Raw genomic sequence first — 57671 nt, 5'->3', positions numbered from 1 at the left:
CCTGCGCCCGGTGCTGCTGATGCTGGACCGCTTGAAAGAGTGGGTCATGCTCGATATTTACCTGATCGGCATGGCGGTGGCGACCATCAAAGTTAAAGAATATGCGGATATTCAGGCTGGCAGTGCGCTGATCGCCTACCTGTCGCTCACCCTGCTCAGCATCCTGACGCTGATCCACGTCAATCTGGAACAATTGTGGGAGCGCTATTATCCGCAGGAACAACCGGAAGGCCCACCGACAGCGCTGCATATCTGCCTGTCGTGCCACTTTACCGGCTACCCAGATGAACGTGGCCGCTGTCCGCGTTGCCATATTCCGATGTGTCACCGACAGCCCTACAGCCTGCAAAAAACCTGGGCGGCGCTGATTGCGGCGATGATTTTGCTGATCCCGGCCAACCTGATGCCGATCTCCATTATTTACGCCAACGGCGCACGAATGGAAGACACCATCTTCTCTGGCGTGGTCTCACTGGCGACCTCCGGCAATGCGCCGATCGCCGCCATCGTGTTCATTGCCAGCGTACTGGTGCCCTTTACCAAGGTCATTGTGCTGATCACCCTCCTGTTCAGCATTCATTTCAAGACCTCGCACAGCCTGAAAACGCGAATTCGCCTGCTGCGCCTGGTCACCTGGATCGGCCGATGGTCGATGCTCGATCTGTTTGTGATTGCCTTAATGATGTCACTGGTGAATCGCGACCAATTGTTATCTTTTACTATGGGACCGGCAGCCTTTTACTTTGGGTCTGCGGTTATTTTAACTATTCTTGCCGTAGAGTGGCTGGATAGCCGATTGATTTGGGATGCACATGCAACAGGAAACGCCGAATACACCGACTGAAGCGCGGGTCAGAAACAAGCGCCGTATTTCGCCATTCTGGTTACTGCCGTTTATTGCCCTGCTGATCGCAGGGTGGCTGGTCTATAACAATTTCCAGGAACGCGGCACCACGGTGACCATTGATTTCCAGTCCGCGGCGGGCATTGTCGCCGGACGTACCCCGGTGCGTTATCAGGGGGTGGAAGTCGGTACCGTACAGAGCATCAGCCTGAGCAAGGATCTGCGCAGCATTGTGGTCGAAGTCAGCATCAAGAGCGACCTGGAAGACTCCCTGCGCGACGGCACCCAGTTTTGGCTGGTGACGCCAAAAGCCTCGTTGGCGGGCGTATCTGGCCTGGATGCCCTGGTGGGCGGCAACTACATCGGCATGATGCCGGGCACCGGGCAGCCGAAAACCCACTTCACCGCGCTCGATACCCAGCCCAAGTACCGGCTGAATACCGGTGAACTGATGATTCATCTGCATGCTGACGATCTCGGCGCACTCAACACCGGCTCGCTGGTGTATTACCGTAAGATCCCTGTTGGCAAGGTGTATGACTACACCATCGCCGAAGGCAATAAAGGCGTCACTATTGACGTACTGATCGACCGCCGCTTTGCCAATCTGGTGAAGGGCAACAGCCGTTTTTGGAACGTCTCCGGCTTCAAGGGTGATTTTAGCCTGGCGGGTGCTTCGGTGCAGATGGAAAGCCTGGCCGCGTTGGTCAACGGCGCCATTGCTTTTGACTCACCGCTCGAGGGCCAGCAGGCCAAGGCCGATCAAAGCTATACCCTGTATCCGGATCTGGCACACAGCCAACGCGGCGTGAACATTACGCTGGACTTGCCGAGCGGCAATAACCTGAGTGAAAACCGCACCCCGCTGATTTATCAGGGACTGCAGGTCGGTACCCTGACCAAGCTGACGCTGCAACAGGACAGCAAGGTCACCGGTGAGCTGACCATCGATCCGTCGGTGGTAGATTTAATGCGTAGCGGCACGCGAATTGTCATGCGCAGCCCACGCCTGAGCCTTAACGACGCCAAACTCAGCCAACTGCTCACCGGCAATACGCTGGAGCTGGTGCCGGGTGACGGCGAACCGCAACAGCATTTCAACGTGCTGGATAGCAGTGAGACTCTGTTGCAGCAACCTGGCGTGCTGACCGTGACGCTGAACGCGCCACAAAGTTACGGTATTGACGTCGGTCAGCCGTTGGTGGTGCATGGCGTTAAAGTCGGCCAGGTAATGAGCCGTGCCCTGACGGACAACGGCGTGGTCTTTACCGCCGCCATCGATGCGCAATATCGCCGCCTGCTGCACAAAGACAGCAAGTTCGTGGTCAACAGCCGGGTCGACGTCAAACTGGGCCTCGACGGCATGGAAGTGCTGGGAGCCAGTGCACAGGAGTGGCTGGACGGCGGCGTGCGTATTATCCCCGGCAGCAAGGGGGAACCTGTCGGCCAGTATCCGCTGTATAGCAACAGTGAAAAAGCCGAGGCCGGTATTATCGGCAACAGCCCAACGCCAACCCTGACGCTGAACGCCGTCAGCCTGCCGGATGTTCAGGCCGGTTCGGTGGTGCTGTACCGTAAATTCCAGGTGGGCGAAATTGTTAACGTTCGTCCGAAGGCCAACGAATTTGAAGTGGATGTCTATATCAGCCCGGAATACCGCAAGCTGCTGACCAACGAAAGCATCTTCTGGGCCGAAGGCGGTGCCAAGGTGCAATTGAACGGCAGCGGCCTGACGGTACAGGCTTCACCGCTTAACCGGGCGCTGAAGGGGGCCATCAGTTTCGATAATTTGCAGGGTGTAACGCTGAGCAAAGGCGCCAAACGCATGCTGTACGCCACAGAAACCGCCGCCCGCGCGGTGGGTAGCCAGATAACCCTGAAAACCTACGACGCCAGTAAAGTCTCGCCAGGCATGCCGCTGCGTTATCTCGGCATCGATATCGGCCAGGTGGATTCACTCAAATTGGCGCCAGAGCGTAATGAAGTGTTGGTCAAGGCGGTGCTGTACCCGGAATACGTGCAGACCTTCGCGCGTCTGGGCAGCCGTTTCTCCATAGTATCGCCGGAGATTTCCGCCGCCGGGGTCAGTAACCTGGACACCCTGTTGCAGCCGTACATTAATGTGGAACCGGGTCGTGGGCGTGAGCTGCGCAACTTTGAACTGCAAGAAGCCACTATTACCGACTCGCGCTACCAGGACGGTCTGAGCGTGATCCTCGACGCCGCCGAAACCGGCTCGCTGCAAATTGGCACCCCGGTACTGTTCCGCGGTGTGGAAGTGGGCACCGTCACCGGCTTCTATCTGGGCGCCATGTCCGATCGCATCCACGTCGCGCTGCGCATCAGCAAGAAGTACCAATATCTGGTGCGTAACAACAGCGTGTTCTGGCTGGCTTCCGGCTACAACCTGCAGTTCGGTCTGACCGGCGGTGTGATCAAGAGCGGGACCTTCCAGCAGTTCATTCGTGGCGGCATTGCTTTTGCCACCCCACCGAGTATTCCGCTGGCACCGAAGGCGACGCCGCACAAACACTTTATGCTGAATGCGGAAGAGCCAAAAGACTGGCGAGAATGGGGTACCGCCATCCCTAAAGAGTAAATTCTTCTCTCCTCAGGGGCTCAGCAATGCTGGGCCCCTACTGTTTCTCGCTTTGTGGTAAACTCCCGCCCTTATTTTGATAGCTGCCAGAGAGCTCACCCCGTGGCCAAACCTGCCTCCGTTTTTTTGCCGCCCGCCTTTCTCGATGCGACGCGCGCCATCATGCCCGCCGACCTGTCGATGGACGATTTCATTGCTGCCTGCCAACGCCCGCTGCGCCGTAGCCTGCGGGTCAATACCCTGAAGATCAGCGTTGCCGATTTTCAAGCGCTGGTGCAGGACTATGACTGGCAATTGGAACCGATCCCCTGGTGTGCGGAAGGCTTTTGGATCGAACGTAAGGACGAAGAGCTGCGGCTGGGCAGCGCGGCAGAACACCTGAGCGGCCTGTTTTACATTCAGGAAGCCAGCTCGATGCTGCCAGTCAGTGCGCTGTTCGCCGAGACTGAAATGCCGCGCCGGGTGCTGGACGTTGCCGCTGCGCCGGGCTCCAAAACCACCCAAATTGCGGCGTTGATGAACAACCAGGGCGGTATTGTCGCCAATGAATACTCCGCCAGTCGGGTCAAGGTGTTGCACGCCAACATCAGCCGCTGCGGCGTGAAAAACGTGGCGCTGACCCACTTCGACGGCCGGGTGTTCGGCGCGGCGTTGCCGGAAAGCTTCGACGCCATTTTGCTGGATGCCCCCTGTTCCGGTGAAGGCGTGGTGCGTAAAGATCCGGACGCCATGAGCAATTGGTCGCCGGCAAGCGTAGCCGCCATCGCCGACACCCAGCGTGAACTGATCGACAGCGCCTTCCATGCTCTGGCTCCGGGTGGCGTCATGGTCTACTCCACCTGCACGCTCAACGCGCAGGAAAACCAGCAGATCGTCAACGGACTGCTGGCGACCTACGGCGACGCGGTAAGCATTGAACCTCTGGGTGAACTGTTCCCGGGCGCAGAGCAGGCGTTAACCGCTGAAGGTTTCCTGCACGTATTCCCACAGATCTACGACAGCGAAGGCTTCTTTGTGGCGCGGTTGCGCAAGCACCACTCCGTCACCGCGTTGGCGAAGCCAAGCTATAAGTTGGGCAAATTCCCGTTTACCCCGCTTTCCGGCAAGGATTCCGCCGAGATCGCTCAGGCCGCAGCGGCCTCTGGACTGGCCTGGGATGAAACCAGTCGCCTGTGGGCACGCGATAAAGAGATCTGGCTGTTCCCGGCCGAGCTGGAAGCGCTGGTCAACAAGGTGCGTTTCTCGCGTATCGGGATAAAACTGGCCGAGCGTTTCACCAAGGGCTACCGCTGGCAGCACGAAGCGGTTATCGCGCTGGCAGTTGCCGAGGGCAAACAGCGTTTTGAGCTGGACGCCGCATTGGCGCAAGAGTGGTTCCACGGTCGCGACCTGTACCCAGAGCCGCCGCCGCTGACCGATGAATGCATTGTCACCTATCAGCAACAGCCGTTAGGCATCGCCAAACGCATCGGCAGCCGGATAAAAAACAACCTGCCGCGCGAACTGGTTCGCGATGGCACGTTGGATTTTCATCAGTAAATCAATCCGCATGGGTTGGAACTGGCCGGAAAATTCCGGCTAGTTAATTTCGCTAATAATATTCCGACAGGCGAATATTATTATTCTAATCATTTTACTCTCTCGGCATTATCCCCTCTTCTGTTTGGAAGATAGCGACATCTTTCAAAAATAAAGAAAATTTTCGGCCCCCTACCAAGACATTTCTGACTTCTTATTCTATTAATTAAACTGTAAATAAATTAATGCGTTTATCCTTTTCTGGATGGCGTTTTTTGGGGCTCACCTTTACACGGCAAGGAAAAAGACATGAAAAAAATTCTGATGGCATTGACCTCGGCAGCCACCTTGCTGTGTGCAAGTGGTGCCGCCAACGCGGCAGGGACTATTCAGGGTAACCTGGGGGTAACCCTGACCATCGGCGCAGGTTGCGTGGTGGGCGGCGGAAACAGCGCCGGCAGCGTCAACGACTTTGGCGCCATTAACTTCGGCACCTACTCTTCGCTGTCCAACATTATCGACGCCAGCGCAACCGGTTCCGGCGGCGCAGGTACCCTGTCGCTGACCTGTACCACAGGTACCGACTACACCGTGGCGCTGAACGACGGTCTGCACGTGGCGGCCGGTAACCAGCGCCAAATGGCCAGCACCGCAGGTGCCTTGATCAAGTACAACCTTTACCAGGATCAGAACCGTGCTACCGCCTGGGCCAGCGGTGCCAATGCCCTGACCGGCACCGGCACCGGCGCCGCGGTTCCGTTGATTGTCTACGGTCGTGTCCCGGCCGCCGCCACCACACCCGATCCTGATACCTATAACGATACCGTGACGATGACGGTAACCTGGTAACAGTGCGGCAGGTTGTTTTGGGCTGTGGCTTGCTGGCGTTAAGCCTGGCGGTGAATGCTGATAGCAAAACGGCTACCATTGGCGTCAGCGCCACCTTGTTGAAGGCTTGCGAAGCCGGCAGCAGCTCGGGGGGCAATGTCAGCTTCGGTTCGCTTAACTTCGGTACGGTCTATTTCCTCAGTACCAGCGTCAGCGTCGCCGGGCAACAAAATGCCGGCGCCATTCGCATCAAATGCAACAACGGCACCAGCTACAACGTCCTGCTTAACGGTGGGCAAAGCGGCAACACCGCTGCCCGTTACCTGAAAAGCGCTGCCGGACAACAGGTGAACTACAACCTGTATACCAGCAGCGCCCACAGCACCATCTGGGATAACCTGACCGGGGTGTCGCAAACCGCCAACGGCCAGGATAACTGGTTACCGGTGTACGGCATGATCCCGGTGCAATCCACCCCGCCGATCGGCAGCTACACCGACACCGTGCAGGTCACCATCAATTGGTAATGGCAATGCGTATTTTAAGCGGTGGTTTATTGCTCTGGATGATGGCGCCGCCGGTACTGGGCGACACGGGCGTCAACGATCAGCAAAAGACCCAGGCACTGACCGTCAACGCGACGGTGGTGAAAGGCTGCATCCTGGGGAGTGGCAGCAGCGATGTCACCACCTTCGGCAGCCTCAACTTTGGTCAGGTCTCTTCGTTAGCCAGCAATATCAGCATCGTTTCCAGCGCCGGGGCTGGTTCAGTGCTGTTTCGTTGCAATCCGGGTCTGAGCGTTACGCTGGCGCTGGGTATCGGCAATAACGTCACCGGTTCTATCTCCGCCGGACGCAAACTAAAAAATACCCTGACCCCCGAGACCCTGATTTATCAGCTTTACCAGGACAGCAACTATTCCACCATTTGGGGTGATGGCAGTAACGGTGGCACCACCGAGATTGTCGCCGCGACCGGCAGTACTCAGGAAATAAAAGTTTATGCCCGTTTGTTCTCGACCAGTACCCTGCCCACCAGTGGCACTTACAGCGATACGGTCTTACTGACGGTCACTTATTAGTATTTTGAATAAACAAGGATTTAGCCATGCGCATACCTTTACGACTGTCACTGACGGCAGCGCTGTTGATTGTCGGCCAACAACAGGCGCTGGCCGCCGCCTCTATTCTGATTTGGCCTATCGATCCGGTGATTGAAGATCAACAACCCGCAACGGCGCTGTGGCTGGAAAACCGCGACAGCAAACCGGTCTATATGCAAGTGCGCGTGCTCGGCTGGAAACAGACCGCCGGTAAAGACGATTACAGCAACCAAAGTGAAGTGATCGCCAGCCCGCCAGTCGCCTCGATTGCGCCAGGTAAACGCCAATTAATCCGGTTGGTTAAACAAACCCCACCCCCCGCCGGCCAGGAACGCGCTTACCGAATTCTGATTGATGAAGTCCCGGTGAAAGATTCAGGCAGTCAATCTACCCCCGATGGGGCTCAGATGGGGCTGAAATTCCAGATGCGTTATTCGGTGCCGTTGTTTGTCAGCGGCAAAGGCGTCTGGACCAAACAGGATTCAGAAAAACCGCGTGATTACGCCTCCGCCAACCAACCGCAGCTCAGCTACCGACTGTTGCAGCAAAGCAGTCAGCGCTGGCTGGAGGTACGTAACCAGGGCATCGTGCATGCGCGTATCTCCAAAGTCACAATGCAGGGGAAAACGCTCAATGCCGGCCTGATGGGTTACGTGTTGCCCGGTTCGCAGATGCGCTTTGCGGTACCGGCTTCTGGCAGTTTCAGCAGCGGTCAACTGCAGGCCAAGGTCAACGACAACAAGCAGCCGATCACCCTGACTGCTTACTGAGCAACATGTGCCGTTAACCAGCATGCCGTCACCCAGGCGTAACGGATTCGGTCTGAAGCCGTTAGCATTCGCCGTACTGTGCGCAGTGGCCACGCCGTGGCTACCCTATTCCTACGCCGATGATTTACCGCCGCCGCCCAGCGCCATCAGTATGCCGGATACCACGTTGTATCTGGAGCCGGTGGTCAATGGCCGCCAGACCGGAAAAGTGGTGCCGGTGACTTACCGTGGCGGCCACTATTACCTCACACCTCAGCAATTGCTCGACGCCGGTCTGCCGGTAGCGGATAAACAGGCGAAAGAAATTGCGGTCGACCAATTAGATAAAGTGGACGTCACCTACAGTGGTGAAACCCAGCAGTTGATGATCAACGTCCCCAATGACTGGCTACCCAAGCAGAAATTCAACGCTCAGAACCCGTTGGATCGCCTGCCGGCACAGAGCAGCCTCGGTCTGCTGTTCAATTACGATCTTTACGCCAGTCAAAGCAGCGCCAACGGTCAGCCGGGCTATCTTTCTGCCTGGACCGAACAGCGGCTGTTCGACGGCTTTGGCGTGGTGTCCAACACCGGTATTTTCCGCGGCAGCTTTAACACCTCCGCCAACAGTGACCAGGACAACCGCTATATCCGCTATGACAGCCAATGGCGCTACAATGATGACGACCGCCTGCTCAGCTATACCGCGGGCGATCTCGCTACAGGCGCGCTGACCTGGAGCAGCTCGGTGCGTATCGGCGGCGTCCAGCTGGCGCGTAATTTTGCCTCCCGGCCCGATCTGATCACCTACCCGCTGCCGCAGTTCTCCGGCCAGGCAGCGCTACCCAGCAGTGTTGATCTGTATATCAACAGCTATAAAAACAGCAGTACCAGCGTTAACCCCGGCCCTTTCACCCTGGATACCGTGCCTTACATCAACGGTGCCGGGCAAGCCACCGTCGTCACCACCGATGCACTGGGCCGACAAGTCAGTACCGTGGTGCCGTTTTATGTCGCCAGTAATCTGTTGCAGGCTGGCATGAGCGACTTCAGCCTGTCTTCCGGTGCCCTGCGGCGCAATTATGGCATCAGCTCTGCCGATTACGGCCAGTGGGTGGCCAGTGGCAGCGGACGTTACGGCGTCATGGATTGGTTAACCCTGGAAGGACGTGCCGAAGGTGCCGCTGAGCTGGCGGTGGGCGGCGCCGGGGCCAATATTCGTGTTGGCCAGTGGGGGGTATTCAACGCCTCTTACAGCTACAGCCAGGCCAGCGATAACGCTTTTAATGATTATCAGCCTTCACAACAGCCCAACTACTACGATCCGCTGACCGGTCAACCTATCCCTCAGCCCGATCCGCAGCCGGTCTATCAGTACAGCACCAATCATGGCGATCAGAGCAGCATCGGCTACACCTACAGCAACCGCTATTACAGCCTGAATGCCCAGCGCATCCTGCGCAGCGCCGGTTTCGGGGATATTTCGGTGTATAAAAGCGACTATCGTCTGAGCCGCCGTACCGATCAACTGACTGGCAGTATCGGCCTGAACCGGTTCGGTAGCATTGGCACCGGCTATTTTGATGTCCGTGACGCCATTGGTCAGCGCACTCGCCTGGTCAACTTCTCCTACAGCATTTCGCTGTGGCGCAATACCAGCCTGTATGCGTCGGTGAACCGCGAAATCGGCAGCAGCGGCTACAGTGCCCAACTGCAACTGTCCATTCCCTTCGACACCTGGGGGACCGCCAGCGTCAGCGCCTCTCGCGACAACAACAATCGCTGGAACCAACGCGTCAGCTACAGCCGCGCGGCACCGACCGACGGCGGTTTGGGCTGGAACCTGGCCTACGCGGATGGACAGAGCAGCGACAGCTATAGTCAGGCCGATATCACCTGGCGCACCCGTCTGCTCGAGGCCCGCGGCGGGATGTACGGCAACAGCGATGATTATACCCGCTGGGGGGAAGTGAGCGGTTCTCTGGTGGCAATGCAAGGCGATCTGTACGCTACCAATACCATTAACGACGCCTTCGCCCTGATCTCTACCGAAGGCTACCCGGATATTCCGGTGCGTTATGAAAATCAGTTAATCGGCGTGACCAACGCCAAAGGCTATCTGCTGGTGCCCACCGTCACCTCCTATTACCACGCCAAATTCCAAATCGACCCGCTTAATCTGCCAGCGGACGTGGCGGTTCCCACCGTGGAGAAAACCGTGGCGATCCGCGATCACAGCGGGTTCCTGGTCGATTTCCCTATCCAGCAGATTTCCGCCGCCGACGTCAAACTGGTCGATGCCCAGGGCAAACCGCTGGCCAACGGCAGCGAGGTGGCCATCGTCGGCAGCAATCAGCAAAGCTATGTTGGCTGGGATGGCATGGTCTATGTGGATCCGGTGCAATTGCAAAACCGGCTGAGCGTCATTCCGGCAGACGGTAGCGCCCCCTGCCAGGCGCAATTTAACCTGACCAAAACCCAGGGCATCCAAAGCATCGGACCAATTGTGTGCCAGTAACTCATGATGGAGAAAAAGATGATTAGTGGATCCAAAGCGTTATTACTGGCGCTGCTGCTGTTCACCGGCCGACAAGCACTGGCCGACTGCACCACCACCAACGGCAGCGTCACCCTGCCAGGCAGCAGCACATTTGCCGTTTATAATGGCTCACTCAGCGCCCAGGGTACCGCCGGACTCAACTGCAGTGGCTTGGGACTATCGCTGTTGACGCAAAATACCGTGACGGTAAAAATAAACTCGACCACCAATACCATGGCGCTGGCCAACACCGACGGTTCCGGCGATAAAATCCCCTATCTGATTTATCCCGATGCGAATTACCAGTATCCCTATACCGTCGGGCAAACCATCGATTACAGCTCATTGAACCTGTTGACGCTGATCCTGATCTCCCCCAACGTCAACTTTCCGCTGTACATCAAAACCACCGCCGGGGCCAACGTCCGCTCCGGCACCTATACCGACACGGTCAACCTGGTGTGGAACTACCATATCTGCGGGCTGGGTTTGATCGGATTGTGCATTTGGTGGGATGGCACCAATAAACCCAGTACCGTGACGATTAACCTGATCCTTACCAAAGACTGCCTGTTCGGCACCGCGCAGAACGTCAACTTTGGCAGCATGGCGCTGGTCGGGCAGTTTAACCCGGTGAACCAAAGCATTACCCTCACCTGCACCAAAACCGAGGGTTACAACACCTACTTTACCGACGGCAATAACCCGGTCACCGGCTGGCGGCGAATGAAAAACGGCACCAGCAACTATATGCAGTATCAAATCTACCTGCCCAACAGTACCACGGTGTGGAACAGCACCAACAAACAAGCAGGCGCCGGTACCGGGCTGGCACAAAGTATCCCGTACCTGGCTCAGATCAACCCGGCGCAAACCGAAGTGCCGGTGGGAACCTACTAGGACAACATCAGTTTTGTGGTGGAGTATTAAGCCCCTGCGCTAGTCACGGATCGTCGATGTTGCCAGTTTGTATTTTTTATGTGGCATTTTTTGCTCATTTGACTATGCTAATGATGACGACCTCAACTGGTCACACCTCATACCAGCAGATCAAGCAGGAGTTCCAATGGGCAAAACCGTGGTGAAAATAGGCAGTTTCGAGGTCGATGACGCGCATTTATCCTCCTCGTCCGAGCAGGCCAGCACGCTGGCGATCCCTTGCAAGTCGGATCCCGACCTGTGCATGCAGTTAGACGGTTGGGATGAGCACACCAGCATTCCGGCGATACTCGATGGCAAGCAATCGCTGTTGTACAAGCAACATTACGATCGGCAGAGCGATGCCTGGGTGATGCGATTGGAATGAACGACGACAAACTGAAGAACGCGCGGTGTCCCCTCAGGAACACGGCGCGTTTTTTTATGTGATAGCAATACCGCGACCGGCGAAGAAACGGCCAAAGCTGCTCAGCGGTAAAGTCACCTGTTGGCGCGTGGCCGGGCTGTCACCCGAAGGGTTATGGAAGGTTACGCGATCGGCCTCAGCGGCGGTCACCAACACCAGATGACCGCCACGCTGGGGTGGCGTCTGCTCGGGCTGGCGAATGCCGGGATGTACCGAAGCGATAAAATAACGCCGTTGCGACAACACCAGTGGCAAGTCTTCCGGCTCGATACCGACCCTCACCTCAGATTCCAGCGCAAACTGCTCACGCACATAGTCGACAAAGGGCGCGTAAATCAGCCCCTTGATACGCTCGCCTTCACGAACGTAAGCACCGTACGGCAGACTACGGCGCGCCAACTCCAGCAGCGAGGGCGCCTCACCATCTCGATGGCTAAGTACCATTCTCAGACAGGCCATGCCACAGACGTGGTTAGCCCATTCGATGTATTCCGCCCGATCGCGCGCGCCGCTGCGCGCCCAGTTAACATCATCCGCCAGCGTCACACGCCCGGCAATCAGATCGGCCGCCAACTCGGGCGTCGCCCATTGGCAGACGTAAGGGACAGAGGACATCAAATCAGAAAGTCTCTGCCACTTTGAAATTCATCAGCACCAGCGTCATATCCGGTGAGAACAACTCGTACTCTTCAAAGAAGCTCTGCAACTCTTTACGCCAATAGGCCAGAGAACGGTCACCTTCCCCTTCGGCAAAAGCATGGGCTTCATCAACCTGATCGTAGGTTTTCATCTCTACCGACGTCAGTTCTACCGCACACACCGGGTCACCTTTACCGTCCACCACCACAAACACGTCGCCGGCCAGTGGGATGCCTTCGCCATCGAGATTGGCACAGGTTGCCGTCTTGGTCCCGTTGAGGATCAGCTTGACCACGTCATCGGCCTGCTGCTCGGTGTTGCCGAATGCCCAACGCTCGGTGTTTTCGTATTTCTTCGGAATTTCGCTCGCCATTGCCATACCTTATTGAATGAATCATTGTGCAGACAGAATAGTACAACGTATTCCCTGCGGCCTCCACCTGCCGAATTCACGCCACTGTGGCCTATTCCCCTATCTTTTATAGGCTGTTTCGGGTAAATCCCTGTGCCTGCGTCGGCACAACAGGCATACTGTGGACGCAATTCACTCCATGGCTATTGGCCAGGCGGCAACAAAATGAAGAATGACGACAAAGACTCCGATGACACTTTCAGCGACTTGTTAAAAGTGCTGGCGGTGGCGGCGATTGTTATCTTTGTTATCGTCGGCTGGTATTTCAGCTAATAAGCACCACAGGAGGTCACATTGGCAACAAAACGCATGCGCACCAAGCACTGGAAGATGTTTTTGATCCTGCTGCTGATCTGTCTCGCCCTGCTGTTATTACGCTGGGCAGCGATAGTCTTTGGTTAATGGCAGGGAGCAATACGAATGGCAAAACGTAATGGCAACGGCGTACAAATCGCCTTACTGCTGCTGGCGGTGGTTATTTTAGTCTGCGGCATTTTAATGATTACCACCGAACTGGGTCATCAGGTACTGGAAGAGATCGAGGATATTCTCGAGTAAAGCCAGCCCGGCCGGACACTGGCTGGCACCCTATTATCCAGGTTCCCGCTCTGCGGGTTGTTTGACCTCCGGCTCCAACAGCTCGCGCAGATAGGCGATCCGCGCCTCCCCTTGTGGCAACCAAAAACGACACAGCCAATGCGGCACTTCGGCCCCTTGGCTTCGGCGATGGTACACAGCCAGTTGATCGACCAGTTTCATTATTCGCCCTCCAGTAATTTAACAAGGTCAGTATTGGGCGAAAAAACCAGAAGAAACACTGATGGCTTATTTTTTATGCTTCCTGATTTAATATTGTGCGATCGGCGCGGTGGCGAACCCCTGGCTCAACTGCTACATTGACCAAAAATCACCCAGCCGAGGTAAGCGATGATGTTCTCGGAGCAGGAGATAAAACCCGTGTGGGATGAAGTGGCACGCTTGATCGGCGACAGCGTGATGCAGTTGCGCCATCGCGGCGAGGTTTTATCGGTAGAAACGCTGGCAAAGCATCTGGCGCAACAACTGGCAGACTGTCATGACATTGAACGCCGGATCCTGATTGGCGCAGCGATCAACATGCTGAAAGATGGAAAATGAATCGCCAACCGGAAGGGTTGGCGATTCGGCAGAAGCCCGAGGTATGCAAGCCCGGCCTTCTGTGCGCTACTATGTCAGGCTAACATGACGAAATTAATAGGAATTGTCGGGTTTTTCCTCAAAATGCCGAATTTTTATTGCCATCTGTCCTCAGGCCAGCACGAAATCACTGGTTTCCAGTGGTTGACCCACCACTTTCACCAGAAAATCACTGGCGTCAAACCCACCGCCCAGATTGATGGCTAAATCGCTGACCTGTGCCTGCGCGTCGTAGCTCAGCATTGCCTCACCGGCCTTGCCGCTGAACTGGCTGACAAATTCGAGGCCCTTGCTGCCACCGGTGTTAAACAACGACAGATCTATCTTGTCCTCGCCGCTAACAAAATCCACGATCCAGTCCGGTGCATCAGCGCGTGACTCGTTGGCAGCGAAATAAACAAAGGTGTCTTTGCCCTCATTACCAAACAAATGATCCGACTCACCACCGCCGTACAAAATGTCGTCCCCCGCGCCGCCCATCAAAATATTATTGGTGTCGTTACCGATGATCACATCGTTTCCGGCACCGCCAAAAGCGTTTTCGATGGTCACGCCGGCAGCAATCGAAACGTTTCCCTTCAGTCCTCCCACGTCAGAGAAAGATTGCTCATTGAGGTTAATACGTTGGTTCTGGCTAAAACCCGAGAAATCAAAAGTGTCCGTACCGCCAGCGTCCCAGGCGCTAAACACAATTTTATCCTGTGCTCCGGTGGCGGTGAGGAAATCGCGATCGGTGTTGGAGTTAAAACCGTAGATCGTATCACCGCTGCGGGTGGTCATATTGGCACCATAGAAATGCTGGATGGCGGTAATGTCATTTAACAACGGCGCGGAAGAGTAAGCGCCCTGGAAATCCTGGCCAGTGCTGCTCTCGCTGAAATAGCTCATCACGCTGTGGGCGCGACTGTCTTCGAAATAAGTCGCATCCTGGTTGTAAGTAATACTCACACCCGGTGCGGCATTGTAATCCCCCGGATGCTGCAACCCCAGCGCATGGCCAATTTCATGGGTTAGCGTCTGGCGGCCATATTCGTTTTCGTGGATCAGGTCATTGGCGAAGACATTACTTGTGGCGTTATACCAGGTTTGCCCCGCCACCGACGCAGAAGAGTCCGGGTTATACGCAAAGGCATAAGAGCCGCGAGAGCTGACATCAAACAGGCCAAATTTGATATTGGCGTTTTGGGTGTTACTGGTCTCGGTAAAGGTGATATTGGCGACGTCTGACCAGGATTGCAGTGAAAGTTTCGCCTGTTCACGCTGCTGTTGATTAAAGCTGCTGAATCCGCCGATCGCCATACTCGACATATTAGTCGGTGCCTGTTCCCAAAAACTGTAACTCAGGTTAACCGGGGTATCGGTCACGCCTTTATCATGCCAGCTTCGGTCGCCACGGATCAGTTCCAGCCCCGCATTTTCAAAACTTTTTGAGGGATGAATCACGTTCAGCAACGGATCGCTATCGGGTTTATAAGCGCCCTGCAGGGCCAATACGCTGATAGCTTCGGCGGAGGCGTTAGCCTGTTGATTGCTTGATGACATACCAATATCTCCATATTTGTCATTTCAGTGTGTCGACGACATCACTGACGGATGGCCTTAATGGCCCGGGTCCGGTGCTGAATAAATACGGGGATATCGGTAATGCGGTTGGCACCCTCCATGAGTACTCTTGATGAGAACGATAGTCCCTTAAATAAAAGAATAGACGCTTTGGTTTAAAATACAGAATTATCTGAGGAAAAATAATCTCGACTATTCCCTCTCCATTTGGCTGCTTATTATTTTCAGTAACACAAATAAAAAAACCGGGGCAATCCACCCCGGTATCCATAATTCAGTCTGGACTCAGATTAACCAACCCAACAACAGCGTGGCGCCAATGACGGTGGACGCACCGCCGATACGCGTGGCGATTTGCGCAAACGGCATCAACCCCATACGGTTGGAGGCGGAGAGGATCGCCACGTCGCCGGTTCCGCCTAACCCACTGTGGCAGCAGGTGACGATCGCCGCTTCTACCGGGTACATTTTCAGGTAAGGCGCAATCAGGAAACTCACCAGTCCCATCGACAACACCACCGAACCGCAAACCACCACATAGCCCACCGAGAAGACCGCCACCACGCTTTCCAGCGGCACATACAACATGCCCAGACCAATCATCAACGGCCACACCAGCGCGGTTGAAACGAATTTATAAAAACTGTGAGCACCGGTTTCCATTGAAGTTGGGATCACCCGACAGTATTTGCACAGTACCGCAAACAGAATCATCAGCACCGGGCCGGGAATATGCACGATGTGTTCGAACAGACCGCCGACGATAAAGAAGGCGCAGATCACCAACAGCCCACCGCCCATCAGTTGGAAATCGACGTTGCCGTTGGTTTCCTTGATGGCAAACACCGCGTTTTCCTCTGCCGAACGGATCAACATGCCGTCACCGCTCAGCGCCTTGCGCTTCATCCCCAAACGCGCCAACACGCCTGCCGCCACAATAGCGAAGATATTACCCAGTACCGCCGCCGGGGCCAGTTGTGCCACGTACACGTCCGGCGTCGATCCCAGAATGGCAGAATAAGCCAGCGACAGCGGCAATATGCCCTCGCCGATACCGCCACCGATAATCGGCACAATGATAAAGAAGAAGGTATGGTAAAAGGTGAAGCCAAACAGCTTGCCCACCAGCAGCCCGGTCGCTACCGCGGTCACCGTACCGATCACCAGCGGCACAAACATGCGGATCATGCCCTGGATCAGGATCACCCGGTTCATGCCGAGAATGCTGCCGACCACCAGACTGGCGATAACAAAGTACAGCAGGTTGGCGTCTTTCATCAGCAGATGGACGGTCCCCATCACGTTCGGCTGGAAGAAATTAAAGTAGACCAACACCGAAGGCACCATCAGGCACAGAATGGCCGGACCGCCGATATCACGCAGCACCGGAATGCTTTTGCCTAAATGCGCCAGTGCAAAACCCAGCGTCATAATCACCGCCAAGCCACCGATCATATTCTTTGGCAAGAAGTTGGCATAAGCCGAAACGGCAACAATGGCACAAATAGTGATAAACAACGCCACCGGCACGGCACCGATATTCATTTGCCGGATTTGGTTAATTAATCCTGAAGGATCAGGCTGCAACGCATCTTTCTCACAGGCAATTTCTGCATTTATCTGTTTCATTATTCACCCTGCTGACCAGTGTTCAGTGTGGAGCGGATCGTCTAACGCCATATGAAATAATTTAAACAGTTAAAAGAAATTATTATCATAGACACGATGGAGACTTTGATTTTTTATAATGATTAAAATAGTAGACAGCCCAGACGATATGATAAAAAATAAGAATACGTAATCAAATTACGCCTTATTAATCCAATATTGTGAGCCTCCACTGATGTTGGTTTTAATTAATTATCGTCAGCGTTTTGTAATTAAAATAATCAGGCGTAAATTCGCTGCTATGCTATAGATGGAAGTAAAAATCCGTGCGTTTACTAATGAGAACCGGAGCGGTAATTAGCTGAATCCGGTCAGCTGTACCCGAGCCTGCTCCTGCACGCGGCACCGTGCAGAAAACAGGCAATAATATATGCCCCATGGCTTTCAGGTTGTTGCCGACAATAGGGTACTCTGAAAGCCGACAGGCATAGCACTAATAAGGAAGTAGGATATGTCTTCAATCGCGATTACCCCACAAACGCTGGCCCGTTACGGCATCCATCAGGCTACCGAAATCGTCCATAACCCAAGCTATGAACAACTGTTTACCGAGGAAACCCGTGCCGACCTGCCGGCACTGGAGCGCGGTACGCTGACCCAGCTTGGTGCGGTCAACGTCGATACCGGTGAATTCACCGGTCGTTCGCCGAAAGATAAATACATCGTCCGTGACGACACCACGCGCGATACCGTCTGGTGGTCCGATAACGGCACCGGCAAAAACGACAACCAGCCACTGTCGCCGGAAGTGTGGCAGCATCTGAAAACCCTGGTGGGTGACCAGCTTTCCGGCAAGCGTCTGTTTGTGGTGGACGCCTTCTGCGGCGCCAATGCCGACACCCGCCTGAAGGTCCGTTTCATCACCGAGGTGGCCTGGCAGGCGCACTTTGTCAAAAATATGTTTATCCGCCCGACGGATGAAGAATTGCAGAATTTCGAACCGGACTTCGTAGTGATGAACGGAGCCAAATGCACCAACCCGGACTGGCAACAGCAGGGGCTGCATTCAGAGAACTTCGTCGCCTTTAACCTGACCGAACGTATTCAGTTGATCGGCGGAACCTGGTACGGCGGCGAAATGAAGAAGGGCCTGTTCTCAATCATGAACTACCTGTTGCCGCTGCGGGGTATCGCCTCGATGCACTGTTCGGCCAACGTCGGCGAACAGGGTGATGTGGCGGTGTTCTTTGGCCTGTCCGGTACCGGTAAAACCACCCTCTCCACCGATCCCAAGCGTCAATTGATCGGCGATGACGAACACGGTTGGGACCATGACGGCGTGTTCAACTTTGAAGGCGGCTGCTACGCCAAGACCATCAAGCTGTCGCAACAGGCCGAGCCGGAGATCTATCAGGCGATCCGCCGTGACGCACTGCTGGAAAACGTGCAGGTGCTGGCCGATGGCAGCATCGATTTCGATGACGCCAGCAAGACCGAAAATACCCGCGTCTCCTACCCGATTGAGCATATCGAGAACATCGTCAAACCGGTGTCCAAAGCCGGTCACGCGAAGAAAATCATCTTCCTGACTGCGGATGCCTTCGGGGTGCTGCCGCCGGTATCACGCCTGACGCCGGAACAAACCCAGTACCACTTCCTGTCTGGCTTTACCGCCAAATTGGCCGGTACCGAGCGCGGCATCACCACGCCAACCCCAACCTTCTCAGCCTGTTTCGGCGCCGCGTTCCTGACGCTGCATCCGACGCAGTACGCCGAAGTGCTGGTGAAACGCATGGAGGCGGCCGGCGCTCAGGCCTATCTGGTGAATACCGGTTGGAACGGCAGCGGCAAGCGTATTTCCATCAAGGATACGCGTGGCATCATCGACGCTATTCTGAACGGTGAGATTGAGCACGCCGAGACCTTCACCCTGCCGATCTTTGGCCTGGCGGTCCCGACGGCACTGCCGGGGGTTGATCCTTCGATTCTCGATCCGCGCAAAACCTACGCCGACGAATCCTTGTGGCAGGAGAAGGCGCAGGATCTGGCGCAACGCTTTATCGATAACTTCGCAAAATACACCGTGACGCCAGCCGGCGAAAAGCTGGTCAGCGCCGGTCCCAAGCTTTAAGACTGCAAAGGCACAATGGTGTCTTTAGACGTCTGACAAAGCTTGTTATTAGGGAGAGCGTGCCGGAGGGGTCGTAGCAGCCTTGGCTGCCGACCAATTTGCCGGGAGCAAATTGGAACGACTTCGTCGGCCCGTAGGGTGGGACACACGGACGTGCCCCATAATGGCCCCTCGGTGCGCTAGGCCCGAGTATCTCGGTCTAAAAGACAATTTAGCCATCAACCTCAAGGGGCCCGTCGGCCCCTTTTTTACGCCAGTTGCGTATCCAGATTGATCAGCGCCTGCGCCAGCACCCTGGCTCCATCGGCCAACTGCTGTTCGGTAATCGACTCCTCTGGGCAATGACTGCGCCCATTCAGACAGGGAATAAACACCATCCCCACCGGCCCGGTGGCTGCCATATAGACCGCATCATGCCCGGCACCGCTCGGTAGCCGACGGCTGGCCAGTCCGAGCGACTGCGCAGCACCGTCGATCGCCTGCATCACCGTTTCCGCACAGGCCGTGGGCCGTGCCCGACTGACATGCTGCAACTCCGCCTGCAATCCCAGGCTCTGCAAACGTGGCTGACAACTTTCCAGCAGTAATTCAGGGAAGCTATCCAACACCTGCTGACTGTCGCTACGCACCTCAAGCATCAGTTCCACCCGGCCCGGCACCGCATTAGGCACGTTGGGCGTCATGGCAATACGGCCCACGGTCGCCACCACATAGTGCGGATTACCGCTCTGCTGCGAGGCTGCCGCATGCGCCTGTTCGATCACCTGTGCCGCTCCCACCAGCGCATCACGACGAATATCCATTGGCGTAGTCCCGGAGTGATCCGGCTGGCCAATCACCGTCACCAGGACCCGGCGAATGCCGACAATGTGCGTCACCACGCCAATCGGCAATTGCTGGCGCTCCAGCACCGGTCCCTGCTCGATGTGCAGCTCGACATAGGCGGCGGTGCCGCCAGGCAAGCGCAGCGGCTGGGTCAGTTTTTCCGGCTGAGCGCCGATTCGCCTCATCGCTGCCGCCAGCGTTTCCCCCTGCGCGTTCTTCGCCGCCAGCATACCGCTGTCCAACTCACCACTTAGCGCCCGGCTGCCCACGCAGGAAATCCCGTAATCGCTCGGTTCCTCGGACAGAAAGTCGATCACCTCAAATGGGTGCTGCAAAGCTTTCGCCTGCTGGTGCAGGCAGTGGGCGATCTCAATCCCCGCCAGTACGCCGATAATGCCGTCATAGCGGCCGCCGCCAACCACGGTATCGCAATGCGAACCGGTGACGATCGGCGCCAAATCCTTACGCAACCCGGCGCGGCGCCCAATCAGATTACCGCCCTCGTCCAGCGTCACCGTCAGCCCGGCCTGTTTCATTTGCTCAGCCAGCCAGAGACGCGCCTCACTGAACAATGGTGTAAAGGCACGGCGCGTCCAGGGCACTTCCGGCAGTGTCATCTGTGCCAGGTGGTTAACCCGGGCCCACAAGCGCTCGCTATTGATTAATTCGGTCATTGACTCTCTCCTTTGGCAGCATGCGGGCGCAAAAACTGGCCCGTCCCCGGCGAATTGACAATATGCCCATCGGCAAACACCGCCTGACCGCGGCAATAAGTGGTTTCCACCCGCACGCTGAATTCCATGCCCTCAAAGGCACTCCACTTCACCGCCGACAGACTGTTGGCCGGATCGAAGCGGTAATGCTCAGGCTTCAAAATAACGAAGTCAGCATCCATACCGATATCAAAGCCGCCTTTACGATCGTCGAGCAGGAAATGGCGCGCCGGGTTGCGGCACAGCAGTTGCGCTACGGTGGTCGGCGCAATGCCATGCTGTTCACAGCCGGTCCACAGCGCCGGTAACAGCGTCTCCAGCCCCGGTCCGCCGGAGGCATTTTTGAATACGTTGACATCCCCTTTACGCTCCAGCCCCCAGCTGACGTGATCGGAAGAAACAAAAGTACAGTTACCCTGCGCAATATGGCTCCACAGCAGTTCGGTTTCCGCTTGCGGGCGGATCGGCGGGTAGTGCTTGGTCTTGGCACCAAACTGACGCGTGTGCTGTTCGTGGTTCAGCATCAGGTACTGCACGCAGGTCTCAATGCTGACCGGATAGCCCGCTCGCTGATACATCCGGTACAGTTCAAAACCCCGCGAGGTGGAAACGTGTACGGCGTGGGCGCGCGCGCCGCTTTCCGCCCCCATCTCATAGATCAGCGCCGTCGCCAGATTCTCGATCAACGGCGTGTGGGCACGCATAAAGGCATCCCAGCCGGTGTCACCCGCCTCGGTCATCCGTTGGATATTCTTGCGCGTCAGCTCCTGCATTTGGTTATGCACCGCACAGGCCAGCCCGGTCGGCGCAATCAGTTGGAAGGCGTGCATCAGGTCGTCTTCATCTACCCGAGGGAAACGGCCCGGCGTGGCTTCAAAAGTGGAGAACTTGAAGGCGCAGACTCCACCTTCAATCAGCCCGGCGGCGGCGTCAAACCCGTAGGTGGGGTTCAGGGTGCCAAACAGCGCCACGTCGACATGGCAATCACGCTCTACCTCGGCAATTTTGGCCTCCAGCAGGGCACGGCTTGCCACCGGCTCCGGGTCGTCATAGGGCATATCGACCATCACCGTGACGCCCCCCGCCGCCGCCGCCCGCGATGCCCAGCCCAGGCCTTCCTGATTGGCCTGGCTGCCCGAATGCACCTGACCGTCAATCACCCCCGGCAGGATCCACTTGCCGCGGGCGTCGATCACCTGTTCGGCCTCAGGTGCCTGTCCGCAGCCGCTGCCAATGATTTTACCGCCGGCGATCGCCAGCCAGCCGTCAGGCGTCACCCGCTCGGCATCCACCAGGTTACCCTTGACCACCAGCTCTGGCCGTTGACTCAAATTCATAGCACCTCACCCCTTATTCCAATACGCCCAAGAACTGCATAAAAATGCACGCATCTCAGCTTATCAATCGGCCTGTTGTGCCGATACCGAAGCCAGTGTAGGGTGAGGCTGTCTATTCTGTCTTATGCTTGTTTATCACTCGTGCATAACAAAATGTTAACCATTGTGGAGGGCGTGTGCGTTTAAACCTCAAGCAAATCGAAGTGTTCCGCGCCATCATGCTGACCGGTTCGATCAGCGGTGCCGCCAAGCTACTGCATGTTTCCCAACCGGCGGTCTCACGGCTGATTGCCTATACCGAACAGCGCTTGGGCCTGACGTTGTTTGAACGCATCAAGGGCCGCCTGTACCCGACACCGGAGGCGCGTCACCTGTTTGTCGAGGTCAACTCGGTGTATCAAGGAGTGCAACGGGTCAACGAAGTGGCGGAGGATCTGATCCAAAATCGCATGGGTCACCTGCGCATCGCCTGCAGCCCAAGCCTGGGCCAGGGACTGATCCCCAGCGCTATCGCCAGGTTCCACGCCCAGTTGCCCGAGGCACGGGTGATCCTGCACACCATGATCCCGGACGTCTTGCTGCAGGCGGTACTGACGCAGCAGGTCGAGCTGGGCGTGGCCTTTCTGCATGAAGGCCATCCCAACGTCCATTCACGCCAGCTATACGAAAACCGACTGGTGGTGGCACTGCCCGCCACTCACCCGCTGACCGCCAAAAACGTGATTAGCATCGAAGATTTGATCGACCAGCCGTTTATCGGTTACGGCAGCGAGATCCCTATCGGCCAACTGGTGCGCAAGCTGCTGGATGACGCCAATATGCTCCTGCGCCCTACCGTTGAGGTACAGCAGATCCACGTAGCCTGTGCGCTGGTACAGGCCGGGGTAGGCATCGCGCTGATCGACGAAATTACCGCCAACGGCCCGGTGTGGACCAAGGTGGTTTTCCGGCCGATAGAACCCACCGCCAAAACCCCGATCAGCATCGTACATGGCATGTACGAACCCCTGTCACGCCTGGCCCAGGCGTTTATCGCCACCCTGGAGTCGGTGCAGATCCACTGGTCACGCTAAGCCCTTTAAGCGCTTCCCTTCCTGCCGCTTTCCCGAGTGATAGCGGCATAACTCATTCACCTGTCCCATGGGTTAACATTTTGTTATACGCAGGTGATAAAAAGTAATGCGACATTTTAGTTAACCGCCCCCTAGTATCGAATTCCGGTAGCGCAACTATTCATAGATTATTCATTCAAGCGCAATCTCACCGATACTTTCAGGAGCACAGACCATGGGGCGTGTTTTAACACTTAATGATGTGGAAGCCGCGGTAAAAGGCGGTTCGGTATTTGCTTGCGGCGGTGGTGGTTGGGTTGCCCACGGCCTGGAGCTGGGGCGACTGGCGGTGACCATAGGTCGCCCGGAACTGGTCAGCCTCGACGAATTGGCCGATGACGCCTGGTTAGCCACCGCGGCGGCGATTGGTGCCCCCGGCGGCCTGACCGACTGGCAGATGCTTGGCGTCGACTACGTCAAGGCGGTGCAACTGGTGCAGCAGGAACTGGGGGCCCCGATCGCCGGACTGATCGTCGGCCAGAATGGCATGTCCAGTACCCTCAATGGTTGGCTGCCTGCCGCCGTGATCGGTTGCAAGGTGGTCGATGCGGTCGGCGATCTGCGCGCCCACCCAACCGGCGATATGGGCTCACTCGGTCTGGCTTCCAGCCCGCAACCCATGATCCAGGCCGCCGTCGGCGGTAACCGCGCCAATAACGCCTATATCGAGCTGGTAGTGAAAGGGGCCACCGCCAAGGTGTCGCCGGTGCTGCGCAAAGCGGCCGACATGTCCGGCGGGTTTATCGCCAGCTGCCGCAACCCGATACCGGCGGCCTACGTGCGCCAACACGCCGCACTGGGGGGCATCAGCCTGGCAATCTCATTGGGTGAAAGCATCCTGGCGGCGCGAGGCAACGGCGTGGTCGATGCCATCTGTCGTCATACCGGTGGCCAGATTATTGGCAGCGGCGTGGTAACAACCAACAGTCTGCGCTATACCGAAGAAGCGTTTGACGTCGGCATCGTGACTCTCGGTGAGGGGAATGCACTGCGCCGCATCCACGTCATGAACGAACACATGGCGGTAGAAGACGCCCACGGCGAGCGTATCGCCAGCTACCCGGACGTGATCACCACGCTGGACAGCGCCGGTAACCCGATCAGCGCCGGGCAATTGAGGCCAGGCATGGAAGTGGTGATTTTCCATATGCATCACTCCCAGTTCCCCCTTTCGTCGTCGGTCACCGACCCGGCGGTCTATCCCCCGGTGGAGAAAACGCTGGGTATCGATCTGCGCAGCTATCTGCCGTCAGGAGATGCCGCATGAAAAGAACCTTTGAGGTAACTTCAGGTAGCACGCTGCGCTGCCTGGGCTGGCGGCAAGAGGCGCTGCTGCGCCTGCTGGAAAACGTGCTGGCGGTCGGTGAAAACCCGGATGAGCTGGTAGTGTACGCCGCGCTGGGCCGAGCCGCGCGCGACTGGCCGTCACACGATGCCATTGTCCACGCGTTAAAAACCATGCGTGAAGACCAGACCCTGCTGGTACAGTCCGGCAAGCCAATTGGCCTGCTGCAAACCCACGCCAACGCCCCGCTGGTGATCATGGCCAACTGTAATATGGTCGGCCAATGGGCGAAGGCGGAGAACTTTTACCGCTGGGAAAAAGAAAACCTGATCTGCTGGGGCGGCCTGACCGCCGGTGACTGGCAATATATCGGTTCGCAGGGGGTGATCCAGGGTACCTATGAAATCTTCTCGCGCATCGCCGAGCGCCATTTCGACAACGATCTACGCGGACGCTTTATCCTCACCGCCGGGCTGGGTGGCATGGGCGGCGCACAGCCGCTGGCAGGCACCCTGGCCAACGCCGCGATCCTGACCATCGAGGTTAATCAGGCCAGCATCGACAAACGGTTGAAAAACGGTTTTCTGCAACACCAAGCGGCCGATCTCGACCAGGCGCTGATGATGATAGCCGCCGCGCAACAGCGCAAAGAAGCCCTTTCGGTCGCCCTGCTCGGTAACGCCGCCGAAGTCTACCCGGCCATCCTGGCGCGCGGCGTGATCCCGGACATCGTCACCGATCAGACTGCCGCACACGATCTGGTGTACGGCTACGTTCCCGCCGGTTACAGCCCGGAACAGGTGGCCAAACAGCGCGAGGACGATATCAATGCGCTGATGGACGCCAGCCGCCGCTCCATCGTTCAGCACGTACAGGCGATGATCGGCTTTATGGATCGCGGGGCGGTGGTGTTCGACAACGGCAATCTGATCCGCACCCACGCTCATCAGGGCGGCGTTGAGCGCGCCTTCGAGATCCCGATTTTCACCGAAGCCTTTCTGCGGCCGCTGTTCTGCCGCGCCATCGGCCCATTCCGCTGGATCGCCCTGTCCAACAACAGCGACGATATTCGGGTCATCGATGACTACTTACTCGAGCGCTTTGCCGACAACCGCATCGTCAGCAACTGGATCACCCTGGCACGCCAGCATGTGCCCTTTGAAGGCTTACCGGCGCGCATCGCCTGGCTCGGTCACGGCGAACGTACCGAACTGGCACTGGAGGTCAACCGCATGGTGGCAGACGGACGCCTGTCCGGCCCCATCGCCTTCACCCGCGATCACCTCGATGCCGGGGCGATGACTCATCCGAATATCATGACCGAGAAAATGAAGGATGGCTCTGATGCGATCGCCGACTGGCCGCTGCTCAACGCGCTGGTCAACTGCGCCTCAATGGCCGATCTGGTGGCGATCCACTCCGGCGGCGGCGGTTACAGCGGCTATATGACCAGCTCCGGCCTCACCACCATCGCCGATGGCAGTGACGCTGCAGCACAACGTCTGCAACTGTCGATGACCAATGACACCACCACCGGTGTGATGCGTTACGCCGATGCCGGTTATCAGGAGTCACTGGATGAGATCGCTGACAAATCCTTGCCGTATATCTCACTGCCTCGCGGAGAATAATAATGATCAATAAAAGCACGCTTCCGCCCATCACCCCTCTACTGGCCGCCGATGCCGCCACACCGCGTAAAAACAGCGGCCGCAAGGCGATTGCCGCAGCCTCCATCGGCAACGCGCTGGAATGGTATGACTTCTCGGTGTACGCCTTCTTCGCGGTGTATATCGCGCAGAACTTCTTCCATCAGAACGATGCAGGCACCCAGCTGTTTGAAGCCTTCCTGGCTTTTGGGCTCGGCTTTGTTATTCGTCCGCTTGGCGCATTGGTGATCGGCGCTTACGGTGACCGGGTTGGCCGCAAGGCGGCCCTGACGTTGACCATCATGACCATGGCAGTCGGTACTGCAATCATTGCCTTTGCGCCGCCGTACAGCGCCATCGGCATCGGTGCGCCGCTGCTGATCCTGTGTGGCCGGGTGTTGCAGGGCTTTTCCGCCGGTGGCGAAGTGGGCGGCGCGGCGGCATTTTTGATCGAGCACGCCCCGGCGCATCAGAAAGGCCAATACGCTTCATGGCTGCAGGCCAGCATGGGGATCTCCAATATCCTCGGCGCACTGGTGGCAACCGCGGTTACGCTGACGCTCAGCCACGAGCAGATTGGGGACTGGGGCTGGCGTATTCCGTTCATCATCGGCCTGTCGATCGCACCAATTGGCCTGTGGATGCGTAAAACGCTGGAAGAAACGCCGCTGTTCGCCGAAGAACAGGCGCGCCAGCAGCGGGAACCCCGCACGCCGGAAATGCCGCTGCGCTTGCTGTTCCGCACCCATCGCCGCGCGGTGCTGCTCGGTACCGGGCTGTCGATTCTGTGGGCGGTAAGCATCTATGCGCTGATCATCTACATGCCGATTTATGTTCAGCGAGTGATGCACTTCGAGAGCCACCAGGCGTTTCTGGCGGCGCTGATCGGCAACTGCTTTATGGTGGTGTGCTGCGTGGCGGCCGGGGCCTGGTCTGACCGGATCGGCACCCTGAAAATCCTGCAGGTTGGGGCGCTGCTGTTGCTGGTGGCCAGCTACCCGCTGTTGCTGTTGCTCGATGCCTACCACACCACCGCGATGTTGATCCTGGTGCAGACGCTGTTTTGCATCCTGGTGTCGCTGTTCGTCGGCGTGGCCCCTGCGGCACTGTCCGATCTGTTCCCTACCCAGGTGCGGGCCAGCGGCATGTCGGTGTCCTACAACCTGGCGGTGACGGTGTTCGGCGGCTTTGCTCCGGCGATCCTCACCTGGCTGACCCAGAATACCGGCACTCGTTTTGCCCCGGCCTGGTATGTGATGATCGCCAGCCTGCTGGCATTGATCACACTGTATTTTATCGCCCGCCATCCGGCGCGGCAGCCCTGAACATAAAGCAATAACAACATCATAATAATCAATAACAAGGGTTCACTTATCATGCCAGGAAAACTCATTTTATCGCTGCTGGCCGCGCTGACGCTCGGTTATAGCCAGCTTGGGTTGGCCACCGTCACGCTCGACGGCCACTCCATTACCCCGCAGATGATTGCCAACGTCGCCGATGGCGAAGCGGTGGCCGTCGCCCCTGTCGCCATCAAACGCGTGACAATGTCACATAAGGTGCTGATCGAGGCGGCACAGAACGGTTTGAAAATTTATGGGCTGACGGTCGGCGTCGGGTTGAACAAGGATCGGCCGATGGTCGACGTGCATGGCAAGCTGACGCAGGAAGTGATCGACGCATCGAAAAAATTTAACGTCGGTCTGCTGCATGCCCATTCCGGCGGCATCGGTGAACCAATGAGTATTCGCGTGGCACGGGCCACCCTGGTCACCCGACTTAATGGCCTGCTGAACGGGGGCGGGGGCGTTCAACCGGCGATTGTCGACGCCTATGTCGCTTTTCTCAACAAAGGGATTACCCCGGTGATCCCGGCGGACGGTTCGGTGGGTGAAGGCGATATCACGGTGATCAGCCACATCGGGCTGGCGATGCTCGGCGAAGGCGAGGTCTATTACCAGGGCAACAAAGTCGCCGCCAGCGCGGCGCTGCAAAGCAGCCAAACGCCGGCTATTACTCCCTATGCCAAGGACGCACTGGCGATCCTCAGTTCCAATGCCTATTCCGCCGCCAGTGGCGCACTGGCGCTGGATTCACTGGCCCATCTGATGCAGGTCAATACCCTGACCTATGCCCTGAGTTTGCAGGCGCTAAACGGCAACGTATCGCCATTTCTGGCCAATACCCTGGCGCTACGTCCCTATCCGGAAGTGGCGGCGATGGGCAAAAACCTGCGTGAACTGTTGGCCGGTTCCAGCCTGTGGCAGCACGACGACAGCCGCCCGCTGCAGGATCCGCTCAGCTTCCGCTCCGGCGTCTATCTGCTGGCGGAACTTCAGCGCAGCTACCGGCAGGCCTACGATCAATTACTGGTGCAGTTAAACAGTTCCGACGACAACCCGGGAGTGGCGCTGAACGTCACGGCACCGTCACAGCGTCCGCAGGAGGCGGTCGGCTACGTGAGTGAAGGCAACCTGCAGGGCGCGGTGCTGCCGAGCGCTAACTTCGAGCCACTGCCGTGGGTGCTGGCCTTCGAGCAGTTGGGACTGGCACTGGCGCACAACTCGCTGGCCAGCGCCCAACAGGTGGTCAAACTGAATAACCCGGCGTTTACCGGCCTGAGCCGTTTCCTCGGCACCGATCACACCGTGCATGCCTTTGGCGCGATGGAAAAACCGGTGATGATGCTGGCAATGCGCAATAAAGAGCTGGCGATGCCGGTCTCACTCGATTACTTCCCGGTCGCCGGCGATATCGAAGACATCGCCACTAACGCCCCGGCGGTGGTTGAGCGTGTTCAGCAGCAGGTGGATAACGCTTATCAACTGCTGGGCATCCTGCTGGTGCACGACGCCCAGGCGGTGGACCTGCGCCAGCAGCGGCATAACGGTTTTACGCTCTCTGCTCCTACGGCCAAACTCTATGCGGCGATACGCCAACAGGTGCCGTTTATCGAAATCGATCGCCCACTGGCCCCCGACTTCGCCGCCGCTGAGCAGGTGCTGCGCCAGTACGGCCGGTAATTACCCCTAATACTGGCGATATTGTCCCCTCTCCTTTGGGAGAGGGTTAGGGGGAAGGGATAGGTACTGAAGCTAAAGCCCCCACTCACAGTTCCCGCTGAAAATAATTGATTGTTTTGTCATAAGAATTTAGAACTGACTGACAATAATTCAAACACACGGGAATGGGGATGAGCACACAAACGACGGTTATTGACGCACGCCAGTCGCGTCAGGCGTTGCTGGCCGGATCGGTCGGCAACTTTATTGAGTGGTATGAATTCGGCGTGTACGGTTTTCTCGCTACCGTGATCGCCGCCAATTTTTTCACCCTGCAGGGTGAAAGTGAAATCACCAGTCTGATCCTCACCTATGCCGCCTTTGCGCTGGCCTTTTTCTGCCGCCCGATCGGTGCGGTAATTTTCGGCCGCATCGGCGACCGCATTGGGCGTCGACCGACGTTGATCGCCGTATTGCTGCTGATGACCGTGGCTACCGCGCTGATCGGCGTGATGCCGACCTACGCCTCTATCGGCGTCGCCGCCCCGCTGCTGTTGACCCTGCTACGCATGTTTCAGGGGCTGTTTGCCGGCGGTGAATTTGGCGGCGCGGTGTCGCTGATGACCGAGTTCGCTCCCAAGGGCAAACGTGGCCTGTTTGGTGCCTGGCAGTCACTGACCGTGGCGTTCGGGCTGCTGGCCGGTGCCGGGCTGGTGGCCTTGCTGGCCGCGCTATTGACGCCGGAACAGCTACACGACTGGGGCTGGCGTATTCCCTTCCTGCTGGCGTTGCCAATGGGGGTAGTGGCACTGTGGCTGCGGCTGAAATTGCAGGAAACGCCGACCTTTACCCAGGCACAGCAGACCCGCGGCTCAACCACGCAGCCACCGGTGGTGAAGCTGAGCAGCGTAGCAAAAACCATTATCCTCGGCATTGGCCGCATGATGGGCTGGTCCGCCGCCGGTTACACCTTCCTGGTGGTGATGCCCTCTTACCTGCAAACCTCACTGCACGCCACCTTCCAGCAGGCACTGGTGGCCACGGTATTGGCCAACGTCGGCTTCGCCCTGACCATTCTGCCCGCCGGTATGCTCAGCGATAAACTGGGGCGCAAAACGGTAATGCTGACGGCAGTAGTGGCGGTGATCCTGTTTACCTTCCCGCTGCTGCACCTGCTGCAAGACCCGCAAAGCTCACTGCTGGCCAAAGGCATCGCGGTGATGATCGCCGGGGCGGTGGTCGGCTTGCTGGCCGGGCCTGGCCCGGCCATGCTGGCAGAAATGTTCCCCACCCAGGTACGTTATACCGGCCTGGGGCTGGCCTATTCGTTGTCCAATGCGGTGTTTTCCGGCTCAGCGGGGTTAATCATCACCGGCCTGATCAAACAGACCGGCAACCTCGATATCCCAGCCTACTACGTGGTGGCCACCTCGGTGGTCAGCCTGTTCGCACTGATGACCCTGCGGCGTGACGATCATCTGCGTTCGCTTAACCAACGTTAATTCCTGTCGGGCGCCCTGTGCGCCCTTTTCCTCTTCGGTGATTTTGATCACACCCACAAAATGTTAACGTTAACTTTTGTGATTAACATCGCAATCCCTCGCTTTGATGGCTTTATCTGGCTCAAAGTTAACGTTAACAATAAGGGCAATTTCATCCATCAGGGCATTCCACATGAACCGCGAAACAAAAAAATATTATGTGCTCCTCAGCGGCCTGTTGTTTTTCTTCTTCTTTACCTGGTCGTCCAGCTTTTCACTGATCTCCATCTGGCTGAACCAGAAAATCGGCCTGAAAGGGACAGAAACCGGGCTGATCTTCTCGGCGATGTCGATTATGGCGTTGTGCGCCCAACCGCTGTACGGCTTTATTCAGGACAAGCTTGGGCTGCGTAAGCACCTGCTGCTGTTTGTCGGCGTACTGTTGTTGCTGACCGGCCCGTTCTTTATCTACGTCTACGCCCCGCTGCTGCAGAGCAACCTGGTGGTTGGCGCACTGGTAGGCGGCGTGTTTGTCAGCCTGGCGTTCAATGCCGGGATTGGCGCGCTGGAATCCTATACCGAACGAGTCAGCCGCATCGTTGGCTTCGAATTCGGCCGGGCGCGCATGTGGGGTTCATTAGGCTGGGCCAGCGCCACCTTCTTCGCCGGTTTTAACCACAATATCAACCCCAATATCAACTTCTGGATCGCCTCAGCCTCGGCGGCGGTGTTCCTGCTGTTGCTGTGGCAGGTGCGCGAGCTGAAACCCAACGCCATGGCCGGGCTGGAGTACGGTAAGCCGGAGAATCTGAAGCTGCAGGACGCCCTGGCGCTGCTGCGCCTGCCGGGGTTCTGGGCGCTGGTAGTGTTCGTGCTCGGCACCAGCATCTACGGCGTGTTCGACCAGCAGTTCCCGGTATATTTCGCCTCGCAGTTCTCCACCCACGAGGAAGGCAACCGCATGTACGGTTTCCTCAACTCGCTACAGGTGTTTCTGGAAGCCGGCGGCATGTTCCTGGCCCCCTTCCTGGTTAACCGGCTCGGGATTAAACAGAGCCTGCTGCTGGCCAGCAGCGTAATGGCGCTGCGCATGTTCGGTTCCGGCTTTGCCAGCGGCGCACTGATGATTTCCGCCATGAAACTGCTGCACGCCGTAGAACTGCCTATCCTGCTGGTGGCGATGTTCAAGTACATCACCACTCGTTTCGACAGCCGCCTGTCCTCTACGCTGTATCTGGTGGGATTCCAGTTTATCAGCCAGATCGTCGCCGGTTTTCTGGCACCGCTGGCCGGCTATGGCTACGACCGCATCGGCTTTGCCGACACCTATTTGCTGATGGGCTGTGCGGTGGCCGCTACCACGCTGATTTCCTGCTTCCTGCTGCGCGGCGAGACTGTCGCCAGTGCGCCTCAATTTCAATCCACGTTAAAATCAAGTGAGCCCACCCAATGAAAAATGCCTTAGCTCAAGCCGATCATGCGGTCGAAGCCCTGCGCGCTCAGCGTCAGGATCACTACTACCCGCGCTTTCATCTGGCACCGGCCGCAGGCTGGATCAACGATCCCAACGGCCTGGTCTGTATTAACGGCGTCTATCACGCGTTTTACCAGCACCACCCCTATGACCAGAACTGGGGGCCGATGCACTGGGGTCACGCCACCAGCCGCGATCTGGCGCACTGGCAACACCAGCCGATCGCCCTGGCCCCCGGCGACGACGATGACAAAGACGGCTGTTTCTCTGGCTGCGCGGTGGATGATAACGGCGTGCTGACGCTGCTCTACACCGGCCACGTCTGGCTGGGCAAGGAAGGAGACGACGATCAGGTGCGCGAGGTGCAGTGTCTGGCCACCAGCGAAGACGGGATCCATTTTGTTAAACACGGGCCGGTACTGTTGCCGCCGGAAGGCATCCAGCATTTTCGCGATCCAAAAGTCTGGCGCACCGCTGACTGTTGGTGGATGGTGGTCGGTGCCAAGGAAAACGGGCTGGGACAGGCGCGGCTTTACCGCTCCGACGACCTGCGCGATTGGCAGTTCGACCGCGTGCTGAGCGGTGCACAGACGCTGCATCAGGGCTATATGTGGGAGTGCCCGGACTTCTTCCCGCTGGGGGAAAAACAGGTGCTGCTGTTCTCGCCGCAGGGGCTGGCGGCCCAGGGTTACCGTCATCGCAACCGCTTCCAGAGCGGTTATTTGCTCGGTCACTGGCAGCCGGGCGAGGACTTCAGCGTCACTCAACCCTTCTGCGAACTGGACAGCGGGCACGATTTCTATGCGCCGCAAACCTTCACCGCCGCCGATGGCCGCCGCATGCTGTTCGCCTGGATGGACATGTGGGAATCCCCGATGCCGAGCAAAGCGCAGGGTTGGGCCGGCGCACTCACTCTGCCGCGCGAATTGACGCTGGGGGCCGAGGGCAACCTGCTGATGAACCCGGCGCGCGAGCTGACGGCGTTGCGCGCTCAGCCACATTCGTTTGCTGCGGTCAGCTTGCGCAACCAACGGCAAATGCTGGACGCCGAGGTGCAAGAACTGGCGTTGACGCTAAAACTGACCGACAGCGATGCCGAACGCTATGGCATTGCTATCGGCAACGCGGCACGGCTGTACGTCGACAATCAAGCCCACCGTTTGGTGTTGGAACGTTTCAGTGAGGATGCGGGCCTGTGCGGCTGTCGCAGCGTCCCCCTGCCGGAAGGTGACGAGTTGTCGCTGCGCGTCTTTATCGACCGCTCATCGCTGGAAGTGTTCGTCAATCAGGGCGTGGCCTGTCTGACCAGCCGTATCTACCCGGCGGACGGCAAACTCGGTATTAGCCTGTTTGCCGAAAGTGGACAGGCGCAGTTTGCTGCATCCCAGGCCTGGGCGCTGGAGAGTATCTGGGACTGACCTTCTTTTACAGATTATTGAAAAAGTCCGCTATTAGGGAGAGCGTGCCGTAGGGGTCGTAGCGGCTTGTCCGCCGACCAATTTGCCGGGAGCAAATTGGAACGACTTCCAGTCGGCCCGTAGGGTGGGACACATGGATGTGTCCCATAATGGCCCCTCGGTGCGCTAGGCCCGGGTATCTCGGTCTTAAAAGCAACTTTGTCATTAAACAGCACGTGCTTATCACGCCCTGTTTGATTACAGAGATTCGCGCAGCAACAACGGGCAGGCCACCTTTCGCGTATCCCGATGTTCCAGCTGATTAATCAGATGCAGCGCCGCCTGCCGCCCCAGCTCGTAATGCGGCAATTGCACCGTGGTCAGCGGCGGCAGAAACAGTTGACCAATGCCGACCATATTGTCATAGCCCAATACCCCCACCTGCTGAGGGATCTTCCAACCCTGCGCCAGCAGCACCTGATACACCATAAACGCCACCCGATCGTTACCGCACACCACCACATCACAGTCGCGCTGCCCCGGCGAAAAGTGCCTCTCCAGCAGCTCCACACTGTCGCGGTAATGCTCGTCGCCGTCGGTCAGATCAAGATGGTATTGCCGTAACTGGCCAACATCGCCCCCCGCTTCAAGCCAGGCTCGCTCCAGCCCACGGCGGCGCAGCCCGGCCGCCAGGGTGGTTTCCGGCAGGTGAATGCACAGCGGCGCGCGATACCCTTTGGCGATCAGTGCTCGCATGGCATCGTACTGGCCCTGCTCATCATCCGGGATATAACTCGCCACCGGGTTTTCCGGACTGACGCAGTTGGCCAACACCAGTTTTTTATCCAGCAATTTGGTCGGCAGTGTCACCTGCCGCAGCCCCATGGTGGTGAAGATCACCCCGTCCGGCCGGTGTGCCAGCAGCAGATCGATGGTGTGCTCCGCGCTGTCGTCGGCGAACAGATTGACCACAAAGCTGTTCCAGCCGTGTTCACGCGCGGTTTTTTCAATCGACAGGATCATGTCTACCGAGAAGGGCGTGGTCGCGGTATCCAGCGCCAGCACGCCGAGCGTTTGCACCCGACTGCTGTCACCACGAATTCGCCGCGCCGCGAGATCGGGCACGTACTCCAGTTGGTCAATCGCCAGTTTGACGCGTTGGTAGGTTTCCGGCCGCAGCTTATCGGGCTCGTTGATGGCGCGGGATACCGTCATGAGCGATACCCCGGCAAGTTTTGCAACGTCTTTCAGCGAGGCCATGCGCCCTTCTTTGTGTGGGATAGAAAACCAAATAATCCCACAACTTAGCGTCGGACTCTAGCCCGGCTTAACCGGGTGTGATGTCGGCCCACAGAATAACGCTATCCTCCGTCAGCGGCGTCAGTGAACCGGAGTGCTCACCTGCCGCCCACCAGCCGCCTTCACCTGCTGCCAGGCTGACGCCGTCCGCCACAGCCCAACGTCCCTGCAACACGTACAAAACGCCCGCATGTTGCACCGGCAGCCGGGTCACCGCCGTTAGGCGCTGCACTCTGGCCGCCCAGCGCCCGCGCCGGGTCATGATGTTAAAGTCCTGACTGCTGCCCCCCAGCAAGGTCGCCTGCAGCGCCACATCGCCGGAGAAAGCGAACGGCTCGCCGACCTGCGACAAATGATGATCAATTTGCCCTGCGCTGAACAGGCGTACGCCGTCGCCTTCCAGCAGGGTGATCGAACGATCGATACCGCTGAATGCCGAAAACGGGCCGTCCTGCGCAATGGTGGCGATGCTGGCGCGCCAGTCAAAATCCTGAGCCCCCAGCGGCCAGCTGGCAATCTCTCGGGTTTCCCCACCGCCATTGCGCCACGGCGTGACCGGCAGCGAAGCAAAATCAAAACGCGTCAGGCTCATTATGCCTCCTGCTGGAAGGTTTTCAGCACCTGCAGGAACTCTGCGCTGCTCTGTTGTTGCAAGGCGTGGCGACCCTGATCGATCACCTGACGCCCGCCAACAAACACGTCGCGAATTTGTTCCTTGCCGCCGGCGAACAACCAGCGATTCAGAATGGAAGCGTCCGGCGCGGCAGCCAGGTAAGGATCGTCGCCGTCCAGCACCAGCCAGTCGGCACGGTAGCCGCTTTGCAAACGGCCGATAGGGGCACCACAGGCCTGCGCCCCACCCTTCAAGGCCTGCTGGTAGAGCACATCCGCCACCGCCGGTTGTTCCGGCGTGGTCAGGCGGTTACGGCGCTGATCGCGCAGCCGTTGACCGTATTCGAACCAGCGCAGTTCCTCCACCACGTTGAGCGACACATGGCTGTCGGAACCGATGCCCCAACGACCCTGATGTTGCAAATAGGCGTCGCCGGGGAAGATGCCGTCGCCCAGATTGGCTTCGGTGGTCAGACACAGACCCGCCACCGCCTTGCTGCGTGCCAACTGTTCCAGCTCGTCACGGTCAAGATGGGTGGCGTGCACCAGACACCAGCGGCTATCCACCGGCAGATGCTCATACAGCCAGGCCACCGGCCGACGCCCACTCCAGGCCAGACAGTCGTTGACCTCTTTCTGCTGCTCGGCAATATGAATATGCACCGGCAGCGTGCTGTCCGACGCCGCCAGGATCTGCTGCATCTGGCTCAGTTCCACCGCACGCAGTGAGTGGAAACACAACCCCTGATTCTGCAACGGCTGGTCCGCCAACTGACGCGCGATCACCTGCTGCTGCTCCAGGTAGCGATCCGCATCCTGAATAAACCGTTTTTGCCCCGCCTGCGCAGGCTGACCGCCAAACCCGGCGTAGCTGTACAACACCGGCAACAACGTCATACCGATCCCCGCCTGCGCCGCCGCCTGGCTGAGTCGGCCGGTCATTTCACCGCGATCGGCATAGGGGTTGCCGTCGGCACCGTGATGCAGGTAGTGGAATTCTGCCACCTGGGTATATCCGCCTTTCAGCATTTCGATATACAGTTGGCGGGCGATCACCTCGACCTGCTCCGGCGTCAGCCGCTGCACCAGCCGGTACATCAGATCACGCCAGGTCCAGAAACTGTCCTGCGGGTTGCCCGCCACCTCCGCCAGCCCGGCCATCGCACGCTGAAAGGCGTGAGAATGAAGGTTCGGCATGCCCGGCACCACGTCGCCGTGCAGTCGGGTGCAGCCGTCGGGATCGGCGTCGGCAGTCACCTGGGTCAGGTGGCCTTGCGCATTAACGTCTAACCGAACGTTATGCGCCCAGCCTTCGGGGAGCAGAGCACGTGAGGCAAAATAAGCAGGCATGGCAGTATTCCACTGTTAGTGTAACGGCTAATAACGCGCGATAATCGCGCATCCGAAAATGCACTGGCCCATCGCATTGCTGTGGCGAACCGGCCCTTAGTTGTATATACATATACATACGCCGACACCAACAGTAAACTGGTGTTATTATTTTTTTATTTGACGAGGTTAACGTCTTGGTTGATCAACAGACCGTGCTGCAACTGGCTGCTGCAATGAGCGATACCCCCGCCCCGATTTATCAACGGGTCAAGCAGGCGATCGTAAACCAAATCCGTGCGGGCCATTGGTTGCCGCACCAACGTGTCCCCTCGGAAAGCGAACTGGTGGCCGAGCTTGGCGTTAGCCGCATGACCATCAACCGCGCACTGCGTGAACTGACCACCGAAGGCTTCCTGATCCGCATGCAGGGCGTGGGCACCTTCGTCGCCGAAGCCAAGGCGCACACCGCGCTGCTGGAAGTGCATAACATCGCCGACGAAATCGCCGCCCGTAGCCATCGCCACAGCAGCAAGATCCTGCAGTTAAAAGCCCGCCCGGCCAGTGAAGAAGAAGCGCTGGCGTTAGGCATTCAACCCGGCCAACAGCTGTTCTATTCGCAGATCGTGCATTATGAAAACGACCTGCCGGTGCAGGTGGAAGACCGCTGCGTGAACCCCCTGATCGCACCCGATTACATGAAGCAGGATTTTGACCGCGTCACGCCCTATATCTACCTGACCCAGGCCGCACCGCTGACCGCCGGTGAGCACATTGTGGAAGCCGTGGTGCCGACTCATCATCAGCGCGAGCTGTTGCAGCTGGAAGACCACGAACCGGGCCTGCTGATCCACCGCCGCACCTGGTCTGGCAAAACCGTGGTGACCTCGGCACGCCTGCTGTATCCCGGCAGCCGCTATCAGCTGTTTGGCCGTTTCACTAACGACGTCTGATCCCCCGCGGGTGCTCTTTTGCACCCGCCCTTCCACAACGATCACATTCCGATAACAAATTTTTATCCCGCCTCTTGTGACAACTCGATGAATGCGCTAGGTTGTTTTTAATTGTATATACAACCATGTGGGAGCCAAGGCTCCGGCGGAGAAAAGCCATGACCTCTGAGATTCATTGCGACAGCCTGTGGCACGGGGCCGACATCGTCACCATGCGCGACGGCAAGTATCACACCCTCAGCAACGGCGCGATCGCCGTGCGTGACGGCAAAATTGTCTGGCTGGGTGAATACGATGCGCTGCCTGCGACGTTGATCGCGGATGAAAAGGTGAAATTCGACGGCGGCATCATTACGCCGGGCTTTGTCGACTGCCATACCCACCTGGTGTTCGGTGGCAACCGCAGTGGAGAATTCGAACAACGGCTGAACGGCGTCAGCTATGCCGAGATCGCCGCTCAGGGCGGCGGCATCATTTCCACGGTCAAGGCCACCCGTGACGCCGAAGAAGAGCAACTGCTGGAGCAGGCGCTGTTCCGACTACGGCCGCTGCTGGCGGAAGGCGTGACCTGCGTGGAGATCAAATCCGGTTACGGCTTGACGCCGGAAAGCGAACTGAAAATGCTGCGCGTGGCGCGCCGATTGGGCGAACTGCTGCCGGTAGAGGTGAAAACCACCTGTCTGGCGGCGCACGCGCTGCCGCCGGAATACGCCAACCGTGCCGACGACTATATCGATTTGGTGTGTAACACCATTATTCCTCAGGCTGCCGCCGCCGGACTGGCGGACGCGGTTGACGCCTTCTGTGAACATCTGGCGTTCTCACCGGCCCAGGTGGCACGGGTATTCGCCGCCGCCGAAGCCGCCGGTCTGCCGGTTAAGCTGCACGCCGAACAACTTTCCGCGCTGGGTGGCAGCGAATTGGCCGCGCAGCATCATGCGCTGTCTGCCGATCACCTCGAATACGCCACCGAACAGGATGCGCGGGCGATGGGCGATGCCGGTACCGTCGCGGTCCTGCTGCCGGGCGCTTATTACCTGCTGCGCGAAACCCAATGCCCGCCGGTAGATTTGTTCCGCAAACACGGGGTGGCGATGGCGATTGCCAGCGACGCCAACCCAGGCACCTCACCGGCGCTGTCGCTGCGCCTGATGATCAACATGGCCTGCACGCTGTTCCGCCTGACGCCGGAAGAAGCCCTGGCGGGCGTTACGACCCACGCGGCCAAAGCGCTGGGCCTGCAGGCGAGCCACGGTACGCTGGAAACCGGCAAGGTGGCTGACTTTATTCACTGGCCGCTGTCGCGACCGGCTGAACTGGCTTATTGGCTGGGTGGACAACTGCCCTGCACGGTGATTTTCCGAGGAGACATACGTCAATGACCATTCGCGATCCTTTTGATTTCCACGCCGGTAGCCTGCCGCTGCTGATCAGCATTCCCCACGCCGGTACCCGACTCACTCCGGCGGTCGAGGCCGGTTTAACCGAAGATGCCCAACCGCTGCCTGACACCGACTGGCATATCCCGCAGTTATACGAATTTGCCCGTGCGATGGGTGCCAGCGTACTGGTCGGCAATTATTCGCGGTTTGTTATCGACCTGAACCGCCCGGCGGACGATAAACCGCTGTACACCACTGCCACCACCGGCCTGTTTCCGGACGTACTGTTTGACGGCCGCCCAAGCTTTCTGCCGGGCAAGGCCCCCTCGGACCAGGAGCGAGCCGGTTATCTGCAGCAGATCTGGCAGCCGTATCACCAGCAGTTGCAGGACGAACTGGCGCGGTTAAAGGCGAAACACGGCTACGCACTGCTGTTTGATGCCCACTCTATCGCCTCGGTGATCCCACGTTTGTTCGATGGCAAGCTACCGGACCTTAATCTGGGCACCAACGGCGGTGAAAGCTGCGCCCCAGCGCTGAGCGATCGCCTGGTGGCCTGCTGCGAACAACAACAGCAGTTCACCCACGTGCTTAACGGTCGCTTCAAGGGCGGTTACATCACCCGCGCTTACGGTCAGCCACACGAGCAACAGCATGCGATCCAACTGGAATTGGCGCAGGTGAACTACATGTCCGAAAGCTACCCGTTTGCCTTTGAGCCACAGCGTGCCGCCGCTCTGCAGCGCCTGCTGAAACAAATGATCGACAGCCTGCTTTCCTGGGGCGGCCAGCCGCGTTAAGCCTTTTTAAGCCCGATGAGGGGTGACACTGTCACCCTGCATCTGCCCTTTATCCCCCGTAGCTAACTTCCTGATTTAGTGACAGACCTTTGGTATCCCTGCTCGCCGTCGTTTCGATTTGCGTCCTGCATCGCAGTTTTGACTGAAAATCCCCTAATCTGGTCGGAACAGCGCACAAAACAGCGGCCCACGGATTTCGCGGTGCGCGACAATCTGGCGAAAAGTCCGCTGAGTCACAAATCGAAAACTCACTCTGGAGGCATAGTATGTCTGAAACCCCGCTAAACTGGCGCGCCGCACAGGCAGTCGCCGAGCGGTTGCTGGCTGACTGGCAGTCCGACGGCGAACCCGGTGGAGCGATTACTCTGTTCGACGCCGCGCAAATCCGGGCAGTGGCCAGCGCCGGCCTGGCCGATCTGGCACAAAACACCCCTTTTACCGCCGACAGCGTGGTGCGTTACGCGTCGGTCACCAAACATATATTTGCTGCGCTGGCGCTGAATGCCACCGACAACGCCCTGAGCCTGGACGATCGCCTTGGCGACTTGCTGCCGGAGCTGCATCCCCCGCTGGCGGACGTCACCGTCGGTCAGGCGCTGGATATGACCAGCGGACTGCCTGACGTGCGGGAAACCCTCGGGCTGCTGGGCATCTCGGTGCATACCCGCAGCGAGGCGCAACCGGTGATGCAGTTCCTTCAGAGGCTGGGCGGACTGAACTATCCGGCCGGCAGCGAAATCACTTATACCAATAGTGGCTACCGCTTGGTTGAAGCGGCCCTGCAGGCCAAGGGGTATGACTTCGACCAACTGGTGCAGCAACACATCGCCCAACCGCTGCAAGTGCAACTGCGGGCGCCAGAGAGCTGGTTTGACGTAGTGCCGGGGCTAACGCCCGGTTACTGGCGTTCAAAGCAGGGTTGGCAACTGGCCAGCGCCGGCCTGCATCTTTCCGCCTCCGGCAGCCTGACCGGCAGCGCCAATGCCCTCACCCGCTGGCTACAGACGCTGCTGGCCGACCAGGGTCCGGGGCGCGGCGTACTGGCACAGCTGAGCGCACCTCGCCATCTCAATCAGGGCCAACTCAGCGCTTACGGGCTGGGACTGGCGCAAACCCCACTGGGTAAACAGCGCCTGCTGGGACACGGTGGTTCGCACGCCGGTTACAAGACCTATTTCCTGCTGGCCCCCGATCGACAAGCCGGTGTGGCGCTGGTAGCCAACCGGGAGGACTGCGACAGCTTCGGTATCGCGCTGCAGGTGATGGCCGCCCTGCTGGATGAGGCACTGCCGCAACGCAGCAACGCCATTCCCGATGGCATTTACACCACGGTAGCAGAGCCCTACTGGCTGGAAGTGAAGGACGGTAACGTCGCCTATCTGGGCAGCGATGAACCGCTGTATCAGGGCGATGACGGCTATGCGGTCTCGCTTTCCGCCCATATGCCCATGCGGCTGAAATGGACCGGTGAAGCGGTTGAAGGCGAAGTGTGCCATGTAGCCCGCAGTTTCCTGCCGGTCACGGCTAATCGCGAATGCCTGAAGCACGTGCAGGGCCTGTGGTATCACCCGCAATACCGCACCGCCTTCGAGATTTGCGGCGACCAGGTGCACATTGGGGTGGGGCCGGCGGCGCAGACAGGAACGATCAGCTCATTGGGCCAGGGCCGCATGCTGGTCGAAAGCCGTGATGGCCCGTGGCAAAAACGCTTTTGCCTGTATTTTCGCGGTTACAGCGTGGACTTGATCGCCAATCGCAGCCGGGTGCTGACCTTTCAGCGCAGCGGTGCCGGTTGATCACCCCGCCTTGCCGGCCCGAACGGCCAGTAAGGCGGTAAACAGCCGCTGCTTATCGGCATCGCTGAGGTTGGCCTGAGTGATGGCATCAATAAAGCTGCTACCTGCCGCCTCGGTCAATGGACCAGTTTTCAGCTGCTGCGCCAGCCGTTGCAAGATACGGCTGCTGAGTTCGGCAATCTGCGGTCGTACGCTATCCAACGGGCGCGGCTGCCAGCCACTTTCCGGCTGCGCCAGCCAGTCTGCACGATAGCGGTACTGAATCGCCTTGGCGGCATCCATTTGCGCCAGGATAAAGGGCCGCACCGAAAGCGGATCCAACCCCAACCGCTCCCCCTCTGCTTGCGTGCTGGCCAACACCCTGGCCTCCTGAGCCAAATCCTCGATCGGCAGATGCTGCTGCGCCTTGTAACCGGCAACGTCCTTCATATAAGCCAACCGCTGATTGACCAGTTCACCCAGCGCCGCACCGCCGTCCGCCAGCGCAGAAAAGCTGACCAGACAGCAGGCAATCAATAACATCCTCAACATCGCCCTTTCCTTATCCAACCGAAAAATCAGGGACAGAGTTCACCACGTTCACCCTGCTTCAGGCAAATAAAAAGCCTCGCCGAAGCGAGGCCTTGAAATGGCATTGCGGAATATTAATTAAATACGCCGTTGATCACCGAGGCCACCAGGGCGGTACTCAGAGCCACCAGCACCAGGTCGTCACCAGCAATACGCCATTCGTAACCCGGATAGTAAGGCAGATCGCGCAGCATCGATGACGGCACCATTTTCTTGGCGATGCCCGGAGGCAACGGCTTGCCTCGAGCCAGATTTTTAGCAATGCCCGGTGGCAAAGAGCCGTAACCGGTCAGGCCATAGTTTCGTGCCAGGGAGCGTGCGCGATCGCGGGAAATACTGACGGAAACCAGCCCCTGGTCGCCATCATTACCTTTGGCTTTATTGCCATGCTTGCCGCTATTGCCGTTATTGCCATGATTACCGTTGTTGCCGCTATTACCATGATTGCCACTGTTGCCATTGCCATTGCCGCCTTTATCGGCCAGCGCCGGTGCGGATGACAGACCCAACGAAGCAATCAGCGCCAGCACTGTGAGAGTAGTACGACGTTTGCTCATAATGTTACTTCCTGCAGGGGTTATTAGCTTCACTATAGGCGTAATTCCCCACATAAAGCATGCGGAAAACTCTGAGAGTTTGATCACCTAAAGCAACAGCAGGCTGGCCAGATAGCCAAATATTATTCCAGCGCAAAACTATTCGATAAAACCGAATTTAAAACCCAGATTTTTCTTGCAGCGAAATAAGCCTTGCCGTAGTTTGGCTAAGTCACAAAAAAGAGTTAGCGAGCTCTTTTTCGTTGCACCTCAAATCATTTTTTATCACTCCGTGTGATAGTACTGAATACTTCCCGCCGTTCCGTGCGGGATTCTTTTTACCGATAAATCGACATCAAATGCACCAATACAGTGCTTTTTGTTGAGATTTGGTTGCCAATACTTTAAATTCGGCGTCTGAGAAACCTCAACCTCCCGCGGTGGCCAGTTGGCAACGGGTGGGCGTTCAGGAGCAAAAGACATGCAAATGACCCTCATGGAATACATCACGCAGCACTTTAATGGCGATCTTCACCGCTACGCGCAATCCGAAGGCGTGAGTCGTGAACAAATCATCAGTTGGATTGATAATGAATGCCACGTAATCAAAGGACGATTATTTATGCCGGTGCGGCATTTACCCGGCGAACAAGCGCAGTGATGACGAAAAAAAACCCCGCTAAAGCGGGGTTTTCTGATTCTGATACCACGGAAAATCAGAAGTTATAACCCGCCACCAGGTAGTAACCCCAGCCGGTAGATTTAATTGGACCCTGTGGGGTACCGATATCTGCCCCATCCTGCCATTGGCCGCCGTTATGGAAATAACGTGCCACGAAGGAGTAGTGCCAGTGATCGTAGTTCAGCGCCAGAATATGGCTGGAAGCGATCGAGTTGCTGGTGCGAACCTGTTTGCCGGTGCCGTCAGTCCAGTTGCTGTCTTTGCCCAGATCGGAACCAAAGTCAAAGTTGGTAAAGCCGATGTAGCTCAGATTGCCGCCCCACAATTGGGTCAGTGGTACAAAGTATTTCACCTTGAAGCGGTAACCGTCCCAGCTGTTCTCATTGGCAGCCTGGTAGTTTTCCCACTGGTATTTGGCATAGATGTTCATCGACAGGCTCATTGGCAGGCCGGTATCGATATCTGTGCCCAGACCCATGTACCAGGTGTTCTGGCGGCCGTCGGCATTATGACCCAGGTCATAGATGTAGTTGTTGGCGAAGTACCATTCTTTGAATGGACCGAAGCTCAGGTCGGTGTTGGTCAGTTTGTCGATCGAGAAGCGAGGTTCGATCTCCATAAACATCGGTGAGCCTTTATCCCAGATGCCGCGGTCCGGGGTGTTGCCGACGCCGAAGAATTTAGGCACATCGACATAACCATAGAAATCAAACCAATCTTTTTTGGCGAAGGCTTCGTACTCCAGGTAAACATCGTTGTTCAACTGAGGTCCGAAACGGGTGTGGTAGCTGCCCACCACGTTAACGCTCTGGTGCCACCAATCCGAGACGTATTGGCTGTCTTTGCTATCAGCCATTGAAGATGCACTGTAAGACGCTGCGAGCAAGATACCTGCTGCGAGAGCTATTTTTTTCATTTTATTACCACATGCTTAAAGGGCCATTTCCTGCCCGTTAGAAAAGATGACAATGAGTCTGACGACACCTGGCGTTGCCTCCGCTTACAAACTTCTCGGGCGACGCGCGCATTATAGAAATCACTGGGTGTAAGAATCTGTGATCCAGTTATGCATTTTGCGAATAGGTAATCGATTGCGTTCACATTTGTCAAATTATGTTTCATGCAAATTCACGATCGCTGTGATTTTTGTCATGCCCGGTGATTTTTAAAGCAGTTTTTGTGCCAATTGTGTGCAACACAAAAAAGTAACCAGGTCTGTCGCAGAAATGAAAATGCCGGCGTTTTTAGCACCGGCATTTGTTGGAAATGTGACTGAGGGAAACGGAGGTTCGAAAACCCTGGCTGAGACTCAGCTAATCGAGGGGATCGCTTTGGCGATATTTTCCTTACGGAAGACCACTTCTTGACCCGGTTCGATTTCCCACTCTTTGGGTGGAATATCCACCTTGGGTGCGGCGGCGATCACCGAACCATAAATCAGCTTGTCTTCCCGGCGCAGAATACTGACATCAAGCTGATATTCGTGACGCAGATTGGCGGTGGTCAGGCGCACCGTATCACCGCGCATATAACTTGCATCATCAATCACAGGTTGCTGAATGAATTGGATATCGTCTCTCATTTTTTATGTTCCTTCATGCAAGATCGCTAGTTAGATTCTAGTTCAACATTGAGCAACCGGCGGATAATTTCCGTTAGTTTCCTCGGGTTGCCCGCCAACAGATTAACGATCCCAGGGTCACCATCACCACGCCCTGCCAGAAGCTGGCGTTCAATGCGGTATCCAGCACCAGCGCGGCAAACACCGCCGATAACACCGGGGTAAAGTAAGATACCGTCGCCAGCAGCGTCATATTGCCGTGCAGAATACCCACGTTCCAGGCCGCGTATCCCACCCCCATCGCCATGCCGGCACACAGCAACGTCAGGGTCACCGGCAGGGTGAACTGCATGCCGCTTTCGCTGCTGAAAGCATATTTGATCCACAGCGCGACGGCGGTCAGCGTAATAAACAGCACCACGCCGTTATGGCCCTGGGCAATTTTCTTGGTCAGATTGCAATACACGGCCCAAATCACCGCCCCGGCGAAAGCCAGCGAATAGCTCAGCGGATTACTGTGCACGTTCGCCAGCATTTGCGCCGGTGACCAACCCCCCTCGCCGCTCATGATCCAGCCAATGCCGAACAACGACAGCAGCAGCCCAGGCAGCAACCACCATTTGGCCTTTTGGCCGTTGAACGCCAGCGCCATCAGCACGGTAAAACAGGGCCAGAGATAATTGATCATCCCTACTTCAATCGCCTGCAGACGGGTATTGGCATAACCCAGCGACAGCGACAGGCAGATTTCATAGCTGACAAACAGCAGGCTGCCGAGGATCAGATAGGCACGCGGAAACTGTCGAAGGTTTGGCAGGCGTAGTGCCAGCAGCAAAAAAACCGCGCTGACGCTGTAGATCATCGCCGCCCCGCCGATGGGCCCCAGTCCTTCGCTGACGCTGCGGATCAGGCCGACCACGCTGCTCCACAGCAGGATCGCCAACAGACCGAGCAAGGTGGCTTTATACGAAACGGGGAGTGAAGACATAAAGATGATCCAATCGGTTATTTTTTATCAGTATTTTCACTCTACTGTCCGACGGACAAAAAAGAAAGGCGGGAAACCCCGCCTGACTCAGTTATTGCTGTGGCTGTCGTTCCAGCTGCGGTGGCGGCTGACGGAAGCGCCGGGTGAGATAAGCCAGGTAACCAAAGCCCAGCGCCGCCCAGATCAACCCCATGGTCAGCGAGCTTTTTTCCAGGTTGAGCCAGAGCACACCGACCGTCAGCGCCCCCACCAGCGGCAGGAACAGATAGTTAAAGCGGTCTTTCCAGCTTTTGTTGCGTCCTTCACGAATATAGAAATGGCTGATCACCGACAGGTTAACGAAGGTGAAAGCCACCAGCGCGCCAAAGTTGATCAACGCCGTGGCGGTGACCAGATCGAAAGACAGCGCGGACAGCGCCACCAGCCCCACCAGCAGCACGTTCAGTGATGGCGTGCGCCATTTCGGGTGGATATAGCCAAAATATTTTTCCGGGAACACGTTATCGCGCCCCATCACATACAACAGCCGTGAAACGCTGGCATGTGACGCCAGGCCCGACGCCAGGGTGTTGATAAAGGTGACGCACAGGAAAATCGACTGGAACAGCTTGCCGCCCACGTACAGCGCGATTTCCGGCAGTGCCGCATCCGGCTGATGGAAACGTTGAATAGTAGGGAAAAACAGTTGGATAAAGAACGACACGCTGATGAAGATCACCCCGCCATACAGCGCCGTCAGGAAGATGGCCCGCGGGATCACCCTGGCGGCATCGGGCGTTTCTTCACACAGCGTGGTAACGGCGTCAAAGCCGAGGAACGAGAAACACAAAATGGTGGCACCGGTGATAATCGGCAGCAAATGCGCATTTTCACTGACGAACGGTTGCAAGCTCCACACCGTCCCCATGCCTTCCCCGCTGTGCAGGCCACGCACTACCAGGAAGATAAACACCACGATGATCGCGACCTGGGCCAGCACGAACAGGGTATTGAAGTTGGCCACCAGATTGACGCTTTTCAGGTTGATGGCGGTAATGATGATCACAAAGCCCACCACCCAGACCCACGGCGGGACTTCAGGGAACAGCGCGGTCAGATAGATTTTCGCCAACAGGGTATTGATCATCGGCAGGAACAGGTAGTCGAGCAGCGACGACCAACCCACCAAAAAACCAACGTGCGGATTAATCGCCTTTTGTGCATAGGTGTAGGCAGAACCGGCGGTCGGGAACTGGCGCACCAGCTTACCGTAGCTGATGGCGGTAAACAGCACGCCGGCCAGCGCCAGCAGATAGGAAGCCGGTACGTGGCCGTCAGTCAGGCCGGAAACAATACCGAAGGTGTCGAACACCGTCATCGGTGTCAGATAGGCCAGGCCCATCATCACCACTTGCCACAGTTTCAGGGTTTTACGCAGTTGCGGCTTGGCCGCTTGATCACCGTCAGTCGCATTAATCGTCATGACTCTTCCCCTCTTTGTCCTCTGCTGGTAACCGTTTAACGTCATTCAGAGAGGCCGCGGGGATACTGCTGCTCAGGCGGCGGGAAGTCGAAGATAAAGACAAAAAATCTCGGCCAACGGATGGCCCGTATTCACTGCGGCACGGGGTGATGCCCGCGCAAACTGAAGAAACAGTTAAGGCTGTCATGGTTCTTTCCTCGCCGACGTCCTGTACGCCAAAGTGGAAGAAATGCTTTACCGCTGCGCGTAGCTTCGCAGGCCACAGGATAGCCGGCGGAATGCGCCAGACGCGCGCGGTATCATGAGTTCGAGCGGGTTTAGGCGTTTTTCAGCATCCACTCGATTTCGGTTTCGGTGATCAGGCGCTCAAATTGCACCAGCTCATCCGTTTTACAGGCCAGGTAAACATGGCTGAACCTTTCCCCCAGCAGCGCATTCAGCACCGGCTGATGCTCAAATTCATACAGCGCATCGCTCTGACGGATCGGGAACGGCAGCCCCTCCTGCTCCAGCCCGTTGCCGGTGACCGGCTCTTGCAGCGGCAGCGTGGTTTCCAGACCGTAGACAATGCCGGCCAGAATGGTCGCCATCACCAGATAAGGGTTGGCATCGGCCCCGGCCACGCGATACTCCACGCGATGGCTGTCGCGATCGCCACAGGGAATACGCAGCGCCACGGTACGGTTGTTATGGCCCCAGGACGCCTGAGTCGGCACGTACATGCCCGGCTGGAAGCGGCGGTAGGCATTAACGTTGGGAGCCAGCAGCGCAATAGAAGAAGGCATCAGGGCAATCATCCCGGCCAACGCCTGTTTCAGCAGCACGGAGTCTTCGCCGTCATCGTCGGCGAGAACGTTGTTACCCTGCCTGTCCAGCATGCTGATATGCACGTGCATGCCACTACCAGCGTGTTCCTCGTAGGGCTTGGCCATAAAGGTGGCCTGCATGTTGTGATTTTCCGCCACCATGCGGATCAGCCGTTTTAATGCCAACGCATGGTCGCAGGCTTGCAGAACGTTATCGGTATGGTGCAGGTTGACCTCAAACTGGCCGGGCGAAGCTTCGGCCACCGCCCCGTCTGCCGGCAGGCCCTGCATGCGTGCCAGTTCGTCAATTTCACTCAGCACGTCGGCAAAGTGGTTAAGGTTATCGACGGAGTACACCTGACTCTGGGTGTTGCGCTCCTGGGTGCCCGGCGAGCACGGCGGCTGCAAATAGCCTTCCGAATCGCGTTGGCGATCGATGAGATAGAACTCCAACTCTACCGCTACTACGGGGGATAGCCCGCGCTGACGCAAACGCTGCCAAACTCGGTTCAGCACATTGCGCGGTTCAACGTCAAAGGGAGTACCATCTTCATCCAGCATGGTGAGCAGCACCTGGCCGATATATTGCGGATCCGCCGCCGACGGCGTCAGGGTGCCCAAGACCGGCACACAGATATGATCCGGCTCACCCAGTTCCTGCCCCAGCCCGGCCTCTTCAACCACGTTACCGAGAATATCCATCGCAAACACCGATGCCGGGAAGTAACAGCCTTTCTCCAGCTTGCTCAGCCCGCCCACCGGAATGCGCTTGCCACGGAAGCTGCCGTTAAGATCGGTCAGCAGAACGTCAACGTGCTGAGTTAATGGATAACACTCCAGGTACTTCTTCACTTCACGTTGGAACGCGCTACTTCGCTTTTCTTCGTGGTGCTGAACAAAGTTTTCCACTTCTACTATGTTGGTCTGCATGATTCACCCGCCATGTATGTTTTTTGTCTGTGGTTCTCACACTTATTGCCGTCGATGTTTTTTGACCATCTTGCTCAATATAATGTCCACCAATGAAACATAGATGCAACAAAATTGTTTTGCAAGTGTTACTTTGAGTTTGAATATTGCCCATTTGGCTGCTAGATTTATAAAATATTGAACGAAAACGGCAGTGGAGAAGCTTATCGTTCATAATTTCGAACATACCAAGGGGACAGCATGGGCAATATATTTAACAGACCAGTGGTCGGCGTAGTGATGTGCAGGTATAGGTTAAACGGGCATCTCACTCAGACCTTGCAAGAAAAGTACCTAAATGCCGTCGTGGCCGCGGGAGGGTTGCCAATCGCCCTGCCACACGCGCTGGCGGAACCCAAACTGCTGGAAGAATTGCTGGAGCACCTCGACGGTATTCTGCTGCCGGGCAGCCCCAGTAATGTGCAGCCGCACCTTTATGGTGAAAACGGCGATGAGCCTGACGCCGATCCTGGGCGAGATGAATTGAGCCTGGCGTTGATCCGCCACACGCTCGACAGGCGCATTCCCCTTTTCGCCATTTGCCGCGGTATGCAGGAAATGGTGGTCGCCAGCCAGGGCACCCTTCACCGTCGGCTGTTTGAACTGCCCGAACTGCTCGAACACCGTGAAGATCACGACCTGCCGCTGGAACAACAATACGCCCCCGCCCACGAGGTCATCGTTCAGGAAGGCGGCTTACTCTCGCAACTGATACCGGATTGCAATCGATTCTGGGTCAACTCACTGCATGGCCAGGGAGCAAAAACCCTCGGCCCCGACGTACGCATCGAGGCTCACGCTGCCGACGGATTGGTGGAAGCCATCAGTCTGCGCGACCAACCCTTTGCGCTGGGTGTGCAATGGCACCCGGAATGGAACAGTGAAGAGTACGCCCTGTCGCGCCTGTTGTTTGAGGGGTTCATTAGCGCCTGCCGGAACTATCAAAAGGAAAAACGCCCATGAGCGATGTCAGCTTGGCACCGGGAAAACGTCTGTCGCAAATCCGCCAGCAGTTGGGATTGTCGCAGCGCCGAGCGGCCGAACTGTCTGGATTAACCCACAGCGCCATCAGCACCATCGAACAGGACAAGGTCAGTCCGGCCATCAGTACCTTGCAAAAGCTGCTGACGGTGTACGGGCTGTCACTGTCGGCGTTCTTCGCCGAGCCGGAAATTCCGGATGAACCACAGATTGTTATCGACAGCCAGGATCTGATCGAGATTGGCAGCCAGGGGGTATCGATGAAATTGATCCACAACGGCGACCCCAATCGCACCCTGGCGATGATGATCGAAACCTATGAACCGGGTACCACCACCGGCGAACGTATCAAGCATCAGGGGGAAGAGATCGGCACCCTGTTGGAAGGCGAAGTGGTACTGCAGGTCAACGGGCAGGCTTATCACCTGCTGGCTGGCCAAAGCTACGCCATCAACACCGGCATTCCCCACAGTTTCAGCAACACGTCGGCGCGGATTTGCCGGATTATCAGCGCCCATACGCCGACGACATTCTGATCAACGGAGCAAGGTATGGACTTCCACCATCTGCAGTATTGGCAACACCGGGCGCAAGCCCTGAAAATTGAGAACCAACTGTTTATCAATGGCCGCTATCAGCAGGCCGTAGAAGGCCAAACCTTTGCCGTGGAGGATCCCGCCGGGCAACGTGAGTTGACCCAGGTGGCCCGGGGCAGCAGCGTCGACATCGATTTGGCGGTCAGTGCGGCGCGTGAAGTGTTTGAGCGCGGCGACTGGTCCAGAGCGGCTCCGGCGCAGCGCAAGGCCACTTTGCTGAAGTTGGCAGAATTGATGGAACAACACCATGAAGAGCTGGCGCTGCTGGAAACGCTGGATACCGGCAAACCGATCCGCCACAGCCTGCGGGACGACGTGCCCGGCGCTATCCGTTGCCTGCGCTGGTATGCCGAAGCGGTTGATAAGGTTTATGGTGAAATTGCCCCCACCGGTGGCGATGCACTGGCGTTGATCGAACGCGAACCTATCGGTGTGGTCGGTGCCATCGTGCCCTGGAATTTCCCACTGTTATTGGCCTGCTGGAAGCTCGGCCCGGCGCTGGCCACCGGTAACAGCGTGATCCTGAAACCCTCTGAAAAATCCCCGTTGACCGCAATCTATCTGGGCAAGCTGGCGCAACTGGCCGGGCTGCCGGACGGCGTATTGAATATTGTCCCCGGCTACGGTCACGATGCCGGTAAGGCGCTGGCGCTGCATAACGACGTCGACGCCCTGACCTTTACCGGCTCCACCCAGGTCGCCAAACAACTGATGATCTACGCCGGCCAGTCCAATATGAAACGGGTGTGGCTGGAGGCCGGTGGCAAGAGCGCCAATATTATCTTTGCCGACTGCCCGGATCTGGACAAGGCCGCACAGAGCGCCGCCGCCGGAATTTTCTATAACCAGGGTCAGGTGTGCATCGCCGGTACCCGGCTGTTGGTGGAAGAGAGCATTCAGCAGGAATTCTTACTGGCGCTGAAGCGGCATGCGGCAGCCTTCACGCCGGGCGATCCGCTCGATCCGACGACGGTGATGGGCACCCTGATCGACCAGGGCCACTGCGAGAAAGTGGCCGACTATATCGAGCAGGGCCTGAGCCAGGGTGCCGCGCTGTTCCTGGACGGCCGCGAGCACCCACAGAACGGCCATGTCGGCTACCTGGGCCCGACCATTCTGACCCAGGTAGATAATGCCATGAGCGTGGCGCGTGATGAAATTTTTGGCCCGGTGCTGGCAGTCACCAGTTTTAGCGGCGAACAACAGGCCATGCAGTTGGCTAACGACAGCGACTACGGATTGGGCGCCGCCATCTGGACCCGCGACCTGTCGCGTGCTCACCGGTTAGCTCGCCAGTTAAAAGCCGGCACGGTGTTCGTCAATAACTACAACGACGGGGATATGACGGTCCCGTTCGGCGGTTACAAGCAAAGCGGCAACGGCCGCGACAAATCGCTGCACGCGCTGGAAAAATTCACCGAACTGAAAACCACCTGGATTTCGCTGGAATAAGGGCAGATATCATGACTGAACACGTAAAAAGCTATTATGCGGCCTCGGCCAACAGCCACGCGCCCTACCCGCAGTTGAATGACTCTATCGAATGCGACGTCTGCATCGTCGGCGGCGGCTACACCGGCCTGTCTTCGGCGCTGTTCCTGGTGGAAGCCGGTTACAACGTGGTGGTGCTGGAGTCCGCACGCATCGGCTTTGGCGCCAGTGGCCGCAACGGTGGCCAACTGGTGAACTCCTACAGCCGCGACATCGACGTGATTGAACAGCGCTACGGTGCGGAAAGCGCCCGTATACTCGGTGGCATGATGTTTGAGGGTGCAGAGATCATTCGCAGCCGTATCCAAAGGTACGCCATCGAATGTGACTATCGCCCCGGCGGTATCTTCGCCGCCCTGAACAACCGGCAGTATCACGCGCTGATCGAACAAAAACAGCACTGGGAGCGTTATGGCAATACCCAGCTTGAACTGCTGGATGCTGAGCGCATCCGTCAGGAGGTCAACAGTGAGCGCTATGTCGGTGCGCTGCTGGATCACAGCGGTGGGCATATTCATCCTTTGAATCTGGCCCTCGGTGAAGCCGAAGCCATCCGTCTGCAGGGCGGGCGCATCTTCGAACAGTCGGCCGTCACTAATATCCGTCACGGCGAACCGGCCATCGTCAGCACCGCCAGCGGTCAGGTGAAGGCACGCTATGTGATCGTGGCCGGCAACGCCTATCTGGGTGATAAGCTGGAACCAAGACTGGCCAGGCGCAGCATGCCGTGCGGCACTCAGGTGGTGGCCACCGAACCGCTAGCACCGGAAGTGGCGCAGTCGCTGATCCCACAGAATTACTGCGTCGAAGACTGTAACTATTTGCTGGATTATTACCGCATCACCGGTGATAACCGCCTGCTGTACGGTGGCGGCGTGGTGTATGGTGCGCGCGACCCGGACGATATCGACAACCTGATCCGCCCCAAACTGCTGAAAACCTTCCCGCAGTTGAAAGGCGTGAATATCGACTACCGCTGGACCGGCAATTTCCTGCTGACGCTGTCGCGCATGCCACAGTTCGGCCGCCTGGAGAATAACGTCTATTACATGCAGGGCTATAGCGGCCACGGCGTGACCTGTACTCATCTGGCAGGCAAGCTGATTGCGGAATTAATGCGAGGTGATGCGGAAAGATTCGATGCCTTTGCCAAACTGCCGCACCTGCCGTTCTTCGGCGGCCGCAACCTGCAAATTCCGTTTACCGCAATTGGCGCGGCCTACTACCAACTGCGCGATCGGATTGGGGTGTAAAGCTCTCAGGCCCGGCGTTTAACTTCACCGGGCCTGAGGATTAATGCTTAAACAATCTTCGGCTGACCGTCTGAGGCGGTCGCCCCACCATCCACCGGGATGTTGGCACCGTTGATAAAGCTGGCGTCGTCACTGGCCAGGAACGCCATCACCGCCGCCACTTCTTCCGGTTCTGCCGCACGCCCCAGCGCAATACGCTCATTGAACTTGTCGCGAATTTCCTGCGGCCAGCCGTTGGTCATATTGGTTTTCACCAGGCTTGGGCACACCGAGTTCACCCGCACGCCGTCACCGCCGTGATCGAGCGCCATGGCACGTGTCAGGTTTACCACCGCCCCTTTCGCCGCACAGTAATAGGCTGCGCCCCAGTCGCCTCCCAGGCCAGAGACCGAAGCGGTGTTAACAATGCAGCCTTTGGTTTTCAGCAGATAGGGCATAGCGAATTTGGAACAGAAGATCACGCCGTCGATGTCTACCCCGGCGATGCGACGCCAGTCAGCCACGCTGGTTTCCAGCACGCTGCCCGCCACGTGTACGCCGGCATTGTTCAGCAGCACGTCGATGCGGCCCAGTTTTTCAGCCACTTCATTCATCATTTTCTCAACCGCAATGGGGTCAGAAACGTCGATATGCACCGCCAGCGCCTTGCCTTTCGGCAGTGAGGCCGCCACTTTGTCTACCGCCTCTTTCGCCCAGTCAGCCAGCACCACGGTAGCGCCTTCAGCGGAAAACCGGCGCGCTGCCGCTTCCCCCATCCCGTTGCCTGCGCCGGTGATGATGACCACTTTATTGTCGAAACGCATAAGAACTCCTCCATGTGAATGTATTTTTATAAGTCATACAAATCCTGATTGAATCGAGGATAAAACTCATGGGCAGAGAGGGACAGTCAAAACGTGCGGTTTGCTAATCAAAAAGAGGTATTCACTGTAAATTCAATGCGTCAGAACAATCAATATCGGAATTAGGCCAACCATTTGATGAGATTGATAAAATCCTCTGACGTGACTATTTATCGGCCGTACTATCAGCCATCAATAAGTTCAGTCACGGCCCTATACCGCCACTTACCGATAAGCATTGATTATTAAAAAATCGGGCCGCTGAGTGATAGCGGCCCTGGGCTGGTTTATTTTTTCTCAATCGGAACCACCAGCAGATCGACCTGCAGGTGATTGATCGCCTGCCGCGCCGACGATACCCACCGACTCCAGATATCGTGATGGTGGCCGAAGAGGATCAGGTCGCAACCCTTTTCCTTAGCGGCCCGGTTTAGTTCTTCCATCAGATCGCCACGCCCAATAATCACTTCTTCAACCGGATAAGACGAGTGGTCTTTGATGGCATTGAGCATATTTTTCACGCGTTCAGAAAAAGTGCGATCCGTGTAGTTGTATTCACCCACGCCCAGTTCGGCGTAATAGCCAGTATGATGAATATCGATATAGATCAGAGATAATCGGGCATTCAGCGCCCCAGCCAGTTTGGCGCCTTTGCCCAGCAGGAACTCGGCATCTTCGCCAAGATCGGTTGCGACCAGGATATGTTGATAAGTCATGATAACTGCCCTCCGCCTCGAGCCAGTAAACAGGATGACGCTCCCTGCCAGACGCTGATCGCCTATTTCTTAGGCAATTTAAGTTTAGTTCAGTGGTGAAATTATCGCTCATCGACACCATCGTTCCTCTGATGGCACGATGTCCCTTATCAACAGGCCCGTTTCGTTTCGGGTCCGTTGGGCTACGGGCATAAAAAAACCCCGGCACAAGCCAGGGTCATCAATGTTTGTCGGTCACTTTCCCGACTGTCATGTTATGGCGTAAGCGTCCGTCCAACACTCCAACCTTACGCAGCCTAAGCACAACTTTTTCACAACAGAAAAATAGACTGAATCACTGCCGTTATTATTATTACGACGCCAATCTTTTTTGCTGTTGCCAATAACTATTGCTATTGGAATATTCTGAATATAACTATTTTAGATAAACTCCGGGTAATCCCGGAGTTTATTCAGGTAATTCTTTTATTTCTTATCTGCTCCGGTTTACACCTTCTTCGCTATCGTAAGAAATAAAACACTACCTATAAATTATAAAACTACTACGTTGCCGGCAGAAGGACCCTTCTGACCGTTTTCGATAGTGAATTCAACGCGCTGACCTTCATCAAGCGTTTTGAAATCATTGCTCTGGATAGCAGAGAAGTGCACGAACACGTCTTTGCTGCCGTCTGCCGGAGAGATAAAGCCAAAACCTTTACCTGCATCAAACCATTTTACCAAACCAGTCATTTTAGTAGACATAGATATTTCCTTTATATTTTTGAGACGCCATAAGGCGATTGAGGTCTGTTTTTATTGGAAACTTACTTGGGCACTAGAGAATGAAATTCGCGGAAGAAGAGGTATCTATGGGATATCACTAATACTGAGAACTGCTTTACTAAAACTGCTTTCATAAGGTCTGTACTACAAACCGATGACGTTATTTATACACGAGGAAATTATTTAAGCAAGGAATATTTATTATAATATTTATACACACCATTTATTATTTATCCGCCGCAACGCCCTTAGCCGCACCCTGTAAGGGCCTGACGGCCCCATGGTGCAAAAAAGCTTAACCGATAACCGCAATTCCCAGCCGTTCCATCATTTGAAACACCTGGTAGCTGTCCAGTTTCGCGCCCTGCAGATCGGTACTGCGCAGGTCCAGCTCACCCAGTTCCGAGTTGGTCAGGTCACATTGGGTAAAGTTGGCGGCACGCCAGTCAAACGAGGAAAACTCGCCACCGGACAGATCAGAGCCGCTAAACGTCGCGCCGAGGATCTGCGCGCTGTTCCAGCGATTTTCCCACAGCTCACACTTCTCCAGCACCACTTTCGAAAAGTTGGCATAGCTCAGGTTGCTTTTGGTGATGTAAGCGCTGCAAAACCAGGTGCGCGGCGTGATCATATTCATAAAACTGGTGCCGCGAAAATCCGCCCCCTGCGCCCGGCACTCACGGATCTCGATACCTAATGCACTGGCGTTTCTGAAGTCCGCCATCGACAGGTCACAGTTTTTGAAACTGGCATCCTTCAGCAAGGCGCGGCTGAAATTCCCCCCCTGCTGGCTTTCGCGATCGTAAAACTGACAGTCGATAAATTCGGTACCGGTCAGGTCAGTGCCCGAAAAATCGCAGTTGATAAAACTGCCGCTTTCAATTTTCTCGCCGGTAAACCGGTTACGAGCAATCTTTTCACTCTTCAACACCAGCGTCATCACGACACACCTGTTTATTTGTACAGTCAGTGATGCATTATAAGCAGAACTGCAGGCCGGAGAAAAATGCTTTGACCGATTTTTTCCATGTCACCGCACAAATAACACAACGCCGGGCGAGCAGGGTTAAGCCTGTCGTACCTGGAGCCGGTTCATGTTCACGCCACCTGTCTGCGCCTGCAATACGCCCTGTTCAATCAGCGCATACAGACGAAAATTCAGAAAGGTGTCACCTACTCCATGGGGCGAATTCACCATCGCGTTACCCACCACCCGGGAACCCTGGGTAAAGTCGCTCGGGCAATGTTGCAGCAACAGTGGGTCATGGAAATCCAGCTTTTTCCCCTGCACTTCACCCTGCGTAAAGATCCGCACCGGGGCGTTCTCCTTCAGCAGACGGTGCCAGTCGGCAATGAGCGCCACTTTGTCTTCTGCCGTCAGCTCGGACCGACGAACCCACAAGGATTCGAGCGTTTCAATCGGACAACTGCCAGTGGCTTCGCTTCCGGCAAGTTCAGTGACGTTGACGATAAACACTGAACGCTCCCCCAGCAAAGGCAACAACGCGCGCAACATCAATTGCTCATCGGGATTGTCGCTAATCCACAGCGTCATCTGCCCGCTGACGGCGGACAACTGCATTCTCAGATTTTCCATCGCCGTCAGGCGCTGGGAGGAAGAGTCCCATTCGGGGGCGTGAATAGAGTGATGCAAATCTTGAAACCAGCGGGAGCGGGCCTGCAGACCCCGATCGTCATCCAGTGCGTACAGCGGCCCAAATGACAGATTATCGGTGAAATCCAGTACGTTCTCTCCCGGGTAAGCCAACCGCACGCAGCCACCCGACAGGGCGATATGCACATCCTTCATTAACGCTCTCCTCCGCCTGTTCCCTAAAATAATCCTGAGGTGAATTTTGCCAACTTTCTCCCGCTGTCACTAGACAAAAAATCCTAATTTGTCCGGTTGAATGGCATAAAAAAACCGCCCTGGTGAAGTGAACCCCATTTATTG

Annotated in this window: 53 protein-coding genes (1 of these 53 running past the window's edge); 31 read left to right on the top strand and 22 right to left on the bottom strand. The window is 57.0% G+C overall.

Annotation, left to right across the window (positions count from 1 at the left end):
- The 10 genes from yebS to BEI65_RS25395 form a co-directional block, all read left to right on the top strand.
- Positions 1-844, top strand: partial view of a membrane integrity lipid transport subunit YebS gene (gene yebS / locus BEI65_RS25440; RefSeq protein WP_099065611.1) — the 3' portion only. It extends 404 nt beyond the left edge of the window; 844 of the gene's 1248 nt are visible here — the last part of the coding sequence; its start codon lies beyond the left edge, outside the window; it ends in the stop codon at positions 842-844.
- Entirely contained in the window at positions 813-3443 is a 2631-nt protein-coding gene (locus BEI65_RS25435; RefSeq protein ID WP_099065607.1) for a PqiB family protein, read from the top strand. The genes yebS and BEI65_RS25435 overlap by 32 nt, the downstream gene beginning before the upstream one ends.
- 102 nt (positions 3444-3545) lie before the next feature.
- Positions 3546-4982, top strand: a complete 1437-nt coding sequence (gene rsmF, locus BEI65_RS25430; RefSeq protein ID WP_099065606.1) for a 16S rRNA (cytosine(1407)-C(5))-methyltransferase RsmF — start codon at positions 3546-3548, stop codon at positions 4980-4982.
- Positions 4983-5270: 288 nt separating this feature from the next.
- The gene (locus BEI65_RS25425; RefSeq protein ID WP_099065605.1) at positions 5271-5810 is read left to right on the top strand and encodes a spore coat U domain-containing protein; all 540 of its coding nucleotides are present in this window, start codon (positions 5271-5273) and stop codon (positions 5808-5810) included.
- Between the two features lie 2 nt (positions 5811-5812).
- Positions 5813-6316: a spore coat U domain-containing protein gene (locus tag BEI65_RS25420; protein WP_099065604.1), complete on the top strand. Its 504-nt coding sequence runs from the start codon at positions 5813-5815 to the stop codon at positions 6314-6316.
- A gap of 5 nt (positions 6317-6321) precedes the next feature.
- Positions 6322-6870, top strand: coding sequence for a spore coat U domain-containing protein (locus BEI65_RS25415; RefSeq protein ID WP_198404514.1), 549 nt, complete (start codon positions 6322-6324; stop codon positions 6868-6870).
- 26 nt (positions 6871-6896) lie between these two features.
- The gene (locus BEI65_RS25410; protein WP_099065602.1) at positions 6897-7661 is read left to right on the top strand and encodes a molecular chaperone; all 765 of its coding nucleotides are present in this window, start codon (positions 6897-6899) and stop codon (positions 7659-7661) included.
- Between the two features lie 22 nt (positions 7662-7683).
- Positions 7684-10158: a fimbria/pilus outer membrane usher protein gene (locus BEI65_RS25405; RefSeq protein ID WP_369804787.1), complete on the top strand. Its 2475-nt coding sequence runs from the start codon at positions 7684-7686 to the stop codon at positions 10156-10158.
- A gap of 18 nt (positions 10159-10176) precedes the next feature.
- Positions 10177-11079: a spore coat protein U domain-containing protein gene (locus tag BEI65_RS25400; protein ID WP_099065601.1), complete on the top strand. Its 903-nt coding sequence runs from the start codon at positions 10177-10179 to the stop codon at positions 11077-11079.
- A 166-nt stretch (positions 11080-11245) separates the two neighbouring features.
- Positions 11246-11485, top strand: coding sequence for a YebV family protein (locus tag BEI65_RS25395; protein ID WP_085116412.1), 240 nt, complete (start codon positions 11246-11248; stop codon positions 11483-11485).
- A 54-nt stretch (positions 11486-11539) separates the two neighbouring features.
- Here the strand turns inward: BEI65_RS25395 and BEI65_RS25390 are convergent, their stop codons facing one another.
- The gene (locus tag BEI65_RS25390; protein ID WP_198404513.1) at positions 11540-12139 is read right to left on the bottom strand and encodes a hypothetical protein; all 600 of its coding nucleotides are present in this window, start codon (positions 12137-12139) and stop codon (positions 11540-11542) included.
- 4 nt (positions 12140-12143) lie between these two features.
- A complete protein-coding gene (locus BEI65_RS25385; RefSeq protein ID WP_085116410.1) occupies positions 12144-12536 on the bottom strand; it encodes an ASCH domain-containing protein in 393 nt (130 codons plus the stop codon).
- A gap of 333 nt (positions 12537-12869) precedes the next feature.
- On the opposite strand from BEI65_RS25385, the gene yniD reads away from it, so the two are divergent.
- Together yniD and BEI65_RS26935 are read left to right on the top strand one after the other, a co-directional pair.
- Positions 12870-12977, top strand: coding sequence for a small membrane protein YniD (gene yniD / locus BEI65_RS27300; RefSeq protein WP_012144841.1), 108 nt, complete (start codon positions 12870-12872; stop codon positions 12975-12977).
- A gap of 18 nt (positions 12978-12995) precedes the next feature.
- Positions 12996-13133 carry a hypothetical protein gene (locus BEI65_RS26935; protein WP_157765483.1) on the top strand — a complete coding sequence of 46 codons (138 nt, stop codon included), beginning with the start codon at positions 12996-12998 and terminating at the stop codon, positions 13131-13133.
- Between the two features lie 33 nt (positions 13134-13166).
- Here BEI65_RS26935 and BEI65_RS27055 read toward each other — a convergent pair whose 3' ends face one another.
- Positions 13167-13334 (bottom strand): hypothetical protein, encoded by a 168-nt coding sequence (locus BEI65_RS27055; RefSeq protein ID WP_198404512.1) that lies wholly within the window; start codon positions 13332-13334, stop codon positions 13167-13169.
- A 168-nt stretch (positions 13335-13502) separates the two neighbouring features.
- Here BEI65_RS27055 and BEI65_RS25380 point away from each other — a divergent pair, with 168 nt between their 5' ends.
- A complete protein-coding gene (locus BEI65_RS25380) occupies positions 13503-13712 on the top strand; it encodes a hypothetical protein (protein WP_085116409.1) in 210 nt (69 codons plus the stop codon).
- Between the two features lie 150 nt (positions 13713-13862).
- Here the strand turns inward: BEI65_RS25380 and BEI65_RS25375 are convergent, their stop codons facing one another.
- Together BEI65_RS25375 and BEI65_RS25370 are read right to left on the bottom strand one after the other, a co-directional pair.
- Positions 13863-15293, bottom strand: coding sequence for a serralysin family metalloprotease (locus BEI65_RS25375; protein ID WP_099065599.1), 1431 nt, complete (start codon positions 15291-15293; stop codon positions 13863-13865).
- 306 nt (positions 15294-15599) lie between these two features.
- On the bottom strand, positions 15600-16943 hold the full coding sequence (locus BEI65_RS25370; RefSeq protein ID WP_099065598.1) for a 2-hydroxycarboxylate transporter family protein: 1344 nt from the start codon (positions 16941-16943) through the stop codon (positions 15600-15602).
- Positions 16944-17433: 490 nt separating this feature from the next.
- On the opposite strand from BEI65_RS25370, the gene pckA reads away from it, so the two are divergent.
- Entirely contained in the window at positions 17434-19053 is a 1620-nt protein-coding gene (gene pckA, locus BEI65_RS25365) for a phosphoenolpyruvate carboxykinase (ATP) (protein WP_099065597.1), read from the top strand.
- A gap of 248 nt (positions 19054-19301) precedes the next feature.
- Here the strand turns inward: pckA and BEI65_RS25355 are convergent, their stop codons facing one another.
- Both BEI65_RS25355 and BEI65_RS25350 read right to left on the bottom strand, forming a co-directional pair.
- The gene (locus BEI65_RS25355; RefSeq protein ID WP_099065596.1) at positions 19302-20552 is read right to left on the bottom strand and encodes a Zn-dependent hydrolase; all 1251 of its coding nucleotides are present in this window, start codon (positions 20550-20552) and stop codon (positions 19302-19304) included.
- Positions 20549-21928: a dihydroorotase family protein gene (locus tag BEI65_RS25350; protein WP_099065595.1), complete on the bottom strand. Its 1380-nt coding sequence runs from the start codon at positions 21926-21928 to the stop codon at positions 20549-20551. The genes BEI65_RS25355 and BEI65_RS25350 overlap by 4 nt, the downstream gene beginning before the upstream one ends.
- A gap of 176 nt (positions 21929-22104) precedes the next feature.
- On the opposite strand from BEI65_RS25350, the gene BEI65_RS25345 reads away from it, so the two are divergent.
- The 8 genes from BEI65_RS25345 (at position 22105) to BEI65_RS25310 (ending at position 33349) form a co-directional block, all read left to right on the top strand.
- Positions 22105-23001: a LysR family transcriptional regulator gene (locus tag BEI65_RS25345; RefSeq protein WP_099065594.1), complete on the top strand. Its 897-nt coding sequence runs from the start codon at positions 22105-22107 to the stop codon at positions 22999-23001.
- A 214-nt stretch (positions 23002-23215) separates the two neighbouring features.
- Positions 23216-24307 (top strand): DUF917 domain-containing protein, encoded by a 1092-nt coding sequence (locus BEI65_RS25340; RefSeq protein ID WP_099065593.1) that lies wholly within the window; start codon positions 23216-23218, stop codon positions 24305-24307.
- Complete coding sequence (locus tag BEI65_RS25335; protein ID WP_099065592.1) at positions 24304-25956, top strand: urocanate hydratase; 1653 nt, start codon at positions 24304-24306, stop codon at positions 25954-25956. Before BEI65_RS25340 ends, BEI65_RS25335 begins: the two co-directional genes overlap by 4 nt.
- A gap of 2 nt (positions 25957-25958) precedes the next feature.
- Positions 25959-27299, top strand: a complete 1341-nt coding sequence (locus BEI65_RS25330) for an MFS transporter (RefSeq protein ID WP_099065591.1) — start codon at positions 25959-25961, stop codon at positions 27297-27299.
- Between the two features lie 51 nt (positions 27300-27350).
- A complete protein-coding gene (hutH, locus tag BEI65_RS25325; RefSeq protein ID WP_099065590.1) occupies positions 27351-28997 on the top strand; it encodes a histidine ammonia-lyase in 1647 nt (548 codons plus the stop codon).
- 170 nt (positions 28998-29167) lie between these two features.
- Positions 29168-30478 (top strand): MFS transporter, encoded by a 1311-nt coding sequence (locus tag BEI65_RS25320; protein ID WP_099065589.1) that lies wholly within the window; start codon positions 29168-29170, stop codon positions 30476-30478.
- A 172-nt stretch (positions 30479-30650) separates the two neighbouring features.
- Positions 30651-31910 (top strand): MFS transporter, encoded by a 1260-nt coding sequence (locus BEI65_RS25315; protein WP_099065588.1) that lies wholly within the window; start codon positions 30651-30653, stop codon positions 31908-31910.
- Positions 31907-33349 (top strand): glycoside hydrolase family 32 protein, encoded by a 1443-nt coding sequence (locus BEI65_RS25310; protein WP_099065587.1) that lies wholly within the window; start codon positions 31907-31909, stop codon positions 33347-33349. Before BEI65_RS25315 ends, BEI65_RS25310 begins: the two co-directional genes overlap by 4 nt.
- A gap of 237 nt (positions 33350-33586) precedes the next feature.
- Here BEI65_RS25310 and BEI65_RS25300 read toward each other — a convergent pair whose 3' ends face one another.
- The 3 genes from BEI65_RS25300 to BEI65_RS25290 form a co-directional block, all read right to left on the bottom strand.
- On the bottom strand, positions 33587-34588 hold the full coding sequence (locus BEI65_RS25300; protein ID WP_099065585.1) for a LacI family DNA-binding transcriptional regulator: 1002 nt from the start codon (positions 34586-34588) through the stop codon (positions 33587-33589).
- Positions 34589-34655: 67 nt separating this feature from the next.
- Positions 34656-35219, bottom strand: a complete 564-nt coding sequence (locus tag BEI65_RS25295) for a HutD family protein (protein WP_099065584.1) — start codon at positions 35217-35219, stop codon at positions 34656-34658.
- Positions 35219-36589 (bottom strand): formimidoylglutamate deiminase, encoded by a 1371-nt coding sequence (locus BEI65_RS25290; RefSeq protein WP_099065583.1) that lies wholly within the window; start codon positions 36587-36589, stop codon positions 35219-35221. Before BEI65_RS25290 ends, BEI65_RS25295 begins: the two co-directional genes overlap by 1 nt.
- Positions 36590-36765: 176 nt before the next feature.
- Here BEI65_RS25290 and hutC point away from each other — a divergent pair, with 176 nt between their 5' ends.
- The 4 genes from hutC to BEI65_RS25270 all read left to right on the top strand — a co-directional run bounded on the left by hutC (position 36766) and on the right by BEI65_RS25270 (position 41499).
- Complete coding sequence (gene hutC, locus BEI65_RS25285; protein ID WP_099065582.1) at positions 36766-37521, top strand: histidine utilization repressor; 756 nt, start codon at positions 36766-36768, stop codon at positions 37519-37521.
- Between the two features lie 158 nt (positions 37522-37679).
- A complete protein-coding gene (gene hutI, locus BEI65_RS25280) occupies positions 37680-38903 on the top strand; it encodes an imidazolonepropionase (RefSeq protein WP_099065581.1) in 1224 nt (407 codons plus the stop codon).
- Positions 38900-39703 (top strand): N-formylglutamate deformylase, encoded by an 804-nt coding sequence (hutG, locus tag BEI65_RS25275; RefSeq protein ID WP_099065580.1) that lies wholly within the window; start codon positions 38900-38902, stop codon positions 39701-39703. The genes hutI and hutG overlap by 4 nt, the downstream gene beginning before the upstream one ends.
- 266 nt (positions 39704-39969) lie before the next feature.
- Positions 39970-41499, top strand: coding sequence for a serine hydrolase (locus BEI65_RS25270; protein ID WP_099065579.1), 1530 nt, complete (start codon positions 39970-39972; stop codon positions 41497-41499).
- Here BEI65_RS25270 and BEI65_RS25265 read toward each other — a convergent pair whose 3' ends face one another.
- Both BEI65_RS25265 and BEI65_RS25260 read right to left on the bottom strand, forming a co-directional pair.
- A complete protein-coding gene (locus BEI65_RS25265; protein WP_099065578.1) occupies positions 41500-42030 on the bottom strand; it encodes a chorismate mutase in 531 nt (176 codons plus the stop codon).
- A gap of 113 nt (positions 42031-42143) precedes the next feature.
- Positions 42144-42626, bottom strand: a complete 483-nt coding sequence (locus BEI65_RS25260) for an anti-virulence regulator CigR family protein (RefSeq protein WP_099065577.1) — start codon at positions 42624-42626, stop codon at positions 42144-42146.
- Positions 42627-43086: 460 nt separating this feature from the next.
- On the opposite strand from BEI65_RS25260, the gene BEI65_RS25255 reads away from it, so the two are divergent.
- Positions 43087-43266, top strand: coding sequence for a hypothetical protein (locus BEI65_RS25255; protein WP_017892577.1), 180 nt, complete (start codon positions 43087-43089; stop codon positions 43264-43266).
- Positions 43267-43321: 55 nt separating this feature from the next.
- Here the strand turns inward: BEI65_RS25255 and BEI65_RS25250 are convergent, their stop codons facing one another.
- The 5 genes from BEI65_RS25250 to BEI65_RS25225 form a co-directional block, all read right to left on the bottom strand.
- The gene (locus BEI65_RS25250; RefSeq protein ID WP_099065576.1) at positions 43322-44203 is read right to left on the bottom strand and encodes a nucleoside-specific channel-forming protein Tsx; all 882 of its coding nucleotides are present in this window, start codon (positions 44201-44203) and stop codon (positions 43322-43324) included.
- Between the two features lie 393 nt (positions 44204-44596).
- On the bottom strand, positions 44597-44869 hold the full coding sequence (locus tag BEI65_RS25245; protein ID WP_099065575.1) for a hypothetical protein: 273 nt from the start codon (positions 44867-44869) through the stop codon (positions 44597-44599).
- 73 nt (positions 44870-44942) lie between these two features.
- The gene (gene yddG / locus BEI65_RS25240; RefSeq protein WP_099065574.1) at positions 44943-45836 is read right to left on the bottom strand and encodes an aromatic amino acid DMT transporter YddG; all 894 of its coding nucleotides are present in this window, start codon (positions 45834-45836) and stop codon (positions 44943-44945) included.
- Between the two features lie 91 nt (positions 45837-45927).
- On the bottom strand, positions 45928-47298 hold the full coding sequence (locus BEI65_RS25235) for an APC family permease (RefSeq protein ID WP_099065573.1): 1371 nt from the start codon (positions 47296-47298) through the stop codon (positions 45928-45930).
- 317 nt (positions 47299-47615) lie between these two features.
- A complete protein-coding gene (locus BEI65_RS25225; RefSeq protein ID WP_099065571.1) occupies positions 47616-49034 on the bottom strand; it encodes a glutamine synthetase family protein in 1419 nt (472 codons plus the stop codon).
- Between the two features lie 240 nt (positions 49035-49274).
- Here BEI65_RS25225 and puuD point away from each other — a divergent pair, with 240 nt between their 5' ends.
- From puuD to BEI65_RS25205, 4 genes are read left to right on the top strand one after another with little or no spacing between them, the layout of a single operon-like run.
- Positions 49275-50036: a gamma-glutamyl-gamma-aminobutyrate hydrolase gene (gene puuD, locus BEI65_RS25220; protein ID WP_085116364.1), complete on the top strand. Its 762-nt coding sequence runs from the start codon at positions 49275-49277 to the stop codon at positions 50034-50036.
- Positions 50033-50590 (top strand): HTH-type transcriptional regulator PuuR, encoded by a 558-nt coding sequence (puuR, locus tag BEI65_RS25215; RefSeq protein ID WP_085116363.1) that lies wholly within the window; start codon positions 50033-50035, stop codon positions 50588-50590. Before puuD ends, puuR begins: the two co-directional genes overlap by 4 nt.
- Positions 50591-50605: 15 nt before the next feature.
- Positions 50606-52102 (top strand): aldehyde dehydrogenase PuuC, encoded by a 1497-nt coding sequence (puuC, locus tag BEI65_RS25210; protein WP_099065570.1) that lies wholly within the window; start codon positions 50606-50608, stop codon positions 52100-52102.
- A gap of 11 nt (positions 52103-52113) precedes the next feature.
- Positions 52114-53394 carry an FAD-binding oxidoreductase gene (locus BEI65_RS25205; RefSeq protein ID WP_099065569.1) on the top strand — a complete coding sequence of 427 codons (1281 nt, stop codon included), beginning with the start codon at positions 52114-52116 and terminating at the stop codon, positions 53392-53394.
- A 47-nt stretch (positions 53395-53441) separates the two neighbouring features.
- Here the strand turns inward: BEI65_RS25205 and BEI65_RS25200 are convergent, their stop codons facing one another.
- The 5 genes from BEI65_RS25200 to BEI65_RS25180 form a co-directional block, all read right to left on the bottom strand.
- Positions 53442-54197, bottom strand: coding sequence for an SDR family NAD(P)-dependent oxidoreductase (locus tag BEI65_RS25200; RefSeq protein ID WP_099065568.1), 756 nt, complete (start codon positions 54195-54197; stop codon positions 53442-53444).
- A gap of 326 nt (positions 54198-54523) precedes the next feature.
- Positions 54524-54952 (bottom strand): universal stress protein, encoded by a 429-nt coding sequence (locus tag BEI65_RS25195; protein WP_099065567.1) that lies wholly within the window; start codon positions 54950-54952, stop codon positions 54524-54526.
- Between the two features lie 531 nt (positions 54953-55483).
- Complete coding sequence (gene cspA / locus BEI65_RS25190; RefSeq protein ID WP_012006483.1) at positions 55484-55696, bottom strand: RNA chaperone/antiterminator CspA; 213 nt, start codon at positions 55694-55696, stop codon at positions 55484-55486.
- Between the two features lie 316 nt (positions 55697-56012).
- Positions 56013-56657, bottom strand: coding sequence for a Qnr family pentapeptide repeat protein (locus BEI65_RS25185; protein WP_157765482.1), 645 nt, complete (start codon positions 56655-56657; stop codon positions 56013-56015).
- 126 nt (positions 56658-56783) lie between these two features.
- Positions 56784-57527 (bottom strand): DUF3658 domain-containing protein, encoded by a 744-nt coding sequence (locus BEI65_RS25180; RefSeq protein WP_099065565.1) that lies wholly within the window; start codon positions 57525-57527, stop codon positions 56784-56786.
- Positions 57528-57671 lie beyond the last annotated feature (144 nt).

Source organism: Serratia sp. BW106, from assembly GCF_002607755.1.
Lineage (GTDB): Bacteria > Pseudomonadota > Gammaproteobacteria > Enterobacterales > Enterobacteriaceae > Serratia > Serratia proteamaculans.
Note: the sequence above shows the minus strand (reverse complement) of the source record. Positions and strands in the feature narration are given on the sequence as shown.

Bases quoted from the DNA above. Each gene is read 5' to 3' on its own strand.
- BEI65_RS25435 (WP_099065607.1), top strand. From the start codon at position 813: ATGCAACAGGAAACGCCGAATACACCGACTGAAGCGCGGGTCAGAAAC.
- BEI65_RS25425 (WP_099065605.1), top strand. From the start codon at position 5,271: ATGAAAAAAATTCTGATGGCATTGACCTCGGCAGCCACCTTGCTGTGT.
- BEI65_RS25415 (WP_198404514.1), top strand. From the start codon at position 6,322: ATGCGTATTTTAAGCGGTGGTTTATTGCTCTGGATGATGGCGCCGCCG.
- BEI65_RS25410 (WP_099065602.1), top strand. From the start codon at position 6,897: ATGCGCATACCTTTACGACTGTCACTGACGGCAGCGCTGTTGATTGTC.
- BEI65_RS25405 (WP_369804787.1), top strand. From the start codon at position 7,684: ATGCCGTCACCCAGGCGTAACGGATTCGGTCTGAAGCCGTTAGCATTC.
- BEI65_RS25400 (WP_099065601.1), top strand. From the start codon at position 10,177: ATGATTAGTGGATCCAAAGCGTTATTACTGGCGCTGCTGCTGTTCACC.
- BEI65_RS25395 (WP_085116412.1), top strand. From the start codon at position 11,246: ATGGGCAAAACCGTGGTGAAAATAGGCAGTTTCGAGGTCGATGACGCG.
- BEI65_RS25390 (WP_198404513.1), bottom strand. From the start codon at position 12,139: ATGTCCTCTGTCCCTTACGTCTGCCAATGGGCGACGCCCGAGTTGGCG.
- BEI65_RS25385 (WP_085116410.1), bottom strand. From the start codon at position 12,536: ATGGCGAGCGAAATTCCGAAGAAATACGAAAACACCGAGCGTTGGGCA.
- BEI65_RS26935 (WP_157765483.1), top strand. From the start codon at position 12,996: ATGGCAAAACGTAATGGCAACGGCGTACAAATCGCCTTACTGCTGCTG.
- BEI65_RS27055 (WP_198404512.1), bottom strand. From the start codon at position 13,334: ATGAAACTGGTCGATCAACTGGCTGTGTACCATCGCCGAAGCCAAGGG.
- BEI65_RS25380 (WP_085116409.1), top strand. From the start codon at position 13,503: ATGATGTTCTCGGAGCAGGAGATAAAACCCGTGTGGGATGAAGTGGCA.
- BEI65_RS25375 (WP_099065599.1), bottom strand. From the start codon at position 15,293: ATGTCATCAAGCAATCAACAGGCTAACGCCTCCGCCGAAGCTATCAGC.
- BEI65_RS25370 (WP_099065598.1), bottom strand. From the start codon at position 16,943: ATGAAACAGATAAATGCAGAAATTGCCTGTGAGAAAGATGCGTTGCAG.
- pckA (WP_099065597.1), top strand. From the start codon at position 17,434: ATGTCTTCAATCGCGATTACCCCACAAACGCTGGCCCGTTACGGCATC.
- BEI65_RS25355 (WP_099065596.1), bottom strand. From the start codon at position 20,552: ATGACCGAATTAATCAATAGCGAGCGCTTGTGGGCCCGGGTTAACCAC.
- BEI65_RS25350 (WP_099065595.1), bottom strand. From the start codon at position 21,928: ATGAATTTGAGTCAACGGCCAGAGCTGGTGGTCAAGGGTAACCTGGTG.
- BEI65_RS25340 (WP_099065593.1), top strand. From the start codon at position 23,216: ATGGGGCGTGTTTTAACACTTAATGATGTGGAAGCCGCGGTAAAAGGC.
- BEI65_RS25335 (WP_099065592.1), top strand. From the start codon at position 24,304: ATGAAAAGAACCTTTGAGGTAACTTCAGGTAGCACGCTGCGCTGCCTG.
- BEI65_RS25330 (WP_099065591.1), top strand. From the start codon at position 25,959: ATGATCAATAAAAGCACGCTTCCGCCCATCACCCCTCTACTGGCCGCC.
- hutH (WP_099065590.1), top strand. From the start codon at position 27,351: ATGCCAGGAAAACTCATTTTATCGCTGCTGGCCGCGCTGACGCTCGGT.
- BEI65_RS25320 (WP_099065589.1), top strand. From the start codon at position 29,168: ATGAGCACACAAACGACGGTTATTGACGCACGCCAGTCGCGTCAGGCG.
- BEI65_RS25315 (WP_099065588.1), top strand. From the start codon at position 30,651: ATGAACCGCGAAACAAAAAAATATTATGTGCTCCTCAGCGGCCTGTTG.
- BEI65_RS25310 (WP_099065587.1), top strand. From the start codon at position 31,907: ATGAAAAATGCCTTAGCTCAAGCCGATCATGCGGTCGAAGCCCTGCGC.
- BEI65_RS25300 (WP_099065585.1), bottom strand. From the start codon at position 34,588: ATGGCCTCGCTGAAAGACGTTGCAAAACTTGCCGGGGTATCGCTCATG.
- BEI65_RS25295 (WP_099065584.1), bottom strand. From the start codon at position 35,219: ATGAGCCTGACGCGTTTTGATTTTGCTTCGCTGCCGGTCACGCCGTGG.
- BEI65_RS25290 (WP_099065583.1), bottom strand. From the start codon at position 36,589: ATGCCTGCTTATTTTGCCTCACGTGCTCTGCTCCCCGAAGGCTGGGCG.
- hutI (WP_099065581.1), top strand. From the start codon at position 37,680: ATGACCTCTGAGATTCATTGCGACAGCCTGTGGCACGGGGCCGACATC.
- hutG (WP_099065580.1), top strand. From the start codon at position 38,900: ATGACCATTCGCGATCCTTTTGATTTCCACGCCGGTAGCCTGCCGCTG.
- BEI65_RS25270 (WP_099065579.1), top strand. From the start codon at position 39,970: ATGTCTGAAACCCCGCTAAACTGGCGCGCCGCACAGGCAGTCGCCGAG.
- BEI65_RS25265 (WP_099065578.1), bottom strand. From the start codon at position 42,030: ATGTTGAGGATGTTATTGATTGCCTGCTGTCTGGTCAGCTTTTCTGCG.
- BEI65_RS25260 (WP_099065577.1), bottom strand. From the start codon at position 42,626: ATGAGCAAACGTCGTACTACTCTCACAGTGCTGGCGCTGATTGCTTCG.
- BEI65_RS25255 (WP_017892577.1), top strand. From the start codon at position 43,087: ATGCAAATGACCCTCATGGAATACATCACGCAGCACTTTAATGGCGAT.
- BEI65_RS25250 (WP_099065576.1), bottom strand. From the start codon at position 44,203: ATGAAAAAAATAGCTCTCGCAGCAGGTATCTTGCTCGCAGCGTCTTAC.
- BEI65_RS25245 (WP_099065575.1), bottom strand. From the start codon at position 44,869: ATGAGAGACGATATCCAATTCATTCAGCAACCTGTGATTGATGATGCA.
- yddG (WP_099065574.1), bottom strand. From the start codon at position 45,836: ATGTCTTCACTCCCCGTTTCGTATAAAGCCACCTTGCTCGGTCTGTTG.
- BEI65_RS25235 (WP_099065573.1), bottom strand. From the start codon at position 47,298: ATGACGATTAATGCGACTGACGGTGATCAAGCGGCCAAGCCGCAACTG.
- BEI65_RS25225 (WP_099065571.1), bottom strand. From the start codon at position 49,034: ATGCAGACCAACATAGTAGAAGTGGAAAACTTTGTTCAGCACCACGAA.
- puuD (WP_085116364.1), top strand. From the start codon at position 49,275: ATGGGCAATATATTTAACAGACCAGTGGTCGGCGTAGTGATGTGCAGG.
- puuR (WP_085116363.1), top strand. From the start codon at position 50,033: ATGAGCGATGTCAGCTTGGCACCGGGAAAACGTCTGTCGCAAATCCGC.
- puuC (WP_099065570.1), top strand. From the start codon at position 50,606: ATGGACTTCCACCATCTGCAGTATTGGCAACACCGGGCGCAAGCCCTG.
- BEI65_RS25205 (WP_099065569.1), top strand. From the start codon at position 52,114: ATGACTGAACACGTAAAAAGCTATTATGCGGCCTCGGCCAACAGCCAC.
- BEI65_RS25200 (WP_099065568.1), bottom strand. From the start codon at position 54,197: ATGCGTTTCGACAATAAAGTGGTCATCATCACCGGCGCAGGCAACGGG.
- BEI65_RS25195 (WP_099065567.1), bottom strand. From the start codon at position 54,952: ATGACTTATCAACATATCCTGGTCGCAACCGATCTTGGCGAAGATGCC.
- cspA (WP_012006483.1), bottom strand. From the start codon at position 55,696: ATGTCTACTAAAATGACTGGTTTGGTAAAATGGTTTGATGCAGGTAAA.
- BEI65_RS25185 (WP_157765482.1), bottom strand. From the start codon at position 56,657: ATGACGCTGGTGTTGAAGAGTGAAAAGATTGCTCGTAACCGGTTTACC.
- BEI65_RS25180 (WP_099065565.1), bottom strand. From the start codon at position 57,527: ATGAAGGATGTGCATATCGCCCTGTCGGGTGGCTGCGTGCGGTTGGCT.